Origin of the sequence: Haloferax sp. Atlit-109R, assembly GCF_003665865.1 — an archaeon.
In the GTDB taxonomy this organism is placed as follows: Archaea; Halobacteriota; Halobacteria; order Halobacteriales; family Haloferacaceae; genus Haloferax; species Haloferax volcanii.
The window spans coordinates 1,310,531-1,365,270 of sequence record NZ_QPLO01000001.1 but is presented as its reverse complement, the minus strand read 5'-3'; the positions used below and the strand labels follow the sequence as shown (position 1 = coordinate 1,365,270).

General features: G+C 68.5%; 59 protein-coding genes and 1 tRNA gene (2 of these 60 running past the window's edge). 34 read left to right on the top strand and 26 right to left on the bottom strand.

The genetic code is table 11. The features are described 5' to 3' along the window. The 3 genes from DVK03_RS07190 to DVK03_RS07185 form a co-directional block, all read right to left on the bottom strand. Positions 1 to 67: the start of a class 1 fructose-bisphosphatase gene (locus tag DVK03_RS07190; RefSeq protein WP_004063380.1), read on the bottom strand. Its footprint begins 827 nt before the window's first position; 67 of the gene's 894 nt are visible here — the first part of the coding sequence; its start codon is at positions 65 to 67; its stop codon lies off the left edge, out of view. Then, positions 67 to 198, bottom strand: coding sequence for a hypothetical protein (locus tag DVK03_RS20420; protein ID WP_255409744.1), 132 nt, complete (start codon positions 196 to 198; stop codon positions 67 to 69). The genes DVK03_RS07190 and DVK03_RS20420 overlap by 1 nt, the downstream gene beginning before the upstream one ends. 173 nt (positions 199 to 371) lie before the next feature. Beyond that, positions 372 to 1,337 (bottom strand): helix-hairpin-helix domain-containing protein, encoded by a 966-nt coding sequence (locus DVK03_RS07185; RefSeq protein WP_115802567.1) that lies wholly within the window; start codon positions 1,335 to 1,337, stop codon positions 372 to 374. 125 nt (positions 1,338 to 1,462) lie between these two features. Between DVK03_RS07185 and DVK03_RS07180 the strand changes: the two genes are divergently transcribed. The 6 genes from DVK03_RS07180 to DVK03_RS07155 all read left to right on the top strand — a co-directional run bounded on the left by DVK03_RS07180 (position 1,463) and on the right by DVK03_RS07155 (position 7,968). Next, positions 1,463 to 2,323, top strand: coding sequence for a 3-hydroxyacyl-CoA dehydrogenase family protein (locus DVK03_RS07180; RefSeq protein ID WP_004063385.1), 861 nt, complete (start codon positions 1,463 to 1,465; stop codon positions 2,321 to 2,323). 147 nt (positions 2,324 to 2,470) lie between these two features. Next, positions 2,471 to 3,463, top strand: a complete 993-nt coding sequence (locus tag DVK03_RS07175) for an ABC transporter ATP-binding protein (protein WP_115802566.1) — start codon at positions 2,471 to 2,473, stop codon at positions 3,461 to 3,463. Then, positions 3,460 to 5,331 carry an ABC transporter permease gene (locus DVK03_RS07170; RefSeq protein WP_115802565.1) on the top strand — a complete coding sequence of 624 codons (1,872 nt, stop codon included), beginning with the start codon at positions 3,460 to 3,462 and terminating at the stop codon, positions 5,329 to 5,331. The genes DVK03_RS07175 and DVK03_RS07170 overlap by 4 nt, the downstream gene beginning before the upstream one ends. Beyond that, positions 5,324 to 6,382, top strand: coding sequence for an ABC transporter permease (locus tag DVK03_RS07165; RefSeq protein WP_004063391.1), 1,059 nt, complete (start codon positions 5,324 to 5,326; stop codon positions 6,380 to 6,382). Before DVK03_RS07170 ends, DVK03_RS07165 begins: the two co-directional genes overlap by 8 nt. Positions 6,383 to 6,477: 95 nt before the next feature. Then, on the top strand, positions 6,478 to 6,801 hold the full coding sequence (locus tag DVK03_RS07160) for a DUF5798 family protein (protein WP_004043495.1): 324 nt from the start codon (positions 6,478 to 6,480) through the stop codon (positions 6,799 to 6,801). Between the two features lie 186 nt (positions 6,802 to 6,987). Beyond that, positions 6,988 to 7,968: a PLP-dependent cysteine synthase family protein gene (locus DVK03_RS07155; protein ID WP_115802564.1), complete on the top strand. Its 981-nt coding sequence runs from the start codon at positions 6,988 to 6,990 to the stop codon at positions 7,966 to 7,968. A 51-nt stretch (positions 7,969 to 8,019) separates the two neighbouring features. On the opposite strand, the gene DVK03_RS07150 is transcribed toward DVK03_RS07155, so the two are convergent. The 3 genes from DVK03_RS07150 to DVK03_RS07140 form a co-directional block, all read right to left on the bottom strand. Next, the gene (locus DVK03_RS07150) at positions 8,020 to 8,439 is read right to left on the bottom strand and encodes a CoA-binding protein (RefSeq protein ID WP_004043497.1); all 420 of its coding nucleotides are present in this window, start codon (positions 8,437 to 8,439) and stop codon (positions 8,020 to 8,022) included. Between the two features lie 94 nt (positions 8,440 to 8,533). Next, positions 8,534 to 9,145 (bottom strand): hypothetical protein, encoded by a 612-nt coding sequence (locus tag DVK03_RS07145; protein WP_004043498.1) that lies wholly within the window; start codon positions 9,143 to 9,145, stop codon positions 8,534 to 8,536. 187 nt (positions 9,146 to 9,332) lie between these two features. Then, positions 9,333 to 10,187 (bottom strand): geranylgeranylglycerol-phosphate geranylgeranyltransferase, encoded by an 855-nt coding sequence (locus DVK03_RS07140; RefSeq protein WP_115802563.1) that lies wholly within the window; start codon positions 10,185 to 10,187, stop codon positions 9,333 to 9,335. A 94-nt stretch (positions 10,188 to 10,281) separates the two neighbouring features. Here DVK03_RS07140 and DVK03_RS07135 point away from each other — a divergent pair. After that, positions 10,282 to 10,356, top strand: a tRNA-Arg gene (locus DVK03_RS07135). A gap of 291 nt (positions 10,357 to 10,647) precedes the next feature. Continuing rightward, on the top strand, positions 10,648 to 11,985 hold the full coding sequence (locus DVK03_RS07130; protein WP_115802562.1) for a permease: 1,338 nt from the start codon (positions 10,648 to 10,650) through the stop codon (positions 11,983 to 11,985). Between the two features lie 101 nt (positions 11,986 to 12,086). Here the strand turns inward: DVK03_RS07130 and DVK03_RS07125 are convergent, their stop codons facing one another. From DVK03_RS07125 to mvaD, 6 genes are all read right to left on the bottom strand, one after another. Continuing rightward, positions 12,087 to 12,395, bottom strand: a complete 309-nt coding sequence (locus DVK03_RS07125; protein ID WP_004063400.1) for a non-histone chromosomal MC1 family protein — start codon at positions 12,393 to 12,395, stop codon at positions 12,087 to 12,089. A 107-nt stretch (positions 12,396 to 12,502) separates the two neighbouring features. Further along, on the bottom strand, positions 12,503 to 13,507 hold the full coding sequence (locus tag DVK03_RS07120; RefSeq protein WP_115802561.1) for a phosphotransferase family protein: 1,005 nt from the start codon (positions 13,505 to 13,507) through the stop codon (positions 12,503 to 12,505). Between the two features lie 97 nt (positions 13,508 to 13,604). Then, complete coding sequence (locus DVK03_RS07115; RefSeq protein ID WP_004063412.1) at positions 13,605 to 14,297, bottom strand: HAD family hydrolase; 693 nt, start codon at positions 14,295 to 14,297, stop codon at positions 13,605 to 13,607. A gap of 87 nt (positions 14,298 to 14,384) precedes the next feature. Beyond that, positions 14,385 to 16,094: a histidine kinase N-terminal 7TM domain-containing protein gene (locus DVK03_RS07110; protein ID WP_115802560.1), complete on the bottom strand. Its 1,710-nt coding sequence runs from the start codon at positions 16,092 to 16,094 to the stop codon at positions 14,385 to 14,387. A 165-nt stretch (positions 16,095 to 16,259) separates the two neighbouring features. Continuing rightward, complete coding sequence (locus DVK03_RS07105; protein WP_115802559.1) at positions 16,260 to 17,393, bottom strand: NAD(P)/FAD-dependent oxidoreductase; 1,134 nt, start codon at positions 17,391 to 17,393, stop codon at positions 16,260 to 16,262. A 75-nt stretch (positions 17,394 to 17,468) separates the two neighbouring features. Next, positions 17,469 to 18,443: a phosphomevalonate decarboxylase MvaD gene (gene mvaD / locus DVK03_RS07100; RefSeq protein WP_006600310.1), complete on the bottom strand. Its 975-nt coding sequence runs from the start codon at positions 18,441 to 18,443 to the stop codon at positions 17,469 to 17,471. Positions 18,444 to 19,016: 573 nt separating this feature from the next. On the opposite strand from mvaD, the gene DVK03_RS07095 reads away from it, so the two are divergent. Beyond that, entirely contained in the window at positions 19,017 to 19,457 is a 441-nt protein-coding gene (locus DVK03_RS07095) for an SRPBCC family protein (RefSeq protein ID WP_115802558.1), read from the top strand. A 51-nt stretch (positions 19,458 to 19,508) separates the two neighbouring features. On the opposite strand, the gene DVK03_RS07090 is transcribed toward DVK03_RS07095, so the two are convergent. The 3 genes from DVK03_RS07090 to DVK03_RS07080 all read right to left on the bottom strand — a co-directional run bounded on the left by DVK03_RS07090 (position 19,509) and on the right by DVK03_RS07080 (position 21,430). Then, positions 19,509 to 20,162: a hypothetical protein gene (locus DVK03_RS07090; protein WP_115802557.1), complete on the bottom strand. Its 654-nt coding sequence runs from the start codon at positions 20,160 to 20,162 to the stop codon at positions 19,509 to 19,511. 109 nt (positions 20,163 to 20,271) lie between these two features. Further along, a complete protein-coding gene (locus tag DVK03_RS07085) occupies positions 20,272 to 20,853 on the bottom strand; it encodes a flavin reductase family protein (protein ID WP_115802556.1) in 582 nt (193 codons plus the stop codon). A 145-nt stretch (positions 20,854 to 20,998) separates the two neighbouring features. Beyond that, positions 20,999 to 21,430 (bottom strand): DoxX family protein, encoded by a 432-nt coding sequence (locus DVK03_RS07080; protein WP_004043530.1) that lies wholly within the window; start codon positions 21,428 to 21,430, stop codon positions 20,999 to 21,001. Positions 21,431 to 21,798: 368 nt separating this feature from the next. On the opposite strand from DVK03_RS07080, the gene DVK03_RS07075 reads away from it, so the two are divergent. The 3 genes from DVK03_RS07075 (at position 21,799) to DVK03_RS07065 (ending at position 24,139) form a co-directional block, all read left to right on the top strand. After that, positions 21,799 to 22,476, top strand: coding sequence for a winged helix-turn-helix domain-containing protein (locus tag DVK03_RS07075; RefSeq protein WP_115802555.1), 678 nt, complete (start codon positions 21,799 to 21,801; stop codon positions 22,474 to 22,476). Between the two features lie 40 nt (positions 22,477 to 22,516). Then, the gene (locus DVK03_RS07070; protein WP_115802554.1) at positions 22,517 to 23,350 is read left to right on the top strand and encodes a DUF429 domain-containing protein; all 834 of its coding nucleotides are present in this window, start codon (positions 22,517 to 22,519) and stop codon (positions 23,348 to 23,350) included. A 345-nt stretch (positions 23,351 to 23,695) separates the two neighbouring features. Further along, a complete protein-coding gene (locus DVK03_RS07065) occupies positions 23,696 to 24,139 on the top strand; it encodes a hypothetical protein (protein ID WP_004043533.1) in 444 nt (147 codons plus the stop codon). Between the two features lie 12 nt (positions 24,140 to 24,151). On the opposite strand, the gene DVK03_RS07060 is transcribed toward DVK03_RS07065, so the two are convergent. Continuing rightward, positions 24,152 to 24,391, bottom strand: a complete 240-nt coding sequence (locus tag DVK03_RS07060) for a hypothetical protein (protein ID WP_115802553.1) — start codon at positions 24,389 to 24,391, stop codon at positions 24,152 to 24,154. Positions 24,392 to 24,470: 79 nt separating this feature from the next. Beyond that, a complete protein-coding gene (locus DVK03_RS07055; RefSeq protein WP_004043535.1) occupies positions 24,471 to 24,755 on the bottom strand; it encodes an acylphosphatase in 285 nt (94 codons plus the stop codon). 174 nt (positions 24,756 to 24,929) lie between these two features. Here DVK03_RS07055 and DVK03_RS07050 point away from each other — a divergent pair, with 174 nt between their 5' ends. The 6 genes from DVK03_RS07050 (at position 24,930) to DVK03_RS07025 (ending at position 33,312) form a co-directional block, all read left to right on the top strand. Beyond that, complete coding sequence (locus DVK03_RS07050; protein WP_115802552.1) at positions 24,930 to 26,291, top strand: phosphopentomutase/phosphoglucosamine mutase; 1,362 nt, start codon at positions 24,930 to 24,932, stop codon at positions 26,289 to 26,291. Between the two features lie 180 nt (positions 26,292 to 26,471). After that, on the top strand, positions 26,472 to 27,608 hold the full coding sequence (locus tag DVK03_RS07045; RefSeq protein WP_004063430.1) for a BMP family protein: 1,137 nt from the start codon (positions 26,472 to 26,474) through the stop codon (positions 27,606 to 27,608). Between the two features lie 224 nt (positions 27,609 to 27,832). After that, positions 27,833 to 29,392 carry an ABC transporter ATP-binding protein gene (locus tag DVK03_RS07040; RefSeq protein ID WP_006600312.1) on the top strand — a complete coding sequence of 520 codons (1,560 nt, stop codon included), beginning with the start codon at positions 27,833 to 27,835 and terminating at the stop codon, positions 29,390 to 29,392. Further along, on the top strand, positions 29,389 to 30,657 hold the full coding sequence (locus DVK03_RS07035; RefSeq protein ID WP_004043539.1) for an ABC transporter permease: 1,269 nt from the start codon (positions 29,389 to 29,391) through the stop codon (positions 30,655 to 30,657). The genes DVK03_RS07040 and DVK03_RS07035 overlap by 4 nt, the downstream gene beginning before the upstream one ends. Continuing rightward, positions 30,654 to 31,757, top strand: coding sequence for an ABC transporter permease (locus tag DVK03_RS07030; protein WP_004063432.1), 1,104 nt, complete (start codon positions 30,654 to 30,656; stop codon positions 31,755 to 31,757). Before DVK03_RS07035 ends, DVK03_RS07030 begins: the two co-directional genes overlap by 4 nt. Before the next feature lie 139 nt (positions 31,758 to 31,896). Continuing rightward, positions 31,897 to 33,312: a geranylgeranyl reductase family protein gene (locus DVK03_RS07025; RefSeq protein ID WP_115802551.1), complete on the top strand. Its 1,416-nt coding sequence runs from the start codon at positions 31,897 to 31,899 to the stop codon at positions 33,310 to 33,312. Here DVK03_RS07025 and DVK03_RS07020 read toward each other — a convergent pair. Continuing rightward, entirely contained in the window at positions 33,287 to 34,483 is a 1,197-nt protein-coding gene (locus tag DVK03_RS07020; protein ID WP_115802550.1) for a HAMP domain-containing sensor histidine kinase, read from the bottom strand. The two genes, DVK03_RS07025 and DVK03_RS07020, sit on opposite strands and share 26 nt — an antisense overlap. A gap of 129 nt (positions 34,484 to 34,612) precedes the next feature. Then, complete coding sequence (locus DVK03_RS07015; protein WP_115802549.1) at positions 34,613 to 35,896, bottom strand: amidohydrolase; 1,284 nt, start codon at positions 35,894 to 35,896, stop codon at positions 34,613 to 34,615. Positions 35,897 to 36,024: 128 nt separating this feature from the next. On the opposite strand from DVK03_RS07015, the gene DVK03_RS07010 reads away from it, so the two are divergent. Further along, positions 36,025 to 37,575, top strand: a complete 1,551-nt coding sequence (locus DVK03_RS07010) for a Na+/H+ antiporter NhaC family protein (RefSeq protein WP_004043545.1) — start codon at positions 36,025 to 36,027, stop codon at positions 37,573 to 37,575. After that, positions 37,572 to 37,835, top strand: a complete 264-nt coding sequence (locus DVK03_RS07005) for a hypothetical protein (RefSeq protein ID WP_004063445.1) — start codon at positions 37,572 to 37,574, stop codon at positions 37,833 to 37,835. Before DVK03_RS07010 ends, DVK03_RS07005 begins: the two co-directional genes overlap by 4 nt. 60 nt (positions 37,836 to 37,895) lie before the next feature. Here DVK03_RS07005 and DVK03_RS07000 read toward each other — a convergent pair whose 3' ends face one another. Beyond that, complete coding sequence (locus DVK03_RS07000) at positions 37,896 to 38,225, bottom strand: uS10/mL48 family ribosomal protein (RefSeq protein WP_004063449.1); 330 nt, start codon at positions 38,223 to 38,225, stop codon at positions 37,896 to 37,898. A gap of 158 nt (positions 38,226 to 38,383) precedes the next feature. On the opposite strand from DVK03_RS07000, the gene DVK03_RS06995 reads away from it, so the two are divergent. From DVK03_RS06995 to DVK03_RS06985, 3 genes are all read left to right on the top strand, one after another. Further along, on the top strand, positions 38,384 to 38,839 hold the full coding sequence (locus DVK03_RS06995; protein WP_115802548.1) for a bis(5'-nucleosyl)-tetraphosphatase: 456 nt from the start codon (positions 38,384 to 38,386) through the stop codon (positions 38,837 to 38,839). Positions 38,840 to 39,001: 162 nt separating this feature from the next. Beyond that, the gene (locus tag DVK03_RS06990; RefSeq protein ID WP_004063450.1) at positions 39,002 to 39,994 is read left to right on the top strand and encodes a DUF5787 family protein; all 993 of its coding nucleotides are present in this window, start codon (positions 39,002 to 39,004) and stop codon (positions 39,992 to 39,994) included. A 25-nt stretch (positions 39,995 to 40,019) separates the two neighbouring features. Further along, positions 40,020 to 40,619, top strand: coding sequence for a class I SAM-dependent methyltransferase (locus DVK03_RS06985; RefSeq protein WP_115802547.1), 600 nt, complete (start codon positions 40,020 to 40,022; stop codon positions 40,617 to 40,619). Positions 40,620 to 40,638: 19 nt separating this feature from the next. Here DVK03_RS06985 and DVK03_RS06980 read toward each other — a convergent pair whose 3' ends face one another. After that, positions 40,639 to 41,139, bottom strand: a complete 501-nt coding sequence (locus DVK03_RS06980; protein WP_004043551.1) for a DUF5797 family protein — start codon at positions 41,137 to 41,139, stop codon at positions 40,639 to 40,641. A gap of 99 nt (positions 41,140 to 41,238) precedes the next feature. Between DVK03_RS06980 and DVK03_RS06975 the strand changes: the two genes are divergently transcribed. The 4 genes from DVK03_RS06975 to DVK03_RS06960 all read left to right on the top strand — a co-directional run bounded on the left by DVK03_RS06975 (position 41,239) and on the right by DVK03_RS06960 (position 43,491). Continuing rightward, positions 41,239 to 42,012: an enoyl-CoA hydratase/isomerase family protein gene (locus DVK03_RS06975; RefSeq protein WP_115802546.1), complete on the top strand. Its 774-nt coding sequence runs from the start codon at positions 41,239 to 41,241 to the stop codon at positions 42,010 to 42,012. 118 nt (positions 42,013 to 42,130) lie between these two features. Beyond that, positions 42,131 to 42,388: a hypothetical protein gene (locus DVK03_RS06970; RefSeq protein WP_115802545.1), complete on the top strand. Its 258-nt coding sequence runs from the start codon at positions 42,131 to 42,133 to the stop codon at positions 42,386 to 42,388. A gap of 94 nt (positions 42,389 to 42,482) precedes the next feature. Then, a complete protein-coding gene (locus DVK03_RS06965; RefSeq protein ID WP_008574128.1) occupies positions 42,483 to 42,803 on the top strand; it encodes a transcription factor S in 321 nt (106 codons plus the stop codon). Positions 42,804 to 42,843: 40 nt separating this feature from the next. Then, positions 42,844 to 43,491 (top strand): hypothetical protein, encoded by a 648-nt coding sequence (locus DVK03_RS06960; protein ID WP_115802544.1) that lies wholly within the window; start codon positions 42,844 to 42,846, stop codon positions 43,489 to 43,491. A gap of 51 nt (positions 43,492 to 43,542) precedes the next feature. Here DVK03_RS06960 and DVK03_RS06955 read toward each other — a convergent pair whose 3' ends face one another. The 3 genes from DVK03_RS06955 to DVK03_RS06945 all read right to left on the bottom strand — a co-directional run bounded on the left by DVK03_RS06955 (position 43,543) and on the right by DVK03_RS06945 (position 45,399). Next, positions 43,543 to 44,268: a methyltransferase domain-containing protein gene (locus tag DVK03_RS06955; RefSeq protein ID WP_006600317.1), complete on the bottom strand. Its 726-nt coding sequence runs from the start codon at positions 44,266 to 44,268 to the stop codon at positions 43,543 to 43,545. After that, positions 44,265 to 44,648, bottom strand: a complete 384-nt coding sequence (locus tag DVK03_RS06950) for a nascent polypeptide-associated complex protein (protein ID WP_081597039.1) — start codon at positions 44,646 to 44,648, stop codon at positions 44,265 to 44,267. The genes DVK03_RS06955 and DVK03_RS06950 overlap by 4 nt, the downstream gene beginning before the upstream one ends. An 82-nt stretch (positions 44,649 to 44,730) precedes the next feature. After that, positions 44,731 to 45,399, bottom strand: a complete 669-nt coding sequence (locus tag DVK03_RS06945) for an O-methyltransferase (RefSeq protein WP_004063464.1) — start codon at positions 45,397 to 45,399, stop codon at positions 44,731 to 44,733. Between the two features lie 156 nt (positions 45,400 to 45,555). Between DVK03_RS06945 and DVK03_RS06940 the strand changes: the two genes are divergently transcribed. Next, positions 45,556 to 47,232 (top strand): methylmalonyl-CoA mutase, encoded by a 1,677-nt coding sequence (locus tag DVK03_RS06940; protein WP_004043559.1) that lies wholly within the window; start codon positions 45,556 to 45,558, stop codon positions 47,230 to 47,232. 307 nt (positions 47,233 to 47,539) lie between these two features. Continuing rightward, positions 47,540 to 47,824, top strand: coding sequence for a hypothetical protein (locus tag DVK03_RS20235; RefSeq protein ID WP_013035307.1), 285 nt, complete (start codon positions 47,540 to 47,542; stop codon positions 47,822 to 47,824). A gap of 94 nt (positions 47,825 to 47,918) precedes the next feature. Here the strand turns inward: DVK03_RS20235 and DVK03_RS06930 are convergent, their stop codons facing one another. Beyond that, a complete protein-coding gene (locus DVK03_RS06930) occupies positions 47,919 to 48,299 on the bottom strand; it encodes a hypothetical protein (protein ID WP_115802543.1) in 381 nt (126 codons plus the stop codon). Between the two features lie 7 nt (positions 48,300 to 48,306). Then, positions 48,307 to 48,681 carry a YbjQ family protein gene (locus DVK03_RS06925; protein ID WP_006600319.1) on the bottom strand — a complete coding sequence of 125 codons (375 nt, stop codon included), beginning with the start codon at positions 48,679 to 48,681 and terminating at the stop codon, positions 48,307 to 48,309. Positions 48,682 to 48,735: 54 nt separating this feature from the next. Between DVK03_RS06925 and mce the strand changes: the two genes are divergently transcribed. From mce to proC, 5 genes are all read left to right on the top strand, one after another. Beyond that, positions 48,736 to 49,119, top strand: a complete 384-nt coding sequence (mce, locus tag DVK03_RS06920; RefSeq protein WP_004063472.1) for a methylmalonyl-CoA epimerase — start codon at positions 48,736 to 48,738, stop codon at positions 49,117 to 49,119. Positions 49,120 to 49,122: 3 nt separating this feature from the next. Further along, positions 49,123 to 51,060, top strand: coding sequence for an o-succinylbenzoate--CoA ligase (menE, locus tag DVK03_RS06915; RefSeq protein ID WP_115802542.1), 1,938 nt, complete (start codon positions 49,123 to 49,125; stop codon positions 51,058 to 51,060). Between the two features lie 92 nt (positions 51,061 to 51,152). Then, positions 51,153 to 52,814, top strand: a complete 1,662-nt coding sequence (locus DVK03_RS06910) for a long-chain fatty acid--CoA ligase (protein ID WP_115802541.1) — start codon at positions 51,153 to 51,155, stop codon at positions 52,812 to 52,814. A 90-nt stretch (positions 52,815 to 52,904) separates the two neighbouring features. Beyond that, positions 52,905 to 54,056 (top strand): acyl-CoA dehydrogenase family protein, encoded by a 1,152-nt coding sequence (locus DVK03_RS06905; protein ID WP_115802540.1) that lies wholly within the window; start codon positions 52,905 to 52,907, stop codon positions 54,054 to 54,056. A 105-nt stretch (positions 54,057 to 54,161) separates the two neighbouring features. Beyond that, on the top strand, positions 54,162 to 54,740 hold the 5' portion of the coding sequence (proC, locus tag DVK03_RS06900; RefSeq protein WP_081597031.1) for a pyrroline-5-carboxylate reductase. Its footprint extends 195 nt past the window's final position; only the first 579 of its 774 coding nucleotides appear in the window; the start codon lies at positions 54,162 to 54,164; its stop codon lies off the right edge, out of view.

Below are 54,740 nucleotides of genomic sequence, written 5' to 3'. Positions count from 1 at the left end.
CGACCACGCCGTCGATGGTCCGCACGTCGCGGGCGGTGTCGGCGGTGTTGACGTCGGTCGTCGCCATCAGGCCCATCCCTCCGGGCGTCGGCGGGTCGTCGGCGAGTCGTCGGCGAGTCGAGCGCTGACCCCGAGCGTCGTCGGGGTGGGAGATACCGTCTGCGGGAAGTCGACGGCCGTGTCGGAACCGGGCATCATCTGATTCAAAATGGTGTAACTACCTATATAAAAACTGCGTCTAGAGTGGTTTAGGGTGTATTACTGAATTCGGGCGTTATGAGGGCCGTAACAAAATATTACGGAAAAACACGGTCCGAATAGAAATTACTACTCAGATAGTAAAAATTCGGGCGGCAGTCAGAACCGGCGGTTTACTCCATGGCGTCGCGCGCCTGCCCCTTCCACGCGCTGACGACGGTCGGGTCGATTTGGAGGGCGTCGGCGACGTGTTCCGGGTCGGCGGTGGCGAGTCGCCTGACCGAGCGGACGCCCGCCTCGGCGAGCAGTTCGGCGTCGGCCTCGTCGACCCCGGCGAGCGTCGTGAGCGGTTCGGGCTTCGACCGCTCGCGCCACGCTTCTTCGGCCGCGAGCGCGTCTCCCGAACCGTCGGTCGACGCGTCGGTCGCCCCCCGCCCGGTCGGCGTCCAATCGCCCGACTCCGTGGGCTCCGAGGGGGCGTCCGCTTCGCTCTCCGGTCTCGTAGTCGTCCCCGACTCCGACGGAGTCCAGTCTCCGTCTCGCGCCGGGCCGCTCGTCTCCGTCGCCTCGCCCCGGCCGTCCGGGGTCCAATCGCCGGTGTTGCTGTTTCTGTCGCCGGTGTTGCTGTTTCTGTCGCCGTCGCTGTCGTCGCTGTCGGCATCGTCACTCGCGTCCCAGTCGCCCGAACTCGCGGCGACCCACGCGCGCTCGTCGTCGCCCAGTCCGCGGACCTGCGAGGAGCGGCGGTCGAGGTCGTCGCCGGAGTTGAACGACCACGAAAGCGAGTGCCAGCGCCGAATCTTCGCCGCGACGCCGGGGTTCGTCCCGGCGGCGACGAGGTCCCGGTAACACACCTCGCCGTCGACGATAGCGGCCGCGTCGATGTTCGCCTCGGCGAGACAGTCGGCGGTCGCCGGGCCGACGTATTTCAAGGCCTCTAACTCGGTCGGGACGCCGTCGCTCGCGCGGTCGCCCCGCGGTCTGAGCAGGTGGGTCAGCGCCTCAGCAGGGTTTTTCGGCCCCTCGTCCGGCCCGTTCCCCCGGTTTGCGCCCTCGGCGTCGCTCGGGCGCGCGTCCGAGACGGCTTCCCCTCCGTCCCCGCCCGCGTCGTCTTCGTCGTATCTGCCGGCGTCGTTCACCCCAGTCACCGTTGCATATCCCCATTCTTGCCCCCGACTTGAGTCTTCCCGTGACAGTCACGAGTCTGTCACTATTCCGAAACGCATCGGCAAGTTTTACCACCCTCCCTCGCGCAGACCCCGATATGTACGATACCGAAGATATCGACACGGTGGGCGTCGTCGGCGCGGGAACGATGGGCAACGGCATCGCGCAGGTGGCCGCGATGGCCGGCTACGACGTGGTCATGCGCGACCTCGAACCCGAGTACGTCGAGCGCGGCCTGTCGGCCATCGACGACAGCCTCTCGCGGTTCGTTTCGAAGGAGAAACTGACCGCGGACGAGGCCGACGCCGCGAAGGCGCGCGTCGCGGGGACGACCGAGCTCGCGGACCTCGGGGACTGCGACCTCGTGGTCGAGGCGGCCGTCGAGAACATGGACGTGAAACGCGACATCTTTGCCGACCTCGACGACATCGTCCCCGAGGGCGTCGTGCTGGCGACGAACACCAGCACGCTCTCCATCACCACCATCGCGGCCGCGACCGAGCGCCCCGAACTCGTCGTCGGCCTCCACTTCATGAACCCCGTGCCGATTATGAAGGGCGTCGAGGTCGTCCGCGGCGAGAAGACCGACGACGACGTCGTCGCGTTCGCCCACGACTTTTCGGAGGCCCTCGGCAAGGAGACGTGGGAGTCCGACGACAAGCCCGGCTTCGTCACCAACCGCATCCTCATGCCGTGGCTCAACGAGGGCATCCGCGCCTACGACGAGGGCGTCGCCTCCAAGGAGGACATCGACCGCGGCATGACTCTCGGCACGAACGTCCCGATGGGGCCGCTCACCCTCGCGGACCACATCGGCCTCGACATCTGTCTGGACGCCTCCGAGACGCTGTTCGAGGAGCTCGGAGACCGCTACAAACCGGCGTACCTGCTCAAGCGCAAGGTCGCGGCGGGCGACCTCGGCAAGAAGACGGGCAAGGGCTTCTACGAGTACGACTAAGTCGACGAGCGTCGGTTCTCGGCGGCGCGGGCATTCGTTCACTCCCGGCCGCGGGGCGGCGAAACTGTTGCCCCGCGAAGGGGAAGGCTATCAATCCTGAAACCCTGCGCGAACGCTTTTTATGCCGTCCCGCGTGAAACTCTCTCAATGATTACGGTCGAGAACCTGCGGAAGACCTACGGCGACTTCCCCGCCGTCGTGGGAAGCGACTTCTCGGTCGAGTCGGGCGAGGTGTTCGGCATCGTCGGCCCCAACGGCGCGGGGAAGACGACGACGCTGAAGATGCTCGCCGGACTCGTCGAACCGACCGGCGGGTCGGCGTCGGTGCTCGGATACGACCCCGAGGAGCCGGCGATGCGGCGCAAACTCGGCTTTCTCCCCGAGGAGTCGCCGCTGTACGAGGACATGACCGCGCGGTCGTATCTCCGATTCTTCGCCGACCTCTACGACGTGCCCCGCGACGTGGCCGACGAGCGCACCGGCGCGGTGCTCGACCGCCTCGACCTCGAATACCGCGACCGCCGACTCGGGGACATGTCGAAGGGGATGAAGCGCAAGGTCGCCATCGCCCGGTCGCTCGTCAACGACCCCGACCTGCTCATCTACGACGAACCGGCCAGCGGCCTCGACCCGCTGACGACGAACGTCGTCTTGGAGTTCGTCCGCGAACTCCGCGACGAGGACAAGACCGTCGTCTTCAGCGCGCACAACCTCTTTCACGTCGAGTCCATCTGCGACCGCGTGGTCATCATGAACCGCGGGGAAATCATCGCCCGCGGGACGGTCCCCGAGATTCGCGCGGAACACGGCGAGACGACCTACCGCGTGTTCACGACCGTCCCGCTCGCGGAGACCCTGCCCGCCGACGACGAAATCGACGGTGAGGAGCGCCACGTCGCCGTCGTCGACGAGATGTCGGCCGTCGAGTCGCTCCGCGAGCGCGCCGAGGCCGCCGGCGGCCGCGTCGCCGACATCCGAACCGACGAGGCGTCGCTGGAGGACATCTTCCTCCGCCTCGCCCGCGAGGCACCGACGACGAGCGAAGCCGAGGGCGGCCGCGGGCGGGCCGCTGACGGCGAGCGCGAGTACGCCGACGACGAGCGCGAACAGCGCGTCGCCGGAGGTCGCGGGCAGTCGTGACCGACCTCCGAACCCGACTCGTCGCGCACGCCCGGACTATCCTCCGCATCGCCCGCTGGGAGGTGTCGCGCTCGGCGGGGACGCTCGACCGCCGGACCGCCGCAATCGGTCTCGTCGCCGTCCTCGTCGCCGGCGGCATCGCGGCCGGGGCGGCGGGCGGCGGGGTCGCGCTCGACCGCGACCTCTACCGCGTCGGCATCGCCGGCGACAGCCCCTACTACGACGCCGTCGACCAGTCATCCACGCTCGACCCGCGGCCCGTCTCGGACCCGAACGTCGAACTCGTCGTCAGCGAGACGCACGTCTCGGTCGTCGACACGCAGACCGGCCGGGCCGCCTACGCCGCGTTCCGCGACGCGGTCCGGTCGTACAACGAACGACAGATGGCCCGCGAGGAGAACCGGTCGGCCGCGTTCCCGGTCGTCGTGGACCTCCAGTACCGCGAGCGCGACGCGCTCGTCCCGGCCGGAAGCCGCGTCGACGGCGGCGCGGGCGGGGGTGGTGGTGGAGCCGGAACCGGTGACGGCGGCGGAGCCGACGCCGGAACCGGAGCCGGGAGCGGCGCGTCCGGTGCCGGTGACGGTGCGGGCGGGACAGCCGGCGGCGGCCCGGACGCGTCCGACGCCGCGGCGGCCGACGACGGCAGCGTCGACGCCCCGTCGCTCGGCGGGATGGCGGGCCTCTTCGGCGGCGACACCAGCGGGTCGCCGGCGAGCATCAGCCCGCCGTTCCCGTTCGCCTCGCTCGTCCTCGCCTTCGCCTTCCTCGTGCCGATGAACTTCGTGATTCAGGCCTACGGGTCGAGCGTCCTCAACGAGCGCATCAACCGCCGCGGCGAACTGCTCCTCGTCGCGCCCATCTCGCCGGGCGACATCGTCGCCGGCAAGACGCTCCCGTACCTGCTCGGGACGGTCGCGATAACCGTCGCCATCGCGGCGGCGGTCGGCGGCGGCGTCGTCTCGGTGGCCGCGGTCGTCCCCGTCGGCCTCCTGTTCCTCGCGTCGACGTTCGTCGGCGCGATGTTCGCCCGGTCGTTCAAGGAACTCACGTTCGTCACGGTGACGGTGTCGGTGTTCCTGACGACGTACACGTTCGTCCCGGCCATCTTCACGAACGTCACGCCCATCGCGCTCATCTCGCCGCTGACGCTCGTCGTGCGCGACCTCGCGGGCGAGTCGATTCCGCTCGGCGAGTTCCTGTTTTCCGTCGGGCCGATTCTCCTTGCCGCGGCCGTGTTGTTCCTCCTCGGCGTCGGCGTCTACCGCGAGGAGGACATGTTCACCCAGCGACCGGTCCCGCTGAAGTTCCTCGACGCGCTCGACAGTCGCATCTCGCGGGCGCGCTCGGTTGCGACCCTGTCGGCGCTGTCGATTCCGTTCGTCTTCATCGCGGAACTGCTGGCCATCGCCGTGCTGTTCGTCCTCCCGGTGGACCTGACCGTCCCGATGGTGCTCGTCGCGGTCGCGGTCATCGAGGAGTTGGCAAAGAGCCTCCACGTCCTCGCCGCCTTCGAGAAGGCGCGCTTTTCGCGGACGCTCCGGTCGTCGCTCGTCCTCGGCGGGCTCTCCGGCCTCGGCTTCTTCGTCGGCGAGAAGTTCACCGCCATCGCTCAACTCGCCGGGTTGCAGTCGCTCACGCTCGGCCAGACCGCCTTCGCGCCCTCCGGCGTCGGCATCGCCGGCGGCACCGGCGTGAGCGCCCTCGTCGTCCTCGGGCTGTTCCTCGCGCCGCTCGTGCTCCACGCGGTGACCGCCAGCGTGACCGCCTTCGGGGCGAGTCGGGGGCGCTCGGCCTACGGCGTTGCGCTCGTGGGTGCAATCGCCATTCACCTCGGCTACAACCTTCAGGTGGTGAACGCCCTTGGGTAGCCCGCGACTCGCCATCGCCCGGCGCGAACTCGGCAGTCTCCGTAAGGAAAAAACCATCGTGCTGGCGCTGGCTATCCAGCTGTTCGTCGCGGCGTTCTCGTCGTTCCTCGTCGTCGGCCTCGTCTCGCTGTACGACCCCGGCGCGGCGAGCTATCAGGTGGACGTGGCCGTCGCGGGCGACGAGGAGGCCGTCGAGGACCTGCTTCGCGCCGTCGGGACCGAAGACGGGCTCAGCGGGCGACCGTACGCCTCCACGTCGGCCGCGATGACGGCGTTCCACGAGCGGGAGGTCGATGCCGTCTTAGAGGCGTCCGCGGGAGAGGACGGCAGGATACGGGTCGCGGCGGTCGCGCCCGACACGGGCGTGGAGACGACGGCGGTCGTCACCCGCCTCCGCGACGCGCTCCGCGAACTGGAGCGCACCGAGCGCGCGGAACGGCGCGCGTTCCTCGAAACGGACCCGCTTTCCCTCCCGCCGGCGGCGGAGTCGAGCCCGTACTTCGGCTTCACCTACACCGTGCTCGTCCCGCTGTTGTTGTTCCTGCCCGTGTTCATCTCGGGGTCGCTGGTGGTCGACTCGCTCACGGAGGAGGTCGCCCGCGGGACGCTCGAACTCCTCCGAGTCGCGCCCGTGAGCTTCGCGGCCGTCGTGGACGGGAAGCTCCTCGCGGCCGGCGGACTGGCTCCGGTGCAGGCCGTCGCGTGGATGCTGCTCCTCCACCTGAACGGGACGGCCATCGAGAGCGTGCCCTGGCTGTTCGGCATGGTCGCCGGGCTCTCGGCCGTCGTCGTCACCCTCGGCGCGGCGGTGGCGATTACGTCGCCCGACCGCCGGGTCGCACAGCTCCTGTACTCCATCGGCGTGCTCCTCGTCTTCGCGGGCACGTCGTTGCTGCCGCTGAACCCCGCGAACACGGCCGCGCGACTGGCGCTCGGGACCGCGGGCGTCGGCGCGAGAGCCGCCGTCGCGGGGCTCGTCTTCGTCGGCGTCGTCGCGCTCGTCGGCCTCCGGGTCGTCGTCGACCGGGTGGACCCGAACGAACTCGGCTGAGACCCGGTGTCTCCACCCGCTCTCGGTGTTCGTGGCCGGTTTTCTCGCGACACCGCACCGGAAGTCGTACAAGCCCCGAGTCCGAGAGGCGACACATGGCACTCGGAGGCACCGCGAAGAAGCTCCAGAAGGTCGCAGAGATGGCCGAAGACGTGTACAAGAAGCTCAACGAACTGCGCGAGCAGGTCGTCGAGGTCCGCGAGACGGTCAACGAGACGAAGTCGCGCGTCGACCGGCTCGAAGCCGAGAACGCCGAACAGCGGGCGATTCTCGAAGCCATCGCGGAGGAACAGGGCGTCGACCTCGACGCCGCCATCGCGCAGGCGCACATCTCCGAGGCCGAGGACGACGCGGCCGGCGACGAGACCGCCGACGCCGATGCCGACGCGTCGAGTGACGCCACCACCGACGACGCGTAAGCACGCCGACTCTCCGACGCTCCCCGTTTTCTGTCGGTTTCGCACCCAGCCCTAGCCTCGTCTCGGAGTCCCCGAGAGACGACTGTGCTCGACCGACTCGGCTCGACTCACCCACGCACCGACCTCCGACGAAGGGGAGACAACGGGATGAAAACGTTCAGGGTCAGGGGCAACTTTTGCCCGCGTATGACCACGCACCGCGAACCCTTCGACTCGGTGCTCGACACCGTCGGGGAGACGCCGCTCGTCAGGGTCCACGCGTCGCCCGACGAAGTGCCCGTCTACGCGAAGCTCGAATCGTTCAATCCGGGCGCGAGCGTCAAAGACCGCATCGGGAAGTACATGCTCGAACGGATGCTCGAATCCGGCGAACTCCCCGATGGCGGCACCATCGTCGAGCCGACCGCCGGCAACACCGGCATCGGCTTCGCCGTCGCGGCCGGACAGCTCGGCATCCGCGCGGTGTTCGTCGTCCCCGAGCGGTTCAGCGTCGAAAAACAGACGCTCATGCGCGCGCTCGGAGCCGACGTGGTGAACACGCCCACCGAAGACGGGATGGGCGGCGCTATCGACCGCGCCCACAAGCTCGCCGACGAACTCGACGACGCCGTCGTCCCCCAGCAGTTCTCCAACCCGCTCAACCCCGAGGCGCACTACGAGACGACCGCGCCCGAGGTGTACGACGCGCTCGACGGCGAGGTCGGCGCGCTCGTCGCCGGCTGCGGTACCGCGGGCACGCTGATGGGGATGGCGCGCTACGGCCGCGAGCGCAACGAAGACACGTTCGTCACCGCCGTCGAACCCGAGGGGTCGCTCTACGCCCGGCTCCACGGCCGCGACGTGGCGGAGGCGTCGTACAAGACCGAGGGCATCGGCACGCACGACCCCGCGACGAACGAGCTGTTCGACCCCGAGTTGGTGGACGAAATCGTCCAAATCGCCGACCGCGACACTCACGACGAGATGCAGCGCCTCGCCGCCGAGGAAGGCCACCTCGTCGCGTCGAGCGCCGCCGCCAACTCGCTGGCCGCCATCGACGTGGCCGAGCGCGCCGCCGCCGGCGACCTCGACCTCCCGCACGACGCCGTGGTCACGGTCTTCCCCGACTCCTCGGAGCGATATCTCTCGAAGGGCGTCTACGGCGACTTCGAGTCGTGGGAAGGGTAGAACAGGCCGGCCGGAAGCTGACTCCGGTCGAATCGCCGGTTCAGCGGGCGCTCAGGCGAGCCGCGAGTGCTCGACCTTGAAGCACTTGTCCTGAACGAACGAGAGTCCAGCTTCCTCGGCGCGGGCGGCCGCGTCGTCGTCGCGGATGCCGAGTTGGAGCCAGACCGCCTCCACGTCGCCGCGGTCGGCGGCGCGCTCGATTGCGGCGTCGACGATGTCGCCCGCCTCCTCGGACGGTCGGAACACGTCCACGAGGTCGACGTCTTCGTCCACGTCGGCCAGCGAGTCGTACGCCGTCTCGCCGAGGATTTCGTCGTGGAAGGGGTTGACCGGGACGACGCGGTAGCCGTGGCGCTGCATGTACGCCGGGATGTCGTGGGCGGGCTTGCCGGCCGTGGCCGAACAGCCGACGACCGCGATGGTCTCGGCGTCGAACAGCGCGCGGATGTCGTCGTCGCTGGTGATGGGCATACCTACGACGTGGCCGTCTGCGGATAAAAACGTCAGGCGGCTGTGCGGCGCGGCCGCCGTCCCAGTCCCCAGTCCGGCGCGCGCGCCGAACCGGCTAGTGGTCCGCGATGCGGATGTCCGGCGGCGCGTCCTCGTGGGTCGTGATGATGCCGTCGAACAGCTGTTTGATGGTGTTCATCGTCCGGTCGTCGTGAGCGTCGGCGTCGATGGTGAACACGCCGAGGCCGCCCACGCTCTGGATGCGGCCGGTGAACACGTGCAGAAACCGAAAGACGGTCTGGAGGTCGGCGTACATCAGCAGCGTCGAAAGCGAGTGGAGCATGATGCGGTTCTCCGGCAGCCCGCGGTCCTGGTAGTACTCCTGGAGGATTTCCGAGAGCTTGATTCCGATTCCGGTCATGTCGACCGGCGACGACGTGTACCGGATTCGGTCATCGTCGCGGACCTCGCCGACGCCCTGCTGTTTCGTGACGCAGTCGACGACCGCGACGGGCTTGCCCTCGTAGTCGAGTCGCTTGCCGAAGTCGTTGAGGATGCGGTCCGCGCCGTCTTTGGTCGTGACGATGACCGCCCCTTCACCGCTCCGGGTCCCCTCCGCGAGGATGTCGAGCGCCAGCGAACGCTTGCCGGTCAACGCCGGTCCGACGAGGAGGAGGTTCGTGCCCGGTTCGACCTCGACGTCGAGATCAGCGCCCAGATTATACATACAGGTACCTCGGCTCGATGTCGTCGACTCCGAGGAACGCGCTCGCGTGACGCTTCCGCTCGCCGGGGGTCATCGGATAGTACGATGATACAGTGAGCCGGTAATATTCTTTTTGATTGGAGGATCGAACAGTTCCGGCTCGTCGGGGCGTTCTCCGGGAACTTGCCGATTGTCCGTCCAGGATCACTTATAAGAGACTTCCCGCTGGCGCCGTCGCCCGTCCGAGGATGAACGCGAACGCCGCCAAGAACATCCCGTGTTTGAGTCGGCGCTGGGCCGCGGCCGGATTACCGAACGACTGCGCGGTGGCGGCGAGCATGAGCGCGTCGGCGGGGACGACCACGCCGAGATACGCCAGTCCGAACTCCCCCCGGACGAACGGCACCGCGCTCGCGCCGACGGCGACCACGAGGACGACCGCGCCGAGCCACAGCGACGCCGCCTCGCCGACGACGATGGGGAGTGTCCGAAGCCCCTCTTCTCTGTCGCCGCCGATGTCCTCGACGTCTTTGACGATTTCGCGGGTCAGCGTCGCCAGTGCGGCGAGCACACAGAGGACGGCCGCGCCCAACGGTTCGCCGATGGCCGCGCCGCCGAACAGGAACGTCGAGCCGGTGAGCGCGGCGACGACGACGTTGCCGACGCCCGGGAGACCCTTGAAGAACTCCGTGTACGCGAGGAGCGCGACGAGGTTGACCACGGCGATGGCGATGGCGACGACCGGGAGGACGAGCGCCGAGACGACCGCGCCGCCGAACAGCGCGACGCTGAACCACTTGGCCTCGGGCGCGGTCACCGCGCCGCGGGGAATCGGACGGTCCGGGCGATTGATGCGGTCGATATCGCGGTCGAAGTAGTCGTTGATGGCGTTGCCCGCGCCCGTGGCGAACACGGTGGCGAGCATCGCCGCGACGACGACGAGCGCGTCGCTCGGTGACGCCCCGGCGACGAACGCCCCGGTGAACGTGAGAACGCCCGCGGCGACCGCGTTTCCCGGCCGGGTGAGTTCCGCGAACCCGCGTGCCCGCGTTCCGAGAGACATACCACGTACTGTTCGGAGACCGCGTATAAATCGCGCGGAGTCGCCGCCCCGAATCAATCCATTTAAAACAGTCCACGACAGACGAAGTCATGTAGGGCGCTTAGCTCAGTCTGGACAGAGTGCTTGGCTTCGGACCAAGTTGCCACGGGTTCAAATCCTGTAGCGCCCATGATTTTTCGAGGAACTTGGTGACGAGCGGAATCTGGGCCGAAGGAGTTGAACCAGGGAGCGAAGGGAGTGAGCGACTGCGGTTCACAATCTTCTGGGTCAAGAGAATCGCCCGCCATCGCACGCATCACGCACCTTCCGAGCAGTCGTTGGAGTCGTCGCACCGGCGCTCGGCTTTCCGCTCCAAAATCGACGGCGGACTCGACTTCACAACCCAAAATCGCGTCGCGCCGGAACCCCGATTCTGCTAGGCACAATCCAGTTAGGTACGGCTCCCCTCATACTCAATCACATGGACCGGAGCGAATACGCGATACTCACGGTCATCGCACTCGCGACGGTCGGACTCGGCGTATTCACGACCACACAACCGCTCGGGACGTTCTTCGTCGAGAGCGCCCGGGAGGCGCTTTCCACCACCGCGGCCATGGCGTGGGTGACGTGGTGGGCGCTCGTCGTCGGCTTCGCCATCGCCGGCGGCGTGGAGGCGTGGACCTCGGGCGAGGAGGTCTCGGAGCTACTGGAGGGCCACGGCCCGCGCGAAATCGGCTACGGCTCGCTGTTCGGCTTCGTCTCCTCGTCGTGTTCCTACAGCGCCATCGCCACCGCGAAGAACCTGTTCAAGAAGGGCGGGTCGGCGGCGGCGACCCTCGGGGCGTTCATGTTCGCCTCGACCAACCTCGTCATCGAAATCGGCGCGGTCATCTGGATTCTGCTCGGCTGGCAGTTCCTCGTGGCCGACATCCTCGGCGGGTTCATCCTCATCGGGCTGATGGCGTTCGGTTTCGTCTACCTCGTGCCCGACGAGGTGGTCGAACAGGCCCGACAGAACGTCCAAGACGAGGGCACCGAGACCGTCCGCGACCCCGTCTGCGGGATGGAGGTGAACCCCGAGGAGACGGAGTACTCCGTCGAACACGACGGGCGGACGTTCTACTTCTGTTCGAAGTCGTGTAAGGAGAGCTTCGACCCCGAGGAGGCCAACACGACGGTTCGCGAGCAGGCCACGTCGCTGTCGGGGTGGAAGGCGCTCGCCGACAAGCAATGGAAGGAGTGGGGGATGCTGTGGGACGAAATCGCCATCGGGTTCGTCTTCGCCGGCCTCATCGCCGGGTTCATCCCCGAGTCGGTGTGGACCTCGGTGTTCTCGGGGCCGACGTTCGGGCTGCCGGTGTACGTCTTTTGGACCGCGGTCCTCGGGGCCGTCATCGGCGTCGCCACCTTCGTCTGCTCGGTCGGGAACGTCCCGTTCGGAGCGGTCCTGTTCTCGAACGGCCTGCCGTTCGGGAGCGTCCTGAGCTACATCTACGCGGACCTCATCGTTCCGCCCATCATGGACGCCTACCGAGAGTACTACGGGACGACGTTCGCGGCCGTCCTCTCGGGGATGATATTCGTCGCGGCGGTCCTGACGGGCGTCATCATCCACTTCGTCTTCCTCGGCGCGGGGCTCATCCCGGCCCCCGAGAGCGTCCAAATCGCGGAGGTGAGCATCGAGGCCGACTACAAACTCGTGTTGAACGTGTTCGCGACCGGCCTGTTCGGCGTCCTCTACTGGCTCCACCGCTCGGAGTCAGTTGGTGATGACGGCCACGGCGGTCACGGCGAGGCGGCGCAGGCCGGCGACTGAGCCGTCGGAGCGCGTGCGCGACGCACGTCCGAAACGCCCGAAAAACCGAAACAGCCCGAAAAACCGAAGCCGGGGTCCACCGGCCCCGCCGAACCCCCGGCTTACGCTTCGAGGTGCTCGATGCCCTGCTTCGAGACGTTCGCCCGGGTGACGTGGTCGTCCATCCACTCGGGGGCGTCGTCGTCTTTCTCCTCGGTCCACGCCCAGCCCTCGTAGATGTGGACGCGGTCGGTTCCGCGCTCGCGGAGCCTGAGCGTCGCCTTCCCGTCGATGTCGTCGGGGCTGGGTGCGGGATGGAGCCGGCGGGCGGCCTTCAGCGCCGCCTGCCGGGGATACGTTCCGCTGAACACGCTCGTCTCCTCGCCGTCCTCGACGAGGACGAAGTTTCGCTTGCCGTCTTCTCGTACCATGCGTGCCTATACCACGCACTCCGAATTAGTAGTTCGTGTCGCCGCGACGGTCACAGCGCGCCGTCGACGGGGCGGTTCGTCCCGGTCGACGCCACTCCCCCCACGACTCACAACCACGCGTCGAGTCGCGCTCGGTGGAAGTCGACCGCGGCCGCGCCGGTTCGCTCGGGGTAGCCGGGGCGGGTCACCTCGCCCGCCGAATCGACGGCCGAGTGGACGACGGCGGCGACCCGATAGGCGCGCGGGACCGGCGGGAGCGGCCGGACCGACTCGTAGCCCGCGCGGAACGCCCGGCGGAGCGGCGCGCCGTCTTCGACGTACCAGTCAGCGACGAGGTGTTCGACTTTGGCGACGGCGAGTCCCGGCGCGGCGGCCATCGGCTGTCCCCAGTCGAGGACGGCCGAGACCCGGTCGTCCTCGACGAGCGCGTTCCCCGGTCTGAAGTCCCACGGATAGAGCCGCGCCGGCGGGTTCGCGGGGAGCGACGCGGCCGCGACGGCGTCCGCTAACCGCTTTCGACACCCGTCGAACGCGGCCGGGAGCGCGGCGATTCCCTCGCGGGCGTAGGCGGAGAACCACGCCTCCCAATCGCTGTCGTCGGCGCTCGCGGCGTCGAATCCGCGGTTGGTCGCCGGTTCCGATTCGAACCCGGCTCCGCCCGCGGTCGCTTCGCCACCGTCGGCTCGCTGTCCGCCGCGAGGAGAGCCCGCAAGCCGACCGTAGCCGTCGAAAGTGAACTGTTCGTGGAGCTGGCCGAGGCCGACGCCGAACGACCGGGCGACCCGCCGCTGGGCCGTCGCATCGAGCGAGACGAACCGCTCGTGGAGTTCGTCGCCGGCGGCGCGCTCCGTGACGACGTAGCCGGCCCCGTCGAGCGCGCCCGACGCGAGGACGTGGGGGACCGGAATCGACGTGCGCTCGCGGACCGCCCGCGAGAGGGCGGCTTCGACGGCCAGCGCCGCGGCGTCGGCCGCCGTCTGGACGACGACTTCCCCGCCGTCGGCGAACGTCGCGACCGCGGTTTGCTTGTGGTTCCCGTTCGGAACGCTGGCCGTCGCCGCGACGCGTCGCTCGGGGAACTCGCGGGCGAGCACGCCCTCGACGGGGTTCATGGAACCACTCTACGGGTGACGCGAACAAAGGTCCAGCGGACGGCTCGCGGCGGCCGATGGCGATGGCGATGGCGACGGCGACGCCGCGGGAGCCGAGTCACGGCCCGCCGTCGAGAATCGTCGAGAACTCGGTGAGCGACCGGAGGACGTACGCCGGGGCGTACGAGGTCGGGTCCGGGTCGCCTTCGTCGCCCGTCTCGACCGGGCACCACGCGGCGTCGAGACCGGCGCGGTGGGCTCCGTCCACGTCGAACTCCAGCGAGTCGCCGACGTGGAGGCTCGCGTTCGCCTCGGCGTCGAGGTCGGAAAGCGCCCGGTCAAACGGGTCGGGGTGGGGCTTTCGCCGCGGCATGTCGCCCGCGAAGACGACCGCGTCGAACGCGTCGGCGATGCCGAGCGCGTCGAGTTTGACGGCCTGCCGCCGCTCGGGACCGTTGGTGACGAGGCCGACCGACGCGTGGTCGCGGGCGGCGGCGAGCGCGGCCTCGGCACCGGGGCGAAACGAGACCGCCGAGTGGTCGACCGTCTCGACGAATCCGCGGGCCAGCGCCCGAACGTCGACCCCCTCGCGGTCGTGTTTGGCCGCGACGCGCTCGAAGCCGTCGGCGAGGTAGCCCTCGTGGTCGTCGTGGTCCGGCGGGCCGTCGAGGGCGGCCCAGAGGTCCGACGGCTCGCCGAAGCGGTCGAGACCGGCGGCGTCGAACGCGCCGGCGTAGATGGTCTCGCCGCTCTGGTCGTTCGTACAGAGCGTGTTGTCGAGGTCGAAGAGAATCGCGTCGAACGGTGCCACACGCTCTCTTGGAGCGGCGGCGATAAAACCTCGTCCACGAGCGACGCCGACCGCGGCGGCGACGGTCCCCGAGTCGAACGGGGCGGCTCAGTCTGCGGCCTCGACGGTCGCGAGCGGGAGTTCGATGACGAAGACGCTTCCCCGCGGTTCGTTGTCCTCGATGTGGACTGCGCCGCCGAAGTTCGAGACGATGGTGTCGACGAGGTACAGGCCGGTGCCGGTGCCGGGGCTTCCCAGCCCCTTCGCGCCCTTCCCGAAGACGACCGACTTCCGGTCGTCGGCGATGCCGGGGCCGTCGTCGGCGATGCGGACGGTGACGCACTCGTCGTCCGCCGCGCCCGAGACGGCAATCGACGGGCGGTCGCGGTCGCTGTGGACGACCGCGTTCTTCAGGACGTTCGCGAACACGGAGTCGAGCAGGTCGTTGGCGAACACCGTCGCCGGCGGGAGGCTATCGACCGTGAAGGCCGCGTTCGGATAGCCCTCGCGCACGTCGTCGACGGCCTCGCGGAGCGCGTCACTGACGTCGAGGGCGCGGCGGCGCTCGTCGTCGTTCGTCGCGCGCATCAACTGTCCGAGCACGTCGGTGAGGTCCACGGTGTTGAGCGCCCGCCGGAGCGCAGTCTCCAACTGCGACCGCGCCTCGTCGGACAGCGGCTCGTGGTCGAGGACGATGTCGATGTACGCCGTCACGAGCTGCATATCGTTTCGGATGTCGTGGCGGACGATGCGGTTGAGCACCTCCAGTTCGTCGTTTCTCGACTCCAAGGCGAGTTCGTAGCGTTTCCGCGGCGTCACGTCCCGAACCGAAACCACCCACCCGAGCGGGTCGCCGGCGCGGTCCAGCGGGATGCGCGTCAGTTCGACGTAGCGCTCGCCCGCGACGAGCGCGTCGCACGTCGGGGGGTCGCCGGCGAGGTCGTCGTAGTTCGGGAGAGCCTCACTCGCCGGGCGACCGAGGAGCGGGTCGTCGGCTCCCAAGAGGGGCCGGACGTGGTCGTTGACGTGGACGACGACCTCGTCGGCGTCGAGGACGACAAGCCCGTCGGTCGAGTGCGCGCCGGCGGCCGCGTAGGCGAGCGGGAGGATGTCGAGGAGCTTGTAGCGGTAGACGGCGATGCCGAACGTCACCGCGGGCACCGCGAGCGAGGCGGGGATGAGGTTGACGCCGCCGGCGAGCGGCGGCGAGTCGGTGAGTTCGAGCGCGGCGACGACCGACGGCACGACCATCCCGACGAGGAGGAGCGTCGCCTGCGTCCGGTAGGGGCGGTCGAGTTCGAGGGCGTACTGGCCGATGACGCCGAGCCCGAGAAACAGGAGCACGAAGGCGTAGACGAGGCCGAACACGCTCACCGGGCCGTCGGTGACGGAGAGCGTCACCCCACCGTCGACGGCCGACAGCTCCCAGCCGGTGTAGCCGAGTTCCAGCGGGTTGGTAAAGAGGACGACGAGGAACACCGCGGGGACGACGTACAGCGCCGCGACGACCTGCCGGTCGAGCAGTTCCCGCCGGTCGGTGTACGCGAGGGCGAAGACGAAAAACGCCGGCGCGGCCGTCATCGCACCGACGTGGAGGAGCTTGTAGGCGAGCAGTTTCGCGCCGGGGGCGACGAGAAACAGCTTGACCGCCGTCGTCGCGGTCCAGAAGGCGACGGCGGCCGTCAGCACGGCGAACGAGACGACCGTCGGGTTCCGCCCCCGGCGGCGGACGGACTGGAGCGCGTAGCCCGAGAGGATGGCGGCGACGACCGCCGCGAACACCATCGGGTAGGCGTACACGCTGTGCTGCCAGTTCATCGAGCGCCTCGCTCGGCGGTCACGTCGCGAATCGCGGCCTCGCCGGCGCAGTCTCGGTCGTTCCCGGTATCGTCGGTGATAGCTGGAGATACTCCGGCATCGGATAAAGAACTTCTCAGGGTCGGGCCGGCGGACCGCGGGAGCGGGTCGCCCGCCGCCGACCCGTCAGGCGTGCAGTTCCTCGTCGACGAGGTCGACCGCCCGCGAAATCGCGCCGACCGAGGTGAGATGGCCCGCCCCGACGGTGGCTTTCATGGCCTTCGCGGCCTTCCCGCGGAAGATGCTCGGGCCGACCTGCGCGACCGCGCCGTCACCGACCGAGACAATCCAGCCGGGGACTTCGAAGCGATACGGGTCGGGCCGCGGGGCGAACTCGTCTTCGTCGCCGCCGGTCTCGAACTCGACCTGCGCGGCGATGTTGCCGGCGACGGTCTTCGCCTCGCGGAGCGCCGCGGAGGCGCTCGCCGGCACGGGCTCGCCGTCGGCGTCGACCGCGCGGGCCGCGTCCCCGACGACGAACGTCCGCCGGTCGAGACGGAGGTCCGCCCTGACGGCGGGGCGCTCGCCGCCCATCGCGTCGTCGCCGGCGATGCCGCCGGTCCAGACGAGCAGGTCGTAGTCGATGTCGCCGGTGTCCGCCTCGACGGTCGCGTCCGTCACCGATTCGACGGTCGTCTCGGTCCGAATCTCGACGCCCCTGTCGAGGAGTTCGTCGCGGACCGCCCGCCGGAACGACGCGTCGAACGACGGCGCGACGGCGTCCAGTTGCTCGACGAGGACGATATCGGCGTGCGCGCCCTCCTCGTCGCGGAGCGCGGCGAGTTCGCCCGCGACCTGCACGCCAGACAGCCCCGCGCCGCCGACGACGACGGTGCCGCCCTCGTCGCAGTCGTCGAAGAAGCGCGTGCGGATGGTTTCGGCGTCCGCGACGCGCTTCAGCGGGACCGAGTGGGCTTCGAGGCCGGGGATGCCGTAGTAGGCGGTCTGCGCGCCCAGACAGACCGCGCAGTAGTCGTAGCCGAGGGCGTCGCCGGCGGCCAGTTCGACGGTTCGCGCGTCGCGGTCGACGCCGGTCACGCGGTCGACGACGACCTCGGCGCGGTCGAGCGCCTCGTCGAGGGGGACCTGAATCGCGTCGGCGACCGCCGGCCGCCGAATCGCGCGGTGGACTTCGTGTTGGACGAGGTGGTGCGGGGAGTCGTTCACCACGGTCAGGTCGGCGTCGGCGGGGAGTCGGCGTTCGAGGTCGCGGGCGAGCGTGAGGCCCGCGTACCCGGCACCGAGAACCAGGACACGCATGGCTGTTCCGTCGGGCGCGAGAGAAAAGAGGGTGACGGCGGTCGCGGGCGCGGTACGCGGCGGTCGGCCGCGCGCTCAGAACAGCGCCTCGGACTCGTCGAGCACCTCGGCGGGGCCGCCGACGCCCCACACGTCGGTCTCGACGCCGCAGTCCGCGACGGCTTCCTCGACGCGGTCGACGTGCTCCTCGGTCGTGTTGATGTAGACGCTCGCGCCGGTGTCGGTCGAGAAGTAGACCGGCACGTCCTCCTCGTTTCGGAGCCTGCGGACGGCGTTGAAGACGGCGATGGTGCGCGGTTGCCAGTACACCCAGCCGGCGGGGCCGGTCATCGTCGTCGCCGCGAGCGACAGCGAGTCGTGCTCCGCGAGTTCGAAGGCGGCGTCGAAGTCGCCGTCGTACAGCGCGTCGCGCATGTCGTCTATCTGGGCGTGGATGTGGGCCATCCGCGCCTGGAACATGTGGCTGTCGGCGGCCTCGGCGTGGGCCTGCTCGGTCTCCTTGTAGGCGGGGACGTGCGCGGCGACGATGCGCAGGTCGTCTTCGAGGTCGGTCTCGATGCGCTCGGAGCGGCAGTCGGTGTCGTTCATTCCCGAGTAGAGGTGCGAGAACGCGCCCGTGACGGCGCGGGCGGCGGACGCCGACCCGCGGCGGGCGATAGTCGAGACTTCGGGGCGCGTCATGTCGAGGTCGGCCGCCTCGGAAAGCGCCATCGCGGCCGCGGCGAACCCGGACGCCGACGACCCGAAGCCGATGTTCGATGGGAAGGAGTTCTCGCTTTCCAGTCGGACCCGGTGGTCGAAGCCGGCCAGCTCGCGGACCCGGTCGACGACGGCTTGGATGCGCTCCGCGCCGCGGCCCTCGACTGCCTCGCCGCCGATGACGTAGACGTCCTCGTCGGCGTCGGGGCGGAACTCGACGGTCGTCTGCGTGTGGCTCGGTGCCGTGCAGACGCTGATGCTGTCGTGGTACGGCATTCGGCGCTCCGTGTCTCGCATCCCGTGATACTTCACGAGGCCCTGAATCGGGTGGGCCTTGGCGGTGGCCTTCATGTTCGAACGCCCGTCGGACTCGGGGTTAAACGTCCCGATAGGCGTCGGCTCCGGCGGCTCACGGTGAAAATCGGTCGGAAATCGAGTGCGCGCCGGCGGGACGGCCGGCGCGGGTCGGTCGCAATCGGTGCGCAGGAAGGTGGCACGGTCTCCCTCTCCCGCGGGAGACGGTCGAGTTCGATGCAGTCGGTCGGTTGTGTGTGTGTCGTCGTATCGTGGTGACGGTATCGTGGTTGAGTAGCTGGATTCGCTCCGATTGGTTGGTTAGTCGGTTCGTTACGGTGCAGTCGGTTCGTTACGATGCAGTCGGTTCGTTACGATGCGGTCGGTTTGTTGCTGTTCGTCGTCGTGCGAGTGGTTCTGCCCGGCTTATTCCGTGGACTCGGATTCGTGCCCTCGCTCCCAGACGTTCGTGACGCTCTCGCCTGTGGGCGGTGTGTGGCTGACGTCTCGCATCGTCGCATTCGGGCGGTCACTTGTGTTGCTCATGTGTTGCCTTGGTAGTTGCTACCACGATTCGTGGATAAAGATTTCGGCGGTGTTATATTACGACTTATTAGCATACTAGGAGATATGAGGGGAGCGTCGAGTCGGACCCGAACGCGCGTGGAGCGAACGCCTGGCGGGCGTCGTCTGGTCGTCTCTCGGCGGATTTCGGCTCCCGCGGCGGCGGCGTGGGACGTGTTGGTGTCGGTCGCAGACTGGCCCGACTGGGGACCGAGCGTGTCGGGCGTCCGCGGCGTCGACGGAGGAATCGAGGCGGAGAGTCGCGGCGAGGTCCGCGTCGCCGGCGTCTGGGTCCCGTTCAGCATCGAGACGTGCGACGACGAGTCCCGTCGGTGGACGTGGCGCGTGGCCGGCGTACCGGCGACGGGGCACCGCGTCGACCCGGTCGGTCCCGAACGATGTTCGGTTTCGTTCGAAGTTCCCGTGCTCGCGGGGCCGTACGCCGCGGTCTGTGCGGTCGCGCTGCGCCGAATCGAGCGACTCGCGAAGCGGCGCGCTCGCGGGTGAGGCGGGCCGAGAACACGGGAGCGCGTGAGTTCGAAACCGAGCCAGAGCCACTCAGAACGGGCCGAACAGGACGAGCGCGGCGACGACCGCCACCACGACGACGGCCGCGACGAGGAGCGCGAGCGCCCGACCGGAGCCGGCGTTTTCGGCTTCGTCCGCCTCCGCCGCGGCGCGGGCTTCCTCGGCGTCTATCTCGTCGAGAATCTCCTCGAACTCCGGTTCGTGTGGCTCGTGATACTCGTCGATGACGTCCTCGTCGAGGTCGGCGTCTTCGAGCGCGTCTACGAGGTCGGGAAGCGCCACGAGGTCGATGGGGCGTTCGACCTCGTCTGGGTCGACGAGGAGCGCTCGGTCGCCGTCCTCGTCGGGTTCGTCGAGTTGGTCGTCGGCCGCGAACGCGAGGGCGAGCGTCTCCATGGCCTGCTCCTCGTCGCCGGTCGTCAGGAGCGTCCCGTCGATGCCGCGGTCGGCGCAGCGCTCGGCGAACGTCTCGACGCTCCGGGCGTCGAACGCGGCTTCCACGTCTATCCAGACGACTTCGGTCGGTTGCGACTCGTCTCCGGGGGCCGAAAAGAGGAACGTCCGCCCGTCGCGGTCGCTCCGTTTCGTCCGCTCCCCGCGGGCCGCACGGACCCGCTCGACGACGGTTGCCGCGTCATCAGTATCGAGAAACGAAAGCACGCTCGACAACGACACGTCGCTCATTGGTTCGAAAGACTCCGTATCCCGCGATAAAGCTTCGCGCCCCATTACAATTCACGATAACGGGCGGGCAGCCGGAGCGGGTTCGTCGGAGCGGGTTCGTCGGAACAGGTCAGTCCGGGCGGACAAGTTCGAACCGGTCGTCCGTCGTCGCGTACTCGTTGCCCGCGAGGCGGCCGACCGTATCGAGTTTCCTCGTGTCGAGTTTGCCGTCGGTCAGCACCTCGTCGGCGACGTACGCGTGGACGACCTCCCCCAGGACGAGCGTCGAGGAGCCGACCTCCATGCTGTCGTAGAGCGTGCACTCGAAGGCGACGTTGGCGTCGGCGACGCGCGGGGCGTCGACGCGGACGGCCTCGGCCTTCTCGATGCCGGCGTGGTCGAACTCGTCGACGCCCGGCGGGACCGTCGCGGCGGTCTCGTTCATCGCTTCCACGAGGTCGCGGGTGACGACGTTGACGACGAACTCGCCGCGCGAGATGGCGTTTCGCGGCGTGTCCTTCAGCGACGGCCCGCGGCCGACCGGCGCGAAGACGAGCACCGGTGGGTCGACGCTGGCGACGGTGGAGAAACTGTACGGCGCGAGGTTGTCGGCGTCGTCGCCGCGGGTGCTCACCCACGCGATGGGCCGCGGGACGACGGCTCCCGAAAGCAGGCGGTACGGCGAGCCGAAGGCGTCGGGCGCGCCGTCCATCAGCGACTCGCCTCCGCGGGCGGGCGTGGTCGACTATTCGGCGGGCGACGAGGGCGTGTCGAATCCGGTCTTGGGTCGGTCACGAATGAGTGTGTGGTGGGCTCGGAGGCCGATGAATCTGTGGGACGGCGTCGGTTCGGCCCGGTCAGAACAGCGTCAGGCCGATGGCGTAAGACCACGTCGTTCCGCTGAGCGCGAGGAAGACGAGCGCGCCGCCGAGCATGACGAGGTTCTTCAGGAAGCCGGTCATCTCGGACTCCCGTTGGTCCTCGGGGACCGCCCAGAAGTCGTGGAACACCGGCGTCCCCACGATGAGGAAGACGGCGACGGCACCGGCGGCGAGCGCGGGGAAGACGCCGAGCGCGATTCCGAGGCCGCCGAAGACGAGCATCCCGCCGGAGACGACGACGCCGAGGCGGGGGGCCGGCAGGCCCTTCATCTCCGCGTAGCCGGTCATGTGGTCGAGGTTCAGGAAGTGGTTGAGCCCCATGAACGCGAGCACCGCGCCGAAGAGGACTCGCGCGAGGAGGAACGCGATGTCCGCGCCGGGGGACGCGAACTGGAGCGCGACGCTCATCTCGGCACCTCCGTCGCGTCGGCGGTCGTGCGGCGGTCCGTCGTCCGGAGTACTACTATCATTGCGTTACCTGGTACGAGACCGAACTGATATATGTGTTTGCGGACATACATGTCACCGGGTAACCGCGCAGGTAGCCGGTTACGGCGGCGTCACCCGCGGGCCAAACAGCGCGCTGCGAACCGACGGTGCATTCCGGTCGAGGCACATTCGGGGTTCGAGAGTGTCTGAACGTTCCGTTCTCGGACCGTATATGGTACATATATAGTAGCGTTGTCCGACCCTCGAAAGATATACCCCGCTTGCCATTGCATATCAAAGCGGGACGTGTCAATCATGATGAAAACGACCAGCGGAGAGTCTCGTATATGACCGAGACGTGGGATTCCGCGGGGTATATCGCAAGCTCACGGTACCGACTGGCCGTGTGCCGATATCTCTCGGAGCACGGGTCGGGACTGCCGTCTCGAATCGCGGCGGAGTCCGACCTCGCACAGCCGCACGTGTCTCGGGCGCTCTCCGAACTTCGGGAGCGGGGCATCGTCGAACTGTTGGTTCCCGAGTCGCAACAGAAAGGGCGTCTCTACGGGCTGACGGACCTCGGTGAACTCGCCTACGAGCGGGTCGCCCTCGACCAGGAGGCCGAGATTACCGTCGTCGACGACGGCGAGTTTCCCGCGCCCGAACTGACCTCGGAGTTACAGGAGGCGTACGGGGACGCACTCCGAGCGGTCGCGTGGTGTGAGCCGGTGCAGACGCGGATTCGCTTCTTCGAGCAGTCGCTTCTCGACCGCTACGACGAGGACACCGTCAAGACGCTCGTCGCGACGCTCACGAACGAGGAGGCCATCGACCAACCGCTCGAAGACCTGCCTATCGGCGGGCCGGAGCTCGTCGCGTTCGCCATCGACAACACGCTCATCGTCCGGGTGCCGCTCGAAGACGGCGTGAAACTGCTCGTCTCGCTCGACGCGAGCATCGACGTGACGCTCAACGAACTCCGCGATTCCTGTCGGCAGATGTCGGCCGTGGCGCTCGACTCCTGAACCCAGAGCTTTTCTCTCGCTCCACGACGTAGCTCGGCCCGTGCCACAGCGATGCGTTTCCCCCGCGGTCGGCGTCGACGGCTGTCGGGCCGGCTGGGTGTGCGCCGTCGCCGGCGACGGCCTCAGCGTGCGAGTCGTCGCGGACTTCGACGCCGTCTGGGACCTCGCCCGCGAGCGAGACGCCCGGCGGGTGCTCGTCGATATCCCCATCGGGCTGCCCGAATCCGACCGCCGCGCGTGCGACCGGGCGGCCCGCGAGCGGCTCGGCTCCCGCGCCGCAACCGTCTTCTTCGCGCCCGTTCGGTCCGTCCTCGACGCCGATTCCCACGAGGCGGCCAGCGCGGCCAACCGCGAGCGGACCGAAGCGGGACTGTCGATTCAGGCGTGGCACCTCGTGCCCAAGATTCGCGAGGCCGACGCCGTTCTCCGCGAGGCGCCGCGCGCCCGAAGCCGAGTGTTCGAATCCCATCCCGAACTCGCGTTCGCCGCGTTCGCCGGCGACCCCCTCCCGGAACCGAAGTCGACGCCCGAGGGGCGCGCCCGCCGCCTCGACGTGCTCGGGACGGCGTTCGGCGGATGCGATGGTCGGAACGGTGACGGCGATGGCGACAGCGACGACGGTTCGGAAGCCGACGCGACCGACGACCGGGAGTTCGACGCCGAGCGCGCCTACCGCGAGACGCTGGACCGGACGCTCCGCCGCGACGTGGCCCGCGACGACGTGCTCGACGCGCTCGTCCTCGCCGCCGCGGCCCGACGCCCCCTCGCAACGCTCCCGAGCGACCCGCCGACAGATGCCGTCGGACTGGAGATGGCGATTCGCGTCCCGACGGACGGGCCACCTCCGCGAACAGAGTTTGACAACCATGCATAATTATTCACGATAGCTGGAAGCACACTAGTATATAGTCAACAATAGTGTGTGGTATTCTCGGAGGAGAAGATATTTATGTGCAGTGTTCAATCGAATAGGTGGCGTGGCCGCTGCCGCCACCACAGAATACCCAGCCCAGCCCAATGCGTGATTCAGTGCCAGCACGCAGTCGGTCGCGCCTCCCGCTGCCTCTACTCGGGTTCGACGACCCCGCCCCGGGCTCGAACCCGACCGTTTCCACGTACTGAGCGGCTGCCTCGGTCGGCGCGTCGCCCGTTCCCGCCCGATTTCGAGCCCCGGCTCTCCGGCCCGAAGCTACATCTGCGACCCATCCTAACCCCGCGTATGTACACCGGCAGGACGGACCAGCCCTGCTGTCTCTGCGACGACCCGAAGACCGTCGCTCGCATCGCGGTCCCCCCGCGGGCGGTGACGCTCATGGAGAACGCCGCCCCCATCGCGTGGCGCGACATCGTCGGGGACGTGACGCTCCAGTTCTGCGAGAGCGACTGGGAACTCGTCACCGAGTTGGTGTTGGACCTCGGCATGCACCCCCTCTCGCGGTGTAACGTCGCCCGCGCGGACTTCAGCATCCGCGAGGACTTCGAGGCGCTCCTGAACAGCACCCGCGACGAACCCGACCAGACCGAACAGGAAGACCGTCTGCTCGCCGAGGCCCGCGCCGTCATCGACGACGCCGACGACCCGATGGTCGAGGAACGCGACCTCGTGGAGGCCCACGTCGTGGTTCGGGCGATGGCCGAACTCGGCGTCGATCGACCCGCGTGAGTCGGCCCCCGCTCACGCGCCGGTTCCCACGCCGAACAGCCGCGTCGACCCCCACGTGAGCACGACGATACCGGCGATGAAGACCGCCAGCGCCGCCATCATGGGAAACGGGTCGAGCGACGGGCCGCCGAGGAACGGCCCGCGGACGATGAGAAACGACGTGCCCATCGAGAGGCCGAGGCCGACGCTCGTCACGAGCGTGAAGAACAGTTTTGCGACGCCGAGTCCCCGCGTGTCGGTCCGGAAGCGCATGGGAACACGTCCCCCGAACCCCGCTTGAACGATTTGGCCGTCTCGCTGATGTTATCGCGCGGTTGTCGAGTTCCTCCGGTCAGCGCTCGATGCGAAACCCGGTCTCGCCGTCCGGTTCCTCGAAGGTAACGTCTACGTCCTCGACGGTCGCCATCGGACTCCCCTCGTGGCACCACTCGACCATCGCCTCCACGTCGTCGCGGGGGCCCTCGAAGACGGCCTCGACGCGACCGTCCGAGAGGTTCTTCACCCAGCCGTCGACGCCGCGGTCGCGGGCGGTGTCGCGGGTCGTCGCCCGGTAGTAGACGCCCTGTACGTGTCCCGAGACGTAGACGTGCGCGCGGGTTCGACCGTGTTCGCTCATGGCTCCCGATTCGACGCCCGCCCTCAAAGGCGTGCTGCCTCGGGCGGTCGATTCGGCGGTTCGCCCGGGAGCCGATTTTCGTCTCGGGAGCGCCCCCCGACCGTCCCGTGCGGCCGCCTCGCACGCGTCCCCCGAACCGTCAGCATCTAAGTACGACCCCGTCAACGCTGGACTATGGAACTCTTCGGCACCGCCGGTATCCGCGGGAGCGCGACGGAGCGAGTCACGCCGGAACTCGCCCTCAGCGTCGGCCGCGCCGCCGGCCGCGCCGCGCTCGAATCGGACGCCTCCGCCGAGTTCGTCGTCGGCCGCGACGGACGAACGACCGGACAGGGCCTCGCCGCCGCCGTCGAGGCCGGCCTGCTCTCCGCCGGCGCGGACGTGACCCGGGTGGGCGTCGTCCCGACCCCGGCGCTCGCGTTCGCCTCGCGGGGCCGCCGCGGCGTCATGCTCACCGCCTCGCACAACCCCCCGACGGACAACGGCATCAAGATGTTCGTCGACGGGCAGGAGTACGACCGCGACCTCGAACGCGACATCGAGACGCGGGTCGGGGCGGACGCGCCCCCGACCGACTGGGACGACTGGGGCGCGACGGGGACGGGCGGCGTCCTCGACGCCTACCGCGACGCAATCGTCGAGTTCGCGGGCCAGCACGGGGCGGACCTCGACGGCCTCTCCGTCGCCGTCGACTGCGGCAACGGGATGTCGGCGCTCGGCACGCCGCAGGTCCTCCGCGACCTCGGCGCGCGCGTCGTCACGCTCAACGGGCAGATAGACGGTCACTTCCCCGGGCGCGAGTCGAAGCCGACGCCCGAGACGCTCGCGGACCTCATCGCGTTCGTCGCCGACGGCGACTTCGACTTCGGCATCGGCCACGACGGCGACGCCGACCGCATCGTCATCATCGACGGGGACGGCGAGGTCGTCCACGAGGACACCGTCATCGCCATCGTCGCCGAGCACTACGTCCGCGTCTCCGACGCCGAGGACCCCGTCGTGGTCACGACGCCGAACGCCTCGGGCCGCATCGACGAGCGGGTCCGCGAGGCCGGGGGTCGCGTCGAACGCGTCCGCCTCGGCGCGCTCCACGAGGGCATCGCAAGCGCCCGCGCCGACGGCGGCGACGTGGTGTTCGCGGCCGAACCGTGGAAGCACGTCCACCCGTCGCTCGGCGGTTGGATAGACGGCGTCGCCTCCGCGGCGCTCGTCGCTCGCCTCGCCGCCGAGTCCGGCATGGCCGGCCTGCGCGAACCGGTTACAGAACGCCCGTATCGCAAGGTGAGCGTCCCCTGCCCCGACGAGAACAAGCGGGCGGCGATGGCGGCGCTCGAAACCTCGCTCCCCGAGGCGATGGCCCCCGAGTCGGTCGACACCGAGTACGGCGTCAGACTGGAGTTTGCCGACGCGTCGTGGACGCTGGTTCGCCCGTCCGGCACGGAGCCATACATCCGGGTGTACGCCGAGGCCGACGACGTTGACGCGCTCGTCGACGAGGTGACGGCCGTCGTCGAGGGCGAAATCGAGGCCGCCTGACGGACGCCGAGCGACTTCGGCGCGGTCGACGCCGCCGACGGTCGGGGGCCGACGCCCGCGACCGTGAGCCGACGGTCCTCGACTGGGATGTGCAAACGTGGTGATGCGACGCCGCTGAAACCGCGAAACGACACCTTTATGCAATTTTCGAGGCCCCTGTCTCAATAGGAGTTCATAGATATGGACAGACGTTCTTTTGTTAAAGCGGCAGGGGTCGCGGGTATCGCGGGCCTCGCAGGTTGTACGGGCGGTCCGTCAGAGGGAAGCGAAGAGACGACGACGGCCGAGCAGACGACCGAGGAGTCCGGCGGCGAGGAGACCACCGCGGCCGAGCAGACGACCGAGGAATCCGGTCCGGCGGCCAACGTCGGCATGGTCTACGCGCTCGGCGGTCTCGGTGACAAGTCGTTCAACGACGCCGCGAAGCGCGGCATCGAACAGGCGGAGTCGGAACTCGGCATCGCCTACGACGAGGCACAGCCCTCGGCGGCCGAGGAGTTCCCGCAGTTCCAGCGCCGGTTCGCGCAGTCGTCGAACCCGGACTACGACCTCGTGTCGTGTATCGGCTACGCGCAGCGCTCCGCGCTCTCCGAAACCGCGCCGAGTTTCTCGGACCAGCAGTTCATGATCGTCGACGACGTTGTCGACGAGGACAACGTGGCGAGCTACCTGTTCCGCGAGGAGCAGGGCTCGTTCCAGGTCGGCTACCTCGCCGGTCTCATCACGACCCAGGAGTTCTCTGCTGGCTCCGGTTCGACGACGGCCGACTCGAAGAGCGTCGGCTTCGTCGGCGGCACCGAGACCGACCTCATCCGCAAGTTCCAGGCCGGCTACGAGGCCGGTGTGGCGCACGCGGACGAGGAGATATCCGTGGACGTGGCCTACGTCGGGTCGTTCTCCGACTCCGCGAAGGGGAAGGAAATCGCCACCTCGATGTACGACAACGGCGCGGACGTCGTCTACCACGCGGCCGGCGGCAGCGGCCTCGGCGTCTTCCAGGCGGCGAAAGAGCAGGGTAAGTTCGCCATCGGCGTCGACTCCGACCAGTCGCAGACCGAGCCGAACTACGCCGATGTCATCCTCGCCTCGATGGTCAAGCGCGTCGAGTCGGCGGTGTACACCTCCGTCGAGAACGTCGTCAACGACGAGTTCAACGGTGGTTCCACTACGACCCTCGGCCTCGAAGAGGACGGCGTCGCCGCCGTCTACGGCGCGGAACTCGGGTCCGAGATTCCGCAGGACGTGAAGGATTCGCTCTCGGAGTCCCGCGAAGCCATCATCGCCGGCGACATCGAGATTCCGACGACGACCGAGTAACGCCACGCTCGACACACGCAGTTTTTTCGACGCCGCGCGCCGAGCGACAGGAATCCCGAACTTCGAGGACAATGTTGCCGCTTTCACACCGCAGTCGGTCGAATATGCTCGCGGGTTGAACGGTTCGAACTCCCCGAGAACCGCCGCAACGCTCCGTGTGGACCACTCCCGCGTCGAGTCGAATCCCACGAGTTTAAGCGAACCCCCCCGAAAAAAGGCTCAAGATGAGCACCGCTGTTCATCTCGACGAAATCACAAAACGGTTCCCCGGCGTCGTGGCGAACGACGACGTGGACCTGACCGTCGAGCGCGGCACGGTGCACGCACTTCTGGGAGAAAACGGGGCCGGCAAGACGACGTTGATGAACATCCTCTACGGGCTCTACGAACCCACGGAGGGGACCGTCCACGTGGACGGAAAACCGCGGGACTTCGATTCGCCCGCGGACGCAATCGACGCCGGAATCGGTATGATTCACCAGCACTTCATGCTGGTCGACCCCATGACGGTCGCCGAGAACATCGTCCTCGGCAACGAACCGCGCAAGTGGTTCGGCACGACCGTCGACCGGGAGCGTGCGCGCCAGGAGGTCATCGACCTCTCGAACCGATACGGATTCGACGTGAACCCCGACGACGCCATCGAGGACGTGAGCGTCGGCGTTCAACAGCGCGTCGAAATCTTGAAAGCACTCTATCGCGGGGCCGACATCCTCATTCTGGACGAGCCCACCGCGGTCCTCACCCCGCAGGAGGTCGAAGAGCTGTTCCGCGTCTTCGAGGAGCTGACCGCACAGGGCAAGACGATTATCTTCATCAGCCACAAGCTCGGTGAGGCCATGCACGCCGCCGACGACATCACCGTCCTCCGAAACGGGAAGAACGTCGGCACCGTGAAGGCCGACGAAACGTCGAACGAGGAACTCGCCGAACTGATGGTCGGCCGCGAAGTCCTCCTCGAACCGAAGGCCGAACCGCAGGAGCCGGGCGACGAGGTGCTCTCGGTGCAGCGGCTCTCGGCCACGGACAACCGCGGCGTGCCCGCCGTCTCGGACGTGTCGTTCGATATCCGCGAGGGCGAGGTGTTCGGCATCGCGGGCGTCGACGGCAACGGTCAGTCGCAGTTGGTCGAGGCCATCACCGGCCTGCGGACGCCGACCGAGGGCTCGATTTCCTACAAGGGCCGGGACATCACCGACGCCTCGCGTCGGTCCCGCATCGACGACGGGATGGCGTACGTCCCCGAGGACCGCCACGAACGCGGGCTCGTGATGGACTTCGACCTCGTCCAAAACGGTATCCTCGGCAGCCAGCACAGCCCGCCGTTCGCCGCCGCCGGCCGAATACACTGGTCCGACGCGCGCGAGCACACCGAGCGAATCATCGACGAGTACGACGTTCGACCGCCGCACGCCGACGCCGACGCCGAGTCCTTCTCCGGCGGCAACCAACAGAAGTTCATCGTCGGCCGCGAGTTCGAACGCGACCCGGACTTCGTCGTCGCCACCCACCCGACCCGCGGCGTGGACATCGGCGCGATGGAGTTCATCCACGAGCGGCTCTTGGACCTCCGAGCGGAGGGGAAGGCGATTCTCCTCATCTCCTCGAAGCTCGACGAGGTACAGGGCCTCTCGGACCGCCTCGGCGTCATGCACGACGGCGAACTCATGGACATCGTAGACCCACGCGACACCACCGAAGAAGAGATTGGCCTGCTCATGGCCGGCGAACGCCCCGACGCCGGCGCGACCGATGCGGAACCGCCCGTGGGTGACGCCAAATGAGCGCGGCCGAAACGGCGAAATCCGTCCTCCGGCGGCTGACGGCCGCCTCCGCGACGGAGCGAATCCTCATCAGCTTCGCCGCGCTCGTCATGGCCGTGGTCATCGGCGCTGGCATCATCCTCGTCTCCGGCCGCGTCACGACGTGCCAGACCGCGGCGACGACGCTGTTCGGAACCGGGTTCTGTTACGACCCCGTCGAAGTGTATCTCGTGCTGTTCAACGGGGCGCTCGGCGAGCCGTTCCTCGTGAACAGCCCGGGAGTTCTCAAACCGCTCAACCCCGACTGGAACCCGCTGAACTTCGGGTTCGCGCTCACGCTCAAGGAGACGACGCTCCTCATCTTCACCGGCCTCTCGGTCGCCGTCTCCTTCCGCGCGGGCCTGTTCAACATCGGGACGCAGGGACAACTCGTCCTCGGCGGCCTCGCCACGGCGCTGTTTTCGTTCTTCGTCGCGCCGCTGCTCCCGTCCGGGCTCGTCGGCGGCCTCATCCTGATTCCGCTCGCGGTCATCGTCGGCGCGCTCGTCGGCGGTCTCTACGGGGCGATTCCGGGCGCGCTCAAGGCGTACGCCGACGCCAACGAGGTCATCACGACCATCATGCTGAACTTCATCGCGGCGCAAATCGCGTTCGTCCTCGTCAGCGAGTTCTTCGGCAACCCCGACTCGCAGGTCGTCGAGACGACGCCGCTTCCCGACTGGGCGACGCTCCTCCCGGTGGCGTTCCCGCAGGGCGGCGACTTCTCGCTTCTCGCGCTCGCGTTCGGCCTCGCGCTCGTCGTCGCCGTCTGGTTCCTGCTCGAACAGACCTCGTTCGGGTACGACCTCCGGACGAGCGGCGAACAGCCCGAGGCCGCCGAGTACGGCGGCGTCGACGCCAAGCGGACGACCGTCACGAGCATGTTCCTCTCGGGCGCGCTCGGCGGGATGGGCGGCGCTATCTGGGTGCTCATGGTCATGGGCAAGTGGCAGGCCGGCGTCCCCTCGCTCGGGTTCGACGGCATCACCGTCTCCATCCTCGCGGGGAACAATCCGTTCGGCGTCGTCCCGGCGGCGCTCCTGTTCGGGACGCTCAAGTCCGGCTCCCTCGCGGTCCAGTTCGGGACCGGCGTCCCGAAACAGCTCGTCGGCGTCCTCCGCGGGCTCATCATCCTGTTCGTCGCGATGCCCGAGTTCTTCCGCATGCTCGGCTCCGCCATCGACCTCGAACCGGACCGCGAGACCGTGGCCACGGACGGCGGCCGCCTCGGAGGTGACGACGAATGAGCACGACAACCATCGACCGACTCCGCGACACCGAACTGTCTTACAGAGCGACCCTCGTCGGCGGCGCGGTGAGCGTCTTCCTGCTCATCGCGCTGCTCGGCCTCGCGTTCCCGAGCAGTATCTGGGGTAACTTCCTCGCCATCCTCACGAGTCGGAGCACGCTCTCGTCGGCGCTGCGGCTCTCGGTGCCCATCACGTTCGCCGCGCTCGGCGGTATCTTCTCCGAGAAGGCCGGCGTGGTGAACATCGGACTCGAGGGGCTGCTCATCATCTCGGCGTTCACCGCGGTCATCACGACGGCCATCGTCGGCCCCGAGATGACCGTCGTCGGCCTCCCGGCCATCTGGATCGGCTTCTTCGCCGGCATCCTCTCGTCGGTGCTGTTCTCGGCGCTGTTCGCCGTGGTCTGCATCCGCTTCAAGGCCGACCAAATCATCGCCGGCCTCGCCGTCTGGCTCATCGCGCTCGGCCTCGCGCCGTTCGCGGCGACCGTCTACTACGGCGGCGTCAACACCGACAACCTCGGGACGACGCTCGGGACGTGGACGATTCCCGTCCTCTCGGACATCCCGTTTTTCGGCGCGTTCTTCGACGCCGACCCCGCGGTGTACATGATGCTCGTCGCGGTCCCGGCGTCGTGGTACGTCCTGAACCGCACGGCGTTCGGCCGCCACGTCCGCGCGTCCGGCGAGAACCCCAAGGCGCTCGACACCGTCGGCGTCGACGTGAGCCGCGTCCGCTACGCGGGCGTGCTCCTGTCGGGCTTCCTCGCCGGCATCGGCGGCTCCGCGCTGTCGCTCGGCCTCGGCCAGTTCGTCGGCAACAACCAGACGATGGTCAACGGGAAGGGCTTCATCGCCATCGTGGCGTTCCTCTTCGGGAACTACAACCCCGTCGGCGCGTTCGGCGCGTCGTTCCTCTTCGCGGGGCTGGAGGCCGCCCAGATTCGCCTCCAGCAGGTGCCCGGCTACGGCGTTCCCGACTCGCTCATCCAGACGATTCCGTACGTGACGGTGCTCGTCGTCCTCGCGCTCGTCGGCCGCACCCGCATCCCGGCCGCGTCGGGCGAACACTACGACACCGGCGACGACAACCGCTGAGCGACGCTCGACCTCTCGGATTCCCCGTTTTCAACCCCCGTCGAGCGCCGCGTCTCGTCGCGGTCGCCGCCCTCGGACTCGCCGCGCGCGGTCGGTGCGGGAGTAAAGAGTTTTCAGCCCGCGATATGGAGGTGATACCATGTCCACAGACGAGAACGACACCGCCGAGAACTCCTCGGCGAGCCCACGGACCCAGTCCGTGGACGTGGTGGTCGTCGGCGCGGGAACCTCCGGCTGTTACGCCGCCGCCACCATCGCAAACGCGGGCTACGACGTGACCATCGTCGAGCGAAAGCCCGAGGAGGAAGCGGGCCACATCGCCTGCGGCGACGCCCTGAAGGGCGCAGACGCCTTCCCCGAGGCGATTCCGAAGTCGAAAATCGAGCCGGCGTTCACCAACACCGAGGTCGACCACGGCCGCTTCGAGATTCCGCAGGAGGACACCGTCCTCGACATCCCGGTCCCCGGCGAACTCGCCGTCATCGACCGCTGGGAGTACGGCCGGCTCATCATCGAGGGCGCGGAGGAAGCCGGTGCTGACCTCCACTACGACACGGTCGTCCAGGACGTGAAACAGGACGACGACGGCACCGTCACCGGCATCGTCGCCAAGCACGACGGCGAGGTCGTCGAGTACGACGCCGACATCGTCATCGACGGCGCGGGCTCGCTGTCGCTCCTCCAGGACAAGGTGGACTTCTCCGACGCCACCTTCGACACGAACGTCTCCTACCAGCACTTCTCGTCGGCGTACCGCGAGGTCGTCGAGGTCCCCGAGCCCGTCGAGTGGTCGGACGCGCTCGTGTTCAAACCCGCCGAGGTCGCCGCGGGCTACGTCTGGTACTTCCCGCGGACCGAGACCGAAATCAACGCCGGTCTCGGCTTCCAGATGACCGAAGAGCCGATGAAGCTCGTCGACGACCTGAAGAGGGACCTCCGGGAGCGCCCCGAGTTCGAGGGCGCGGAGGTCATCGACAAGCTCGGTGCCGCCCTCCCGACCCGCCGCCCCTACGATTCTGCGACCGCGCCGGGCTACATGGCCGTCGGCGACGCCGCGGCCCACGTCAACCCGACGACCGGCGGCGGCATCGCCGGCGCGGCCTACGCCGGCAAGTACGCCGGCGAGCAGGCCGCTATCGCGCTCGACGCGGGCGACGTGAGCGAGGAGCTGCTGTGGCGCTACAACCAGCGCGTCATGGACCACTTCGGCGGTCGCTACGCCAGCCTCGACGTGTACAACATCCTCTCGACCGCCGTCGACGTGGACGACCTGATGGGTCTCATCGCCTCCATCCCCGGCGAGAAACTGGCCGAGGCGCTCTACTCCGGGACGACCTCGTTCGGCCCGGTCCTCCTCGCGCAGACCGCGGCGTCGAGCTACGGTCACTGGAGCCAGATTTACGAGTTCTTCAAAATCAAGCGTCTGGCCGACGAACTGTTGGCCCACTACGGCCGCTATCCGAGCCGGCCGAGCGCCCTCGAAGGGTGGCAAGTCGAGCGGGACCGCATCATGGACGACATCTACGAACTCACGGGCGCGGACCCGAAGTACTGACCTCGGACTCCGCCGCGAACGAGACGCCCCGGAACTCGAACCGCGCGCCCCCGTTTTTGCCGGTCGTCGCCGCCACCTCCCAGCCGTGAGCGTCGGCGACGCCGGCGACGATGGCGAGACCGAGACCGGTCCCCCGCGAGTCGGTGCTGTATCCCGACTCGAAGATGCGGTCTTGTTCTTCCGGCGGGATGCCGGGGCCGTCGTCCTCGACGAAAAAGCCGTCTTCGAGCGGGCCGACGCGGACGTTGACGCCAGGCGTCCCCCCGTCGGCGTCGGCTCTCGCCCGGCGGCCGCTCGCGTCGGCTGCGCTCTTGTCGGCGGCGGGAGACGGGGTCTCGGTCGGAACGTCGCGGCTCGCGGTCTCGTCTGGGGACTCCCGGCGGCTCGTCGAGCCGTGTTCGACCGCGTTCCGAAACAGGTTCTCGAAGACGGCGGTGAGCCGGCCCCGGTCGGCGAGCAGCCTCGCGTCGGCCTCGACGGTGAGTCCGGACGCCCCGAGACTGGTGTTCGTCACCGCGTCGGCGGCCACGGTGGCGAGGCTGACGGGTTCGACCTCGCCGACCTCCTCACCGACGCGGGCGAGTTGGAGCACGTCCTGAATGAGCGCCTCCATCCGGTCGTGGGCGTCAGCGACCGTCGAGAGGTGTTCGGTTCCGTGCCCCTCGCGGGCGAGTTCGAGTCGCATCTGGGCGACGTTCAGCGGGTTCCTGAGGTCGTGGGTGACGACCGACGCGAACTGGTCGAGCCGGTCGTTGCGGCGGCGCAGTTCCGTCTCGCGGGCGTCGCGGTGGGTCGACCACCGGACCGCGCCGACCGCGAGCGCGACCGACCCGACGAGGAGCGTCCCGTCCTCGAAGACGAGCGTGACCGCCTCGGGCTGGGCGACGACCTCGTCGACCGCGTCGCTGACGGCGTAGACGGCGAACAGCGCGGTCCCGGCGTACAGCGGCCGCCAAACCGTCGGCACGTGGCGGACGCCGCCGACGACGAACGCGCCGGCGACGGGAATCGGAATCAAGAGGAGTTCGACTGCGAACCGAAGCCAGTGGACCTCGGAGCTGTGGGGGAAGACGGCGACCTGGACGACCGCGACGCCGACGGCGATGCCGACGACTGCGAGACCCGGACGCAGGTCTGTGTCTTCGGTCGATTCACCGCCGAGGAACCCCATCGCTGCCGGCTATGCACGGAGGGGACAAATAACCGCTGGCGGTTCGTCGCGGGCTGTTCGGCCGGCCGTGCGCCGTTTCCGACGCGGTAACGCGGCCCGAGATGGCTCGAACGACGCGCTCGGACCGTCTTAGGGACGCTCGGTCGCAATTCGGTCGACGCTTGCGGCGAGCACGTCGACGGCGATGCGGATGGTCTCTTCGTCAACGTCGAACGTCCGGGTGTGGTGGCCGCCGGGGTGGTCCGTGCCGACGCCGACGTAGGCCGCCAGCCCGCCGCGGTCCTGGACGTGCTGCATGAGGTAGGTCGCGTCCTCGCTGCCGCCGAGGTCGTCGCGGTCGAGAATCGAGGTGACGCCCTCGACGCCCTCGCTCACGCCGCCGACGATGGCCGCGAGCGCGTCGTCGCTGCGGGCGCTCGGGGCCTTGCCCTCGACCCCGATTTCGACCTCGCAGTCGTGCATCGCGGCGGCCGACTCGATGACCGTGTGAGCGCGGTCTTCCATGTACTCCATGAGCTCCGTCGTCGCGCCGCGCACCTCGCCTTCGATGAACGCCTCCTCGGCGACGATGTTCGTGGCGGTCCCGCCGCCCATCAGGCCGACGTTGACGCGGGTCGCGCCGTCCGAGTGCCGGGAGATACCGTAGAGGTTCTGCGTGGCCGCCGCGGCCGCGAGGTTCGCGTTCTTCCCCTCCTCGGGCTTCGCGCCCGCGTGGGCCGGCGCGCCGGTGAACTCGGCGCGGAAGTGCGAGACCGCGAGGAAGCCGTCGATGCCGCAGACGACCTCGCCGGTCGGGTGGTCGAGACCGACGTGGAGCGCGAGCAGGTAGTCCACGTCGTCGAGGTGGCCGCCCTCGGCGACGGCCTTGCCGCCGGCGACCTGCTCTTCGCTCGGCTGGAAGAACAGCTTGAACGTCCCCTCGAAGTCGGAGTCGATGACGGCGTCGAGGACGCCGAGGCCGATTGTCGCGTGGGCGTCGTGGCCGCAGGCGTGCATGAAGCCCTCGTTCTCGGAGCGGAAGCCCTCGGCGGCCGGGAGGTGGTCGTCGGCCTCGGACTCGGGGATGGGGAGCGCGTCGATGTCGACGCGGAGGCCGACGGTCGGCCCCTCGCCGCGCTCGACGACCGCGACCGCGCCGGTGTAGCCGCCGGCGAGGCGGTCGAGTACGTCCTCGCGCGCGCCGGCCTCGCGGGCCCGCTCGACCCACGCGTCGAGTTCGGCGTCGTCGGGGACGGCCATGCGCTCGTCGGCGTCGAGCGTCTCGGGGCCGACGTAGAGCGCGTCGAGGTCGCGCGTCTCCAGTTCGTCGACGAGGCGGGCGGTGGTGTAGAACTCGCACCACGCGGGTTCGGGGTGGCGGTGCAGGTCGCGGCGAAGCGAGACGAGGTCGTCCATCGTCGCTCGGTGGCTCATGTCTGGACTCTTTTCCCCCGGCGATGATAAACGCTCCCGACGTTTCGTGGGCAAGAAACGCAAGTTTGGAAGAAATAGTTGGAGGAAATTCGTGCCTATTATATATCCCAGTCAAGCTCTGACAAACGATGCCAGAAGAACCGGACATCGAGCTCAGTTTCCGTGGCGGGCGCCTCGTGAGCGCCCTGCCCATCGCCCTGTTCATCGCGTGGGCGATTTTCCAGAGTGGTATCCTCGGTATCGGCGATACGACCGGCCTCGTCGCGGGGATGCTGACAGGACTCATCGCGGGACTGCTGTTCGTCCGGGGAGACTGGAAGGACTACGCGGACGTCATCTTCGCCGGCATGACCCGCCGGGTCGCCGCGACGGCGGTCGTCGCGTGGCTCTGGGCGGGCATGTTCGCAGAGACCATTCAGGTCGGCGGCTTCGTCGACGGCCTCGTCTGGGCGGCCACGGTCCTGAACGTCGGCCCGGGGCTGTTTCCGGCCGTGACGTTCCTGCTCGCGGCGCTCCTGGCGACCGGTATCGGCACCGGCTACGGCACCGCAATCGCCTTCACGAGCCTCGTCTTCCCGGCGGGGCTGCTCCTCGGCGCGAACCCCGTGTTGCTGTTCGGCGCGATTCTCTCCGGCGCGGTGTTCGGGGACAACCTCGCGCCCGTCAGCGACACGACCATCGTCTCCGCGGTCACGCAGGACGCCGACATCGGCGGCGTCGTCGCCTCTCGCGTGAAGTACGCCGTCGTCGCGGCGGCGCTCGCAATCGCGGCGTACCTCGTCGCCGGCTTCGGTATCCCCGGCGTCTGGGGCGGCATGCCGCACGTCGACGTGGCCGGCGAGGTCTCGGCGTCGGTGTCGCCGTGGGGGCTCGTCCACCTGCTCGACATCGCCGTGGTCATCGCCCTCGCCGTCCGCGGCCGACACATCATCGAGGCCGTCTCGTGGGGACTGCTCCTCGCGGCGGCGTTCAACGTCGCGCTCGGCGCGGCGAACCTCGTGGACGTGTCGGCCGGGAGCATGCTCCTGTTCAGCGCGCCGCAGAACGGCCTGACGCAGGCGGTCGAGGCGCTGCCGCTCCTCGGTGCCGTCGTCGAGACCGTCCCCGCGGGACAGGTCGGCGTCGGCGGGAGCGTCTACTCCGGCGCGGCCGGCTTCTTCCCGCTTATCGTCCTGACGCTGTTGCTCGTCGCGGGCGCGGAAATCATGCGCGCCGGCGGCGGCTTCGACGCGATTCAGGAACTCGTCATCGACCGCGTCGCCACGACGGTCCGCCGCGCGGAGACCACGATGGTCGTCGGGACAGCGCTCGTCAACGCGACGGTCACCATCAACACGGCGGCCGAAATCGCCATCGCGCCCTACATCGCCACGCTCGGCAAGCGCTTCAACATCAACGGCTACCGCCGCGCCAACATCCTCGACGCCAACACCTCGGCGCTCGGCTACATCTTCCCGTGGGGCGGCGGCCTCCTCGCCGGCTACGGGGCCATGCAGGGTCTCGTCGGCGGCGAGGCGACGCCGTGGTTCACGGCCGAGATGCTCGTAAACCCCGCGTCGGTCTTCCCCTACGTGTTCCACGGCTGGTTCCTCGTGGCGGTGTTCCTGCTCGCCGCGTGGACCGGCTACGGCCGCGAGTACGTCTCCGACCGCACGAGTGAGGAGGTGAGCCGCGTATGAGCCGCCTCGACAAGCTCTTGGCCGGCTGGACGTTCCGCACCGCGACGCCGACGTTCGAACCCGGCGAGGTCATCACGGCCTACATCAGCGAGCGCAACGGCGACGGCCTCACCGTCCGCATCGGCGACTCGGTCATCCGGGTCGAAGACGGCGAAGGGGCGGCCGTCGAGGACAAGGTTCGGCTGAAGGTCACGTCGTTCGACGCGACCAACCACGTCGGCACCGGCGACGTGGTCGAACTGCTCGGGCCGGACGCCTGAGCGACCAAAAGAGGGACAAAACCGGGGACCTGCGTCTTCGTCCGCGTTCCGCGGCCGCCGTCAGCGACGGTGGCCCAGCGGCTTTTTCTGTTCGACTTCGATTTCGACGTGGACGCTGTCGGGGAACTCCCTGAGGCCGACTTCGCGAGCAATCTGGTCCGCGCCGTGGATTTCGAGCCGGCGGGTGTAGACGGGGTAGGACCACGACGAGAACTGGTCGCCGGGCTGGAGCGTCCGGTACTGCGGGACGCTCACCTGTTTCGGCTGGTCGGAGTGGGGGCCGCGGCACTCCGCGCCCTTCCGCTCGATGAACTGCTTGAGGTCGTCGACCACTCGGTCGAGGACCGCCTTATCACCGCTTTGAAAGGTGAGTTTCGTGACGAAGGCCATAGCTGGGTACTACTCCTTGTTGCACGCTCCGACGGTAAAAGCGCATCTACACGAACCGGGGACTTCGGGCTCCTCACCCCGAATCCCGAGTGAAAAACCGTGCGAACGCGCTACATCCTCCGATACCCTCTTAAAGGGTGGCACGTTTATTTCGGGTAATGGCAGTCGAAGCGGTCAGCGCTGGAGCCATTCTCTTCCGCGACACCCGCGGCCGGAGGGAGTACTTACTCCTGAAGAGCCGTCCCGGGGACTGGGAGTTCCCGAAGGGCGGGGTCGAAGGGGACGAGGAGCTTCAGCAAACGGCAATCAGGGAGGTCAAAGAGGAGGCGGGAATCCAAGATTTCCGCCTCATCGACGGCTTCCGCGAGGACTACAGCTACGTCTTCGAGGCGAACGGGACGACGATTCACAAGACGGTTCACCTCTTTATCGCGCGGTCGTTCGAGGCGTCCGCGGAGCTCTCGACGGAGCACCGCGACCTCCAGTGGCGCGACTACGAGCAGGCCATCAACACCATCACGCAGGACGGCCCCCGCGAGATATTCGAGCGCGCCCACGAGTTCCTCGACGACCTCGCCGCGAAAAACGAGGGCGAACGCAAGTACCTGAAGTAGCGTCGGCCGAACCGGCCGACGCCCGAGACGCGACGCCAGCGAGCGACAGCGCCGCGCGTCGGCGGGGCGGCGACAGCCGCGGTATCATCTGCGTCATCGTCGAACCACGCGCCGAAGCCGCCCGACCGAAACGCCTTCGGCCTCCCGCCGCAACTCCCGGTCGTGAGCGACGCCGCCGACCGCGACCGCGACCGTGACCCCGAGTTCGCCTTCGAGCTCCGGGTCTGTCGCTGGGCCGAGCGCGCGTGGCATCCCGACGGCCCGCGCCCCGCGTTCGTCGCCCGACAGCTCGGCACCCGACAGCGCCGCTGGGACACCGTCGTCGTCGAGGTCGACCCCGAGGCGTTCGCCGCCCGGCGCGCCCTCTCGACCGACGGCTTCGACTCGGACCTGTTGCGCGTCGTCCGCCACGCGCCCGCCGAGTGGGCGTGGTACAGAGACGCCATCCCCGAACCCGACTTCCCGTGGCGACACGTCGTGCCCGCGGTCCACCGCGCGGCGGGGCTCGGCCTCGTCGAGAAACGCCGCGGCTCGCGGAACCGCGTCGAGTACCGCCGGACCGCACCGTACCCCGACTGGGTCGAGCGCGTCGTCGCCATCGAGAACAAGCCGAACCTCGACGCCAGCGCCGCCCGCGCGCTCGCAGACCAACTCGAACACGACGTGTCGCGAGCGCTCGCCGACGAGGTCTGGGTCGCCACCGAGGTGACGGGCCGGCGGGTCGAACCCGCCCTGCTTGAAGACTTGCCGGTCGAAGTCGGCATCCTCGGCGTCGACGGCGACTCGGCGGAGGTGCTGTGGCACCCGAGCTCGCTCTCGCCCGACTCCGAAGACGCCCGGCGGCGACTCGTCCTCGCCGAGCGCGCCTTCGACCGCGGCTGGCGCAACTACGTGGACACGATGCGACCCGACTGCCGACAGTTCGAACTCGACCGGCGCGGCCGGGCGCTCGTCCCGCGGTGCGCCGCGAAAGACTGCTATCAGAGCCAGCGCGAGTGCGCCCACTCGTGTCCGTCGTTCGAGCCGGAGCCGCCGGCGTGGCGGATGAACGGCTGGCCCATCGAGGGCGGCCCCGGCAAGGGCGTCCGCCGGATTCTGGAGGCGCGGCGCGAGCGCGAACGAGACCGCGCCGAGCGCGGCAGTGAGAACGCCTAACTTCGCGCCCCGCCGACCGAGCGGTATGGAACGATTCCAGAACACGAGCCTGCCGGACTGGGACTGGTGGGGGAAGCTCTGGCCGACGCCGGGCGAGACGCTTCGGGACCTCGGGCTGTCGGCGGGCGACACCGTCGTGGAAATCGGGTGCGGAAACGGCTACTTCGCGCTCCCCGCGGCGCGAATCGTCGCGCCGGCCACGGTGTACGCGGTCGACCTCGACGACGACCTCCTCGCGGAACTCGGCCACCTCGCCGCCCAGCAACGCATCGACAACGTGGTCTCGGTCCGCGGCGACGCCCGCGAGCTTTCGGCGCACGTCTCCGAGCCAGTCGACGTGGCGCTGTTCGCCAACGCGTTCCACGGCGTCGACGACCCCGAGGAGTTCCTGACGGAAGTCGAGTCGGTCCTCGACGACGACGGCCGGTTCGTCGTCGTCAACTGGCGGCCGCTCCCCCGAGCGGAGACGACCATCGCTGGCGAACCGCGCGGCCCGCCGACCGACCTGCGGCTCGGCCCGGAGGAGACCGCGGCGATGGTCGAAGAGGCGACCGACCTCGCTGTGACGGCGGAACTCGATATCCCGCCGTACCACTACGCGCTGGTGTTCGAGCGGCGCGAATAACGACCGCGGAGGCGGGCGGTTAGACGACTTCCACGTCGACCTCGTCGCGCTCGACGGCGAGGCGGAACGTGGGGACGGTCCGGTAGACGACTTCGATGACGCCCTTGCGGCGGAGGCTCTGGAGCGCGCGGCGCACGTCGTCAACGTCGGGGTCGATGTCGAACTCGTCGCGGAGCTTGTTGAGGACGCTGACGACGCTCTCGGAGCGCTCGTCGGGGCCGGCGACGACCTCGAAGACGCGGGCTTCGAGCGAGGGGACGCGGATGACGCTCGGCACGGATTCGGCCTCGTCGTCGCCCTCGACGCCGGGTTCGACGCCGACGAGTTCGGCCGCCTCGGCCGTCGCGCGGATGAGGCTGTTGTCGTCGCGGTAGTAGTAGTCTTTCAGCTCGGATTCGAGGTAGCGGTGGACCTCGCTCCCGCTTTCGAGGTCCCAGCGGTTCTGTAACTCCTTGTTCTTCGTCGGCTGGAGCCGGACGATGTCGGCGAGGCGTTCTTCCGCCTCGTCGGAGAGCGTCATATCGGTGGATTCGACGGAGGGGCTATAACGTTGTTCTGGATTCTTCAGCGCGACCGGCGAACGTTAATTATTATCCCTGTGCCTCGCGTCGCCCCGAGTATGAGCTGGGACACCCTCCGACTCGACTGGGACGGCGACGTGGCGACCATCACCATCGACCGCCCCGAGCAGATGAACGCGCTCAACGCGGACACGCTCGACGCGCTCGAAGACGCCCTCGACGAGGCCGAAGCCGACGGCGCTCGGGTGGTCGTCCTCACCGGCGCGGGCGACGAGGCGTTCATCGCGGGCGCGGACATCGGCTACATGAAAGACATCGGAACGCCCGCCGCGCAGAACTACGCCGAGCAGGGCCACCGCATCGCGACGCGCTTGGAGGAGTTCCCCGCGCCGACCGTCGCGGCCATCAACGGCTACGCCTTCGGCGGCGGCATGGAGTTCGCGCTGGCGTGCGACCTCCGGGTCGCCTCCGAGCGCGCGCTGCTCGGGCAGACCGAAATCGACCTCGGCATCATGCCCGGCTGGGGCGGGAGCGTCCGCCTGCCGGCGCTCGTCGGCGACGAAGTCGCGCGGCGGCTCATCTTCTTCGGCGAGCGCATCGACGCCAGCGACGCCCACGAGTACGGCATCGTCGGCGAGGTCGTCGCCCACGACCAACTCGACTCGCACGTCGAAGACCTCGCCGCCGACCTCGCGTCGAAGCCGCGGCACGCCCTCGCGGGCGCGAAAGCCGCCATCAACATGTCCCACGACGCGCCGCGGGACGCCGCGCTCGACTTCGAAGCCCGCGTCTGGAGCGGCCTGTTCGGCACCCACGACCAGCGCGAGGGGATGGAGGCGTTCCTCGACAAGCGCGACCCCGACTTCGAATAGAACCGAGAGAGCTCTTGTTTCCGGTTTATTCGGGCGATTCGAGTCACCGATTCTCCCGCATAGCCGTGCTAGCACGGCTCCGACAACTGCTAATACGCTCTATGTATAATGAATAATCGTGCAAGAATCGATCACGCTCGCCCGCGTCGAATCCCTCCTCGAAGACCTGTCGTACCCGGTCTCGCGCCGGGACGCCGCGACCTCCTTCGACGGTGTGACGGTGCTCATGGCCGACGGGAACGCCGACCTCGGTGAGTTAGTCCGGAACTGCCTCACGAGCGAGTTCACCGACGCGAAGGACCTGTACTACGAACTGAACAACGCGATGCCAATCGAGGCGCTCGGCGAACCGGGGCAGTCCGACGGCGACGCCTGAGTCGCCCGCTCGGCACCGGCTTTTTTCAGCGCTCACCCCGCGAGCGCGGCGCAATCCTGACGCTTAAGTCCCTCAAGCGGTAGGACGTACTATCATGGAGTTTTGCGACGACTGCGGGTCCCTGATGACGCCGCAAGACGGCGTCTGGGTCTGTCCGAACGGCCACGAGAAAGCCCGAGACAGCGAAAAAGAGAAGTCGATGGTCACGACCGAGGGCCAGGAGTCCAGCGAGGTCGTCGACATGTCCGACGTGGACAACGCCGACATCGGCCCGACGACGAAGGCCATCTGCCCGAAGTGCGGCCACGACGTGGCGCGCTACGAGATGAAGCAGATTCGCTCGGCCGACGAGTCCGAGACGCGCTTTTTCACCTGCGTCGAGTGCGACCACAAGTGGCGCGAAGACGACCACTGAGCGACCCGCTTTTTTCAGCCCTCCGTCCGTAACGCGGGGCATGGCCGACGCGCCCGCCCCGCCGACGCTCCCGCCGCTGGAGGGCTGGGTCCGCGTCGACGACGCGACGGACCGCCCGTTCGAACTCGGCCCCGTCAGCGTCGTCGCCCGGACGGTCGTCTACGAGGACGCCACCATCCGCGAGCGCGTGCCGGCGACCGCCGACGGCCCGTGGCGCTTTCTGTTCGCCAGCCGCCTCGAAATCCGGCCGCACACACCGCCGTCGAAGTCGCTGACGAAACTGGTCGGCAAACGAGCGAGCGCCGGCTTCCGGTCGCGCCTCGAAGCCCGCGGCTTCTCGGACGTTCGGCGCGTCGAGTCGCGGACGCTCCGGGTACGAGTTGGCGGCGGTGGCGACGGCCAGCGCGATGACGCCCGGGACGATGACGACCGAAGCGACGACGCGGGAAACGAAGCCGAGGCCGACGTGATTCGCTACGCCGCGACCGTCGAACTCGCCGGGGTCGAACTCGCCGCGGACGCCTACCTCGCGGTGACGCCGGTCGACGGCGAGTTCCGCCTGACCGGCGGCGCGTACCCCCGCGAGGTCCGCGGTGACGACGGGGAGACGGCCGCGGCGCTCCGCGAGGCAATCGACCCGGAGCGGTTCAGAGAAGATCTGTTTCGCGTGATTCGCGGCGTCGGGTGAGGGAACGAAGTCGGGCCGAAAGAGCGGTTGGCCCGCCGGCGTCGGACTCGCTCACTCGTTGCGGGCGAACACGAGGTAGCCGGTGTGGCCGACGCCGGCGGTCGAGGGGCGCGACCCGCGGTCGTTGAAGTCCATCTGTCGCTGAATCGTCTCGAACGTCTCCACGTCCGAGAGCCCCGCCTCTCTGGCGGCTTCGACGGCCGCGCGCGTGCCCTCCACGAACGGGGAGTAGACGGCGACGTAGCCGCCGGTCACGAGCAGGTCGGGCGCGTGGCGGACGACCTCTGGCGCGTTCTCGGTGTCGAGCGTGAGCGCGTCGAACCCCGAGTCCGCGAGTTCGTCGAGTTCGTCGGTGATGTCGCCGGTGCGAACGTCGACGCGCTGTTCGACGCCCGCGAGACGCATGTTCTCGCGAGCCACGTCCGCGAACTCGGCGTCGCGTTCGAACGTCGTCACGTCGACGCCGAGGCGGCCGAGGTACGCCGAGAGGACGCCCGTGCCGGTGCCCGCGTCGAGGACCCGCTCGCCGGCCGCGATACCCGTGTGGCCGACGATGAGGCCGATATCGCGCGGCATCATCGGCGCGCCGGTGCGCTCGAAGTGGTTGAAGAGGTCCGGGCCGCGCGGCTCGCGGACGAGGAACTCCTCGCCGATGTGGGTTTCGAGCGTCTGGCCGGCTTCCACGTCCTCGGGGACGGTGAGCATCCCGAGGTCGGTGTGCAGTTCGTCGCCGGGCGCTCGGAGGTACTCCCGGTCGCCGTGGACGAGGAGTATCACTCCAGTCGCGCGATGGCCGCGGCGAGGTCGCCGTCTTCGGCCTCCAGCGCTTCGCGGGCCTCGTCCTCGGGGACGCCGGCGCGCTGGGCCACGATGGCAACGTCGTCGGCCGGGATGGCGTCGGCGGCCTCGGCGGACTCGACGGACTCGTCGCCGCCGTCGTCGCCGGCACCGAGTTCGCGCGTCTCGGGCTCGCCGACGATTTGATACGTCTCTTGGCCCTGCGCGTCCATGCGCGTGACCTGCGCGTCGCTGAAGACGAGCTCTTCGTCGCCCGTCTTGATGACGACTTCCTCAGCATCGAGCTCCGTCACGTCGATGCCCATCTGCTTCATCATCTGCTTCATCTTTCGCGGGTTCATCCCGCCGCCTCCAAACATACCCGAACGGTCGGGGTGGGCGCTCAAAAGCGTGGCGAACGTCGGTGCGCGGCGGTCGGTGCGCGTCCCGGCGGTCGCGCGCTCACTCGACCCGCGTGCTGACCGCGAGGCCGCTGCCGACCGGGAGGACGATGGTCTCGTACCGCGGGTCGGCCCGGACCGCGTCGAGGAACGCCGCGATGCCGCGGGTGTCGGCGTCGGCTCCGTCGAGGGCCTCGGCCCGGCCTTCGCTCCAGTCGGTGAGCGCGCCGAAATCGACCGGGCCGCGCATCACGTTGTCAGCGACGACGACTCCGCCGACCGCGACGCGGTCGGAGACGAGGTCGAACGCCTCGGCGTAGCGGTGTTTCTGGTGGTCCAACAACACGAGGTCGAACTCGCCGTCGACGCCCTCGAACAGGTCGAGCGCGTCGCCTTCGAGGAACGTCGTCCGGCCGGCGAGGCCGGCCCGGTCGAGAAACTCCCGCGCCATGTCGAGTTCGTGGGCGTCGTGTTCGGTCAGGAAGAGTTCTGCGTCGTCGGCCATCCCCTCCGCGAACCACGTCGCGGAGTAGCCGAAGCCGGAGCCGAACTCGAACAGCCGCGTCGCGTCCGCGAGGTGCGCGAGGACGCGGAGCACGCCGCCCGCCTCGGGGCCGATGATGGGAAAGCCGTGCTCGTCGGCGTAGGCGGCCATCTCGGCCTGCACCGCGTCGTGTTCGGGCGCGGTCGCCGCGAGGAACCGCCGCGTCTCGTCGGTCAGGATGTCCATGGCGAAGCAGGGCGCGCGAGCGACATAAAATCGGTCGCCGCGGCCGCGTTCGCGGGGACACCGTCACACCCTCGGTCGCGCGCTCACGGTCGGAGACAGCGACCGATATCCGCCGACCCGCGTACGCTTAAGTAGGGACAAACCACATCTTCGACCATGTTTGATCCCGACGAGCTCGAAGAGATTCGGGAGGCGAAAGCCGAGTGGGAAGACGAGACGCTGGGGCCGACGCTCGACCGCTTCGGGGAGCGGAAAGAGGAGTTCACGACCGACACGGGCGGCAACGTCGTCAAGCGGCTCTACACCCCGGACGACGCCGACGTGGACTACGACGAGGACGTTGGCTTCCCGGGCGAAAAGCCCTACACGCGCGGGGTGTATCCGACGATGCACCGCGGGCGGCTCTGGACGATGCGGCAGTACGCGGGCTTCGGGACGGCCGCCGAGACCAACGAGCGGTTCCGCTACCTCATCGACAACGGCTCGTCGGGGCTGTCGCTCGCGTTCGACCTGCCGACGCAGATGGGCTACGACTCCGACGCGATGATGGCCGCCGGCGAGGTGGGGAAATCCGGCGTCGCCATCGACAGCCTCCACGACATGGAGACGGTGTTCGACGGCATCGACCTCGGTGAGGTCTCCACGTCGATGACCATCAACGCCCCGGCGGCGGTGTTGCTGGCGATGTACGTCGCCCTCGGTGACAAGCAGGGCGTCCCCCGCGAGGAGCTTCGCGGAACCATCCAAAACGACATCATGAAGGAGTACATCGCGCGGAACCTCTACATCTTCCCGCCGGAGCCGTCGATGCGGCTCATCACGGACATCTTCGAGTTCTGCGCGGCGGAGACGCCGAAGTTCAACACCATCTCCATCTCCGGCTACCACATCCGCGAGGCCGGGTCGACCGCCGCCCAAGAGGTCGCGTTCACCCTCGGCAACGGCATCCAGTACGTCGAGGCCGCGGTCGACGCCGGCCTCGACGTGGACGACTTCGCCCCGCAGTTGTCCTTCTTCTTCAACGCCCACAACAACATCCTCGAAGAGGTGGCGAAGTTCCGCGCCGCCCGGCGGATGTGGGCGAAAATCATGGAAGAGCGCTTCGGCGCTGAGAACCCGAAGTCGATGCAGTTGAAGTTCCACACCCAGACCGGCGGCTCGACGCTCACCGCCCAGCAGGTCGAGAACAACGTCGTCCGGGTCGCCTATCAGGCGCTGGCGGCCGTCCTCGGCGGCACGCAGTCGCTCCACACCAACGGGAAGGACGAGGCGCTGTCACTCCCCACGGAAAAGTCGGTTCGGACGGCGCTCCGCACCCAGCAGATTCTCGCCCACGAGTCGGGCGCGGCCGACACCATCGACCCGCTGGCGGGCAGTTACTACGTCGAGGCGCTGACCGACGACATCGAAGACGAGGCGTTCGACCTGCTCGACGAGGTGGACGAGCGCGGCGGCATGCTCGACGCCGTGAAAAACCAGTGGGTTCAGCGGGAGATTCAGGACGTGGCCTACGAGCGCCAACGCGAGATAGAGGAGGGCGAGCGCGTCATCGTCGGCGTCAACGAGTACCAAGTGGACGAGGAGCCGACCGTCGAAGTGCAGGAGGTCTCCGAGGAAGAAGAGCAAAAGCAGGTCGAGTCGCTCGACGCCCGGAAGGACGACCGCGACGAGGAGGCCGTCGAGGCCGCGTTGGAAGACATCCGCGCCGCCGCGAACGGCGACGAGAACCTCCTCCCGCTCATCGTCACGGCGGTCAAGGCCTACGCGACGGTCGGGGAAATCTGCGGCGTCCTCCGCGAGGAGTTCGGAGAGTACGAACCCGGCATGGCCTGAACCGCCCCTACACTCCCGAACGACCGGCGCCGGCGACCGCCCCGCACCCCGCGCCCCGTGCCAACGAGTCACTAATTCTATACTTTCACCCGTCCAACAACTTTTATTATCACCCCCCGAGTGGAGACAATCGAGGCTTATGATGCCGCTTATCGCGTTCTAAACCCGTCACACGCCCGGCCGCCGTCTGTCGGCGCGAGGTTCGCGCCACCAGTCGCTCGATTTTCGAGCGGCGGCCGTCGCGTTGCGGGGCTCTTCGACCGGAGAGCCCCCGGTATCGCATCCGATTGTCCCCCTCACCAGACGAATGTCACGACAACGCTCCAGAGACAGTCGTACCGGCTCCGACTACCACCCCTCGCATCACCGACCCGCGCCCTCGTTGGCGACGCAGGCCGCCCTGCTCACCTCGATGGCCGCGGTCGTCGCGGTCGTCACCTACCCCGTGGCGTCGCTCGCGGTCGCCGTCACCGTCGCCGCCATCGTCGCCGTCGCCCGCGTCGTCGTCACCCGGGTCGACCGCTCGATGCTGACGGTCGACGTGCCCGGCGTCCCCGTCGAGGTCACGGTCGCCCGGACCGCCCGCGACTGAGGCCCGACCCGACGCCGTGAGTCACACGCCGACTCGCTCGCTACCTTCGAACTTCACGCCCCTCGCGTCCCGCTCTTGACGCGCGCTCCTGCGCTCATTTTCGTTCCCCACTCTCGACGCGTTTCCCGCTTTCGCGTCGCTCACCGACCCCGACGAGTCGAGTTCGAAGCACTCGCCCGGCCGCCACGAAGACCATTGCCTGGAGGTAGCCGAAGACGGCGAGCGCCGGGTAGAACACCGCCGTCTCGCGGACGCCGAACTCGTTGGCCGCGAGCGTGTCGAAGAAGAAGGCGGCCACCAGCGCGGGGGAATCGACGACCCAGATTTCTCTCGGCACCACGCCGACGAAGCCGACTGCCCACACGGCCGCGAGCGCGGCGAAGACGGCGACTGTGGCCCGGTCCGTGGCGAGTCGGACGAACCTGTGTGCGAGTCGCCGCGGGTCTCGGGTGACCCGCCGAGTCGTCGGCGTCACCGTCGGCTCACGCCACGTCGGCGTTCGACTCGGACGCCGATTCCGCGTCGGCGTCGGGGTCGGTGCCGCCGACGAGCGTGACGGCGGTCCCGTAGGCCAGAATCTCGGCCGCTCCTTGGGCCACCTCGGCGGTCACGTACCGGACGCCGACGACGGCGTCGGCACCCATCGCCTCCGCCTCCGCCACCATCCGGTCTGTCGCCTCGTCGCGCGCCTCGGCCATCAGCCCGGTGTAGGACTTGAGTTCGCCGCCGACGATGTTGCGGAGTCCCTGCGTGATGTCGCGGCCGACGTTGCGGGCGCGAATCGTGTTCCCGCGGACGGCACCCAGCGTCTCCTCGATGTCGCGGCCGACGACCGTCTCCGTTGTCGTTACTATCATGACAGGAGTATCGAACCGTCTGGGTTTATCCGTTGCGCCCGACGAACTGGAGGCATGCATCTCGACCACGTCGGAATCGCCACGCCCGACGCCGCCGGACTGGCCGCGCTGTTCGCGGAGTTGTTCGACGCGCCCGTGGCTCACGAGGAGACGTTCGACGGCATGTCGGTCGTCTTCCTCGAACTCGAAAACGGCTACTTCGAACTGCTCGAACCCCACGAGGAGGGTGCCATCTCGAAGTTCCTCGACAAGCGCGGCGGCGGTATCCACCACGTCGCCGTCGAGACCGACGACATCGAGGCCGCGCTCCGGACCGCCGAGGCCGCCGGCGTCGACCGCATCGACGAGGAGCCGCGCCCCGGCGCGTGGGGCCACGAGGTCGCCTTCTTACATCCCAAGTCCACGGGCGGCGTCCTCGTGGAGTTCGTCTCGCACTGAGCGATGACGGGCGCTCCCGACGACGCGGCCGGTGGCGACGACTCCGAGTCGACCGAGGACGACGCAACCGCCGCCGACGCCCGCGGGTTCGCCGGGCCGATGCGCGACTGGCTCTCCCACCGGGTCGCCGCGACGCCCGACCGACAGGCGCTTATCCACGCCGCGACCGGCGACTCGTGGACCTTCCGCGAACTCGACGCGCTCGTCGACGAGACCGCCGGCCAACTCGCCGCCCTCGGCGTCGAGGCCGGCGACCACCTCGGCGTCGTTCTCGACCCCGGCGTCGACTACGTCCGACTCATCCACGCCGCGACGCGGCTCGGGGCCGTGCTCGTGCCTCTCAGCGACCGACTCACCGCCGACGAAATCGCTCGCAACGTCGAACTCGCGGACGTGACCACGCTCGTCTGCGGCGAGTCCACCGAGTCGACGGCGGTCGAGGCGACGACCGACGTGCCCGTCGTCTCCGTGGACGACCCGCGGTGGGAGGGCGTCATCAACCTCTCGTCTATCGCGCCCAAGCGGGTCGAACCCGCGGGCTGGTCGCTCTCGGAGACGGTGCTCCTGCTTTTCACCTCGGGGACGACCGGGACACCGAAGGCGGTGCAACTCACGATGGGAAACCTGCTTGCGAACGCCGTCGCCGGGGCGTTCCGACTCGGCGTCTCGCGCGACGACCGGTGGCTCGTCACGCTCTCGTTGCACCACATGGGCGGCATCGGCCCGATTCTCCGCGGCCCGCTGTACGGGACGACGGTCGTCCTCCGCGAGGGGTTCGACGCCGGCGGCGCGGCCGACGACATCGGCAAGTACGACGTGACGGGCGTCTCGCTCGTGCCGACGATGCTCACGCGGATGCTCGACAGCCGGGGGACGCTCTCGGACTCGCTCCGCGTGGTGCTCCTCGGCGGCGCGCCCGCCCCCGACGAACTCATCGAGCGCTGTCGGAACTACTCGGTGCCGGTCCACCCGACCTACGGCATGACCGAGACGGCGTCGCAGGTCGCCACCGCGACCCCGCGGGAGGCGTTCGACGACGTGGGGACCGTCGGGCGGCCGCTCTACTTCACCGACCTCCGGGTCGTCGACGAGGACGGAACCCCCGTCGAACCCGGCACGCCGGGCGAACTCGTCGTGTCGGGACCGACCGTCTCGCCCGGCTACTACCGGAACCCCGAGGCCACCGCCGACGCCTTCAGCGACGCCGGTCTCCGAACCGGCGACATCGGCTACCGCGACGACGACGGTCTCCTGTACGTCCTGAACCGGAAGGACGACCGCATCATCACCGGCGGCGAGAACGTCGACCCCGGCGAGGTCGCGGCGGTCCTGCGGGACCACCCCGACGTTGACGACGCCACCGTGCTCGGGGTCCCCGACGCCGAGTGGGGCGAGCGCGTCGCCGCCCTCGTCGTTCCCGCGGACCCGGAGAACCCACCGGACGACGAGGACCTCGACGACTTCTGTCGCGAGCGACTCGCCGGGTTCAAATGCCCGCGACTGGTCGCGACCGCGGACGAACTCCCGCGGACCGTCTCGGGGACCGTCGACCGCGAGGCGGTCCGCGAGCGACTGGTCGCGGCCAAGCCCGTCGCGGAGGCCGAACCGGAGCACGCGACCGATTACGACGACACCGACGACGATGCCGGTGACGACGGTGACGACGACGAGTCCGACGACTCCGAGACCGACTCCGGCGAGGCGACGCCCGCGAGCGACGCCGACGCGGCCGCCATCGACGACGCCGAGGGCGACGCGACAGTCGCGGACGCGGAACGCGACGGAGACGAGGCCGAGGACGATAGTGAAGCGAGCGTCGACGGAGCCGAACGCGGCGACGCCGAGCGCGCGGAAGGCGACACCGACAACGGAGACGCCGACGCCGGCGATACCGACGGCGGCGACGGTGGTGATGAGTTCGTTCCCGACCGCGACGAGTGAGTGAACGCGCCCGCGGGTGACGCCGAATCCGCAGCCCGCACCACGCCGAGTCGTTTCCAAACAATCATTACGTTTTACCACAAGAGGACAGTATGGTAGGTGCTACCAACCAGACACTTCGGCCGTTCCTGTGGCGCGCGGGCAAGCTCTATCCGGACCGCGAAATCGTCTCTCGGACCGCCGAAGGGCTGGAACGCTACACGTACGCGGAGTACGAGGGGCGCGTGGCACGGCTCGCGGGGGCGCTTTCGGACGCCGGCATCGGGGACGGCGACCGGGTGGCGACGTTCTGCTGGAACCACAACCGACATTTCGAGACGTACTTCGGGGTCCCCTCGATGGGCGCGCAGCTGCACACCATCAACCCGCTTCTGCCCGACCACCACATCCAGTACATCGTCGAGAACGCGAAGGACCGCATCATCTTCGTGGACCCGTCGCTCGCGCCGAAACTCGCCGGCGCGGTCGACGGGGACGCCTTCGCCTCCGTCGAGCAGTTCGTCGTGATGGCCTCCGAGGTACCGGACGACGTGGGCCTGTCCCCGGTGACGGACTACGAGTCGTTCATCGCTGACCACCCCGACGAGTACGACTGGCCGGACCTCCCGGAGGACCAGCCGGCGGGGATGTGTTACACCTCGGGGACGACGGGCCAGCCGAAAGGCGTCGAGTACTCCCAGCAGATGCTGTGGGCGCACACGATGGCGACGCTCCCCGAATCCGGCCTCGACATCGGCGCGAAAGACGTCATCATGCCGGTCGTCCCGATGTTCCACGTCAACGCGTGGGGCCTGCCGTTTTCGACGACCGCGGCGGGCGCGAAACACGTCTACCCCGGCCCGTCGCCGACGCCCGAGGACCTCGCGACACTCATCGAAGAGGAGGGCGTGACGATGACCGCGGGCGTGCCGACGGTGTGGCTCGGCCTGCTCGACTACCTCGACGAGCACGACGCGGACATCTCGTCGCTCGAACGCATCATCATCGGCGGGTCGGCCGCGCCCAAGTCGGTCATCCGCCGGTTCGACGAGGAGTACGACGTGGACGTGCTCCACGCGTGGGGCATGACGGAGATGTCGCCGGTCGGGACCGTCGCCCACCTCAAGCCGGGGATGGAGGACCTCCCCGCCGAAGCGCAGTACGAAAAGCGCGCCAAGCAGGGCCTGCTCGCGCCGGGGCTGGAGATGCGCGTCGTCGACGACGACGGGAACGAGGTCCCGTGGGACGGCGAGGAGTTCGGCGAGCTGTGGGTCCGCGGCCCGTGGGTGACGACCGAGTACTTCGAGCGCCCCGACGCGAACGAGGAGGACTACGAGGATGGCTGGCTGAAGACCGGCGACGTGGTCACGGTGGACGAAGACGGCTACGTCCAAATCGTCGACCGGGCGAAAGACGTCATCAAATCCGGCGGGGAGTGGATTTCGTCGCTCGAACTCGAAAACAGCATCATGGCCCACGACGACGTGGCCGAGGCGACCGTCATCGGCGTCCCCCACGAACGCTGGCAGGAGCGCCCCGTGGCCTTTATCGTCCCGAAGGGCGGCGTCGACGAGGACGCGCTCAAGGCCGACCTCGTCGCGCGCGTCGAAGACGAGTTCCCGAAGTGGTGGGCCCCCGACGAGGTCGTGTTCATCGACGAGGTGCCGAAGACCGCGACCGGCAAGTTCGACAAGAAGGTGCTCCGCGACCGGTACGACGACTCGTCGCTCATCGAGGGCAAGACGCCCGATTCGGAGGCTCCGTCGGACGAATGAGCGTCGGGCAACGGCTATTTTAACAAAAAACAAGTTTGAAGTTTAGACTGGTTCCATGCCTATTTTTACTGTACGATTCCATGGCGTGGTATGGAACTTCTCGACGACTCCATCGTGCCCGAACACGCCCGCGACCTCAAGCAGGAGGCCCGCGAGTTCGCCGAAGCGCACATCGAACCGGTCGCGGCGGACTACTACGAGTCCAGCGAGTACCCGCACGAAGTGCTCCAAGCGGGGATGGACGCGGGGCTCGTCGCCCAAGATATCTCCGAGGAGTACGGCGGCAAGGGCTTCGACCTCCAGCAGATGCTCGCCATCTCCGAGGAGTTCTACCGCGCCGACGCCGGCATCGCGCTGACGCTCCAACTCGCCTCGTTCGGCTGCGAGATTATGGAGCACTACGGCAGCGAAGAACAGAAAGAGAAGTGGCTCCGCCCGGTCGCGGAAAACGAGCAGCTTTCGGGGCTCGCGGTCTCCGAGCCGCAGACCGGCTCCGACATGGCCGGCATGGAGACGACCGCCGAGAAGACCGACGACGGCTACGTCCTCAACGGCGAGAAGTACTGGGTCGGCAACGCCGTCGAGGCCGACTGGCTGACGGTGTACGCCAAGACCGCCGACACCGACGACCGCTACTCGAACTACTCGATGTTCATCGTGCCGACCGACACGCCCGGCTACGAGGCGGAACACATCCCCGAGAAGATGGGTATGCGCGCCTCCAAGCAGGGTCACATCGTCTTCGACGACTGCGAGGTGCCCGAGGAGAACCTCATCGGCACCGAGGGCGGCGGCTTCTACATGCTCGCGGACTTCTTCAACCACGGCCGCGTCATCGTCGGCGGCCACAGCCTCGGCCTCGCGGCCGCCGCCATCGAGGAGACGTGGGAATTCGTCCACGACCGGCAAGCGTTCGGGCGCAGCGTCTCGGAGTTCCAAGCGGTCCAGCACATCCTCGCCGATATGCGCATGGAGTTCGAGGCGGCCCGCGCGCTCAACTGGCGCGCCGCCGAGAAGGTCGCGAACGGCGAGGACGCCGGCTTCTGGGCGGCCGCAACGAAGACGAAATCGACCGAGACGGCGGTCGACGTGGCCGAGCGTGGCATGCAGCTCCACGGCGGCCGGTCGGTCCTCAACGAGTACAAGATTTCGCGGGTCTACCGCGACGCGCGCATCCCGGTCATCTACGAGGGCGCAAACGAGATTCAGCGCAACCTCATCTACCGACAGGGCGGGCTGTGAGCAGGCCCCGGCACGGCCCCCGGAACTGACAACTCGTTTTCCGGTTTGGCATGGCTTGACCGGAACGCAGTTACTATCTGAGCGTCGTACCTTGAGTCAGCACCAATGGTACGCACGAGCGTTATCGGCTGCGGAAACATGGGGAGCGCCCTCCTCACCGGGCTCTGGAAGGCGGGCGGCCACTCGGTCGTCGCCTGCGACCTCGACCCCGAGGCCCTCGCCGCGGTCGCCGACTACTGTGAAGAGACGACGGACGACGTGTCGCGCGCGGCCGACGCCGACGTGGTGTTCGTCGCGGTCAAGCCCGACATCGTCGAGGCCGTCCTCTCGGAACTCGATTTGTCTCCCGACCAGACTCTCGTCACCATCGCCGCGGGCGTCCCGACCGCGTTCGTCGAGGCGCACACCGACGCCCGCGTCGTTCGCATCATGCCGAACCTCGCCGCCGAGACCCGCGACATGGCGGCGGCGGCGACCGGCGACCTGACCGACGAGGTCCGCGAACTCCTCTCGGACGTGGGCGAGTTCGTCGAGGTCGAAGAGTCCCAGATGGATATCGCCACCGCGGTCAACGGCAGCGGGCCGGCCTTCGTCTTCTATCTCATCGAGGCCGTCACGCAGGCCGGTATCGCGGGCGGACTCTCCGAGGAAGACGCCGAGATTCTCGCCGCTCAGACGTTCAAG

Bases quoted from the DNA above. Each gene is read 5' to 3' on its own strand.
- DVK03_RS07105 (WP_115802559.1), bottom strand. From the start codon at position 17,393: ATGCGTGTCCTGGTTCTCGGTGCCGGGTACGCGGGCCTCACGCTCGCC.
- DVK03_RS07030 (WP_004063432.1), top strand. From the start codon at position 30,654: ATGAGCACGACAACCATCGACCGACTCCGCGACACCGAACTGTCTTAC.
- DVK03_RS07085 (WP_115802556.1), bottom strand. From the start codon at position 20,853: ATGGACGGCGCGCCCGACGCCTTCGGCTCGCCGTACCGCCTGCTTTCG.
- DVK03_RS07055 (WP_004043535.1), bottom strand. From the start codon at position 24,755: ATGAGCGAACACGGTCGAACCCGCGCGCACGTCTACGTCTCGGGACAC.
- DVK03_RS06980 (WP_004043551.1), bottom strand. From the start codon at position 41,139: ATGACGCTCTCCGACGAGGCGGAAGAACGCCTCGCCGACATCGTCCGG.
- DVK03_RS06910 (WP_115802541.1), top strand. From the start codon at position 51,153: ATGGTAGGTGCTACCAACCAGACACTTCGGCCGTTCCTGTGGCGCGCG.
- DVK03_RS06925 (WP_006600319.1), bottom strand. From the start codon at position 48,681: ATGATAGTAACGACAACGGAGACGGTCGTCGGCCGCGACATCGAGGAG.
- DVK03_RS07125 (WP_004063400.1), bottom strand. From the start codon at position 12,395: ATGGTACGAGAAGACGGCAAGCGAAACTTCGTCCTCGTCGAGGACGGC.
- DVK03_RS07155 (WP_115802564.1), top strand. From the start codon at position 6,988: ATGACCACGCACCGCGAACCCTTCGACTCGGTGCTCGACACCGTCGGG.
- DVK03_RS06960 (WP_115802544.1), top strand. From the start codon at position 42,844: ATGGCCGACGCGCCCGCCCCGCCGACGCTCCCGCCGCTGGAGGGCTGG.
- DVK03_RS20235 (WP_013035307.1), top strand. From the start codon at position 47,540: ATGTCACGACAACGCTCCAGAGACAGTCGTACCGGCTCCGACTACCAC.
- DVK03_RS07095 (WP_115802558.1), top strand. From the start codon at position 19,017: ATGAGGGGAGCGTCGAGTCGGACCCGAACGCGCGTGGAGCGAACGCCT.
- DVK03_RS07005 (WP_004063445.1), top strand. From the start codon at position 37,572: ATGAGCCGCCTCGACAAGCTCTTGGCCGGCTGGACGTTCCGCACCGCG.
- DVK03_RS06905 (WP_115802540.1), top strand. From the start codon at position 52,905: ATGGAACTTCTCGACGACTCCATCGTGCCCGAACACGCCCGCGACCTC.
- DVK03_RS07000 (WP_004063449.1), bottom strand. From the start codon at position 38,225: ATGGCCTTCGTCACGAAACTCACCTTTCAAAGCGGTGATAAGGCGGTC.
- DVK03_RS06945 (WP_004063464.1), bottom strand. From the start codon at position 45,399: ATGGACATCCTGACCGACGAGACGCGGCGGTTCCTCGCGGCGACCGCG.
- DVK03_RS07160 (WP_004043495.1), top strand. From the start codon at position 6,478: ATGGCACTCGGAGGCACCGCGAAGAAGCTCCAGAAGGTCGCAGAGATG.
- DVK03_RS07175 (WP_115802566.1), top strand. From the start codon at position 2,471: ATGATTACGGTCGAGAACCTGCGGAAGACCTACGGCGACTTCCCCGCC.
- DVK03_RS07075 (WP_115802555.1), top strand. From the start codon at position 21,799: ATGACCGAGACGTGGGATTCCGCGGGGTATATCGCAAGCTCACGGTAC.
- mce (WP_004063472.1), top strand. From the start codon at position 48,736: ATGCATCTCGACCACGTCGGAATCGCCACGCCCGACGCCGCCGGACTG.
- DVK03_RS07045 (WP_004063430.1), top strand. From the start codon at position 26,472: ATGGACAGACGTTCTTTTGTTAAAGCGGCAGGGGTCGCGGGTATCGCG.
- DVK03_RS07130 (WP_115802562.1), top strand. From the start codon at position 10,648: ATGGACCGGAGCGAATACGCGATACTCACGGTCATCGCACTCGCGACG.
- DVK03_RS07120 (WP_115802561.1), bottom strand. From the start codon at position 13,507: ATGAACCCCGTCGAGGGCGTGCTCGCCCGCGAGTTCCCCGAGCGACGC.
- DVK03_RS07060 (WP_115802553.1), bottom strand. From the start codon at position 24,391: ATGCGCTTCCGGACCGACACGCGGGGACTCGGCGTCGCAAAACTGTTC.
- DVK03_RS07150 (WP_004043497.1), bottom strand. From the start codon at position 8,439: ATGCCCATCACCAGCGACGACGACATCCGCGCGCTGTTCGACGCCGAG.
- DVK03_RS07035 (WP_004043539.1), top strand. From the start codon at position 29,389: ATGAGCGCGGCCGAAACGGCGAAATCCGTCCTCCGGCGGCTGACGGCC.
- DVK03_RS07020 (WP_115802550.1), bottom strand. From the start codon at position 34,483: ATGGGGTTCCTCGGCGGTGAATCGACCGAAGACACAGACCTGCGTCCG.
- DVK03_RS07090 (WP_115802557.1), bottom strand. From the start codon at position 20,162: ATGAGCGACGTGTCGTTGTCGAGCGTGCTTTCGTTTCTCGATACTGAT.
- DVK03_RS07080 (WP_004043530.1), bottom strand. From the start codon at position 21,430: ATGAGCGTCGCGCTCCAGTTCGCGTCCCCCGGCGCGGACATCGCGTTC.
- DVK03_RS06965 (WP_008574128.1), top strand. From the start codon at position 42,483: ATGGAGTTTTGCGACGACTGCGGGTCCCTGATGACGCCGCAAGACGGC.
- DVK03_RS06940 (WP_004043559.1), top strand. From the start codon at position 45,556: ATGTTTGATCCCGACGAGCTCGAAGAGATTCGGGAGGCGAAAGCCGAG.
- menE (WP_115802542.1), top strand. From the start codon at position 49,123: ATGACGGGCGCTCCCGACGACGCGGCCGGTGGCGACGACTCCGAGTCG.
- DVK03_RS07180 (WP_004063385.1), top strand. From the start codon at position 1,463: ATGTACGATACCGAAGATATCGACACGGTGGGCGTCGTCGGCGCGGGA.
- mvaD (WP_006600310.1), bottom strand. From the start codon at position 18,443: ATGAAGGCCACCGCCAAGGCCCACCCGATTCAGGGCCTCGTGAAGTAT.
- DVK03_RS07015 (WP_115802549.1), bottom strand. From the start codon at position 35,896: ATGAGCCACCGAGCGACGATGGACGACCTCGTCTCGCTTCGCCGCGAC.
- DVK03_RS20420 (WP_255409744.1), bottom strand. From the start codon at position 198: ATGATGCCCGGTTCCGACACGGCCGTCGACTTCCCGCAGACGGTATCT.
- DVK03_RS07050 (WP_115802552.1), top strand. From the start codon at position 24,930: ATGGAACTCTTCGGCACCGCCGGTATCCGCGGGAGCGCGACGGAGCGA.
- DVK03_RS07110 (WP_115802560.1), bottom strand. From the start codon at position 16,094: ATGAACTGGCAGCACAGCGTGTACGCCTACCCGATGGTGTTCGCGGCG.
- DVK03_RS07010 (WP_004043545.1), top strand. From the start codon at position 36,025: ATGCCAGAAGAACCGGACATCGAGCTCAGTTTCCGTGGCGGGCGCCTC.
- DVK03_RS06995 (WP_115802548.1), top strand. From the start codon at position 38,384: ATGGCAGTCGAAGCGGTCAGCGCTGGAGCCATTCTCTTCCGCGACACC.
- DVK03_RS06950 (WP_081597039.1), bottom strand. From the start codon at position 44,648: ATGTTTGGAGGCGGCGGGATGAACCCGCGAAAGATGAAGCAGATGATG.
- DVK03_RS06985 (WP_115802547.1), top strand. From the start codon at position 40,020: ATGGAACGATTCCAGAACACGAGCCTGCCGGACTGGGACTGGTGGGGG.
- DVK03_RS07040 (WP_006600312.1), top strand. From the start codon at position 27,833: ATGAGCACCGCTGTTCATCTCGACGAAATCACAAAACGGTTCCCCGGC.
- DVK03_RS07065 (WP_004043533.1), top strand. From the start codon at position 23,696: ATGTACACCGGCAGGACGGACCAGCCCTGCTGTCTCTGCGACGACCCG.
- DVK03_RS07140 (WP_115802563.1), bottom strand. From the start codon at position 10,187: ATGTCTCTCGGAACGCGGGCACGCGGGTTCGCGGAACTCACCCGGCCG.
- DVK03_RS07145 (WP_004043498.1), bottom strand. From the start codon at position 9,145: ATGTATAATCTGGGCGCTGATCTCGACGTCGAGGTCGAACCGGGCACG.
- DVK03_RS07025 (WP_115802551.1), top strand. From the start codon at position 31,897: ATGTCCACAGACGAGAACGACACCGCCGAGAACTCCTCGGCGAGCCCA.
- DVK03_RS06975 (WP_115802546.1), top strand. From the start codon at position 41,239: ATGAGCTGGGACACCCTCCGACTCGACTGGGACGGCGACGTGGCGACC.